62 protein-coding genes, 1 tRNA gene and 1 pseudogene (1 of these 64 cut by a window edge) are annotated in these 54094 nt (G+C 66.9%); 29 read left to right on the top strand and 35 right to left on the bottom strand.

All coding sequences use genetic code 11. The features are described from left to right. Window positions 1–226, top strand: the end of a protein-coding gene (locus ABZ004_RS28745) for an aminoglycoside phosphotransferase family protein (protein WP_355684194.1). 611 nt of this gene lie to the left of the window's left edge; 226 of the gene's 837 nt are visible here — the last part of the coding sequence; the start codon falls outside the window, past its left edge; the stop codon is at window positions 224–226. 243 nt (window positions 227–469) lie between these two features. On the opposite strand, the gene ABZ004_RS28740 is transcribed toward ABZ004_RS28745, so the two are convergent. The 4 genes from ABZ004_RS28740 to ABZ004_RS28725 form a co-directional block, all read right to left on the bottom strand. Continuing rightward, complete coding sequence (locus ABZ004_RS28740; protein WP_355684193.1) at window positions 470–1276, bottom strand: LLM class flavin-dependent oxidoreductase; 807 nt, start codon at window positions 1274–1276, stop codon at window positions 470–472. Then, window positions 1236–1673: a VanZ family protein gene (locus ABZ004_RS28735; protein ID WP_355684192.1), complete on the bottom strand. Its 438-nt coding sequence runs from the start codon at window positions 1671–1673 to the stop codon at window positions 1236–1238. The genes ABZ004_RS28740 and ABZ004_RS28735 overlap by 41 nt, the downstream gene beginning before the upstream one ends. 141 nt (window positions 1674–1814) lie before the next feature. Continuing rightward, the gene (locus tag ABZ004_RS28730) at window positions 1815–2507 is read right to left on the bottom strand and encodes a class I SAM-dependent methyltransferase (RefSeq protein ID WP_355684191.1); all 693 of its coding nucleotides are present in this window, start codon (window positions 2505–2507) and stop codon (window positions 1815–1817) included. Further along, the gene (locus ABZ004_RS28725; protein WP_355684190.1) at window positions 2507–3715 is read right to left on the bottom strand and encodes a riboflavin synthase; all 1209 of its coding nucleotides are present in this window, start codon (window positions 3713–3715) and stop codon (window positions 2507–2509) included. The genes ABZ004_RS28730 and ABZ004_RS28725 overlap by 1 nt, the downstream gene beginning before the upstream one ends. Window positions 3716–4040: 325 nt before the next feature. On the opposite strand from ABZ004_RS28725, the gene ABZ004_RS28720 reads away from it, so the two are divergent. Further along, entirely contained in the window at window positions 4041–5303 is a 1263-nt protein-coding gene (locus ABZ004_RS28720) for a glycosyltransferase (RefSeq protein WP_355684189.1), read from the top strand. Here ABZ004_RS28720 and ABZ004_RS28715 read toward each other — a convergent pair. From ABZ004_RS28715 to ABZ004_RS28705, 3 genes are read right to left on the bottom strand one after another with little or no spacing between them, the layout of a single operon-like run. Beyond that, on the bottom strand, window positions 5225–6634 hold the full coding sequence (locus ABZ004_RS28715; RefSeq protein ID WP_355684188.1) for an FAD-dependent monooxygenase: 1410 nt from the start codon (window positions 6632–6634) through the stop codon (window positions 5225–5227). The two genes, ABZ004_RS28720 and ABZ004_RS28715, sit on opposite strands and share 79 nt — an antisense overlap. Beyond that, window positions 6631–7305, bottom strand: coding sequence for a VC0807 family protein (locus ABZ004_RS28710; RefSeq protein ID WP_355684187.1), 675 nt, complete (start codon window positions 7303–7305; stop codon window positions 6631–6633). The genes ABZ004_RS28715 and ABZ004_RS28710 overlap by 4 nt, the downstream gene beginning before the upstream one ends. Further along, on the bottom strand, window positions 7302–7886 hold the full coding sequence (locus ABZ004_RS28705; protein ID WP_355684186.1) for a TetR/AcrR family transcriptional regulator: 585 nt from the start codon (window positions 7884–7886) through the stop codon (window positions 7302–7304). Before ABZ004_RS28705 ends, ABZ004_RS28710 begins: the two co-directional genes overlap by 4 nt. 176 nt (window positions 7887–8062) lie before the next feature. Here ABZ004_RS28705 and ABZ004_RS28700 point away from each other — a divergent pair, with 176 nt between their 5' ends. Beyond that, window positions 8063–9613, top strand: coding sequence for a DUF4185 domain-containing protein (locus ABZ004_RS28700; protein WP_355684185.1), 1551 nt, complete (start codon window positions 8063–8065; stop codon window positions 9611–9613). Between the two features lie 174 nt (window positions 9614–9787). Here the strand turns inward: ABZ004_RS28700 and ABZ004_RS28695 are convergent, their stop codons facing one another. Next, on the bottom strand, window positions 9788–10630 hold the full coding sequence (locus ABZ004_RS28695; protein WP_355684184.1) for an LLM class flavin-dependent oxidoreductase: 843 nt from the start codon (window positions 10628–10630) through the stop codon (window positions 9788–9790). 292 nt (window positions 10631–10922) lie between these two features. Further along, a complete protein-coding gene (locus ABZ004_RS28690; RefSeq protein ID WP_355684183.1) occupies window positions 10923–12269 on the bottom strand; it encodes a threonine/serine exporter family protein in 1347 nt (448 codons plus the stop codon). 623 nt (window positions 12270–12892) lie between these two features. On the opposite strand from ABZ004_RS28690, the gene ABZ004_RS28685 reads away from it, so the two are divergent. The 5 genes from ABZ004_RS28685 to ABZ004_RS28665 all read left to right on the top strand — a co-directional run bounded on the left by ABZ004_RS28685 (window position 12893) and on the right by ABZ004_RS28665 (window position 18409). Beyond that, on the top strand, window positions 12893–14065 hold the full coding sequence (locus tag ABZ004_RS28685) for a Gfo/Idh/MocA family oxidoreductase (RefSeq protein WP_355684182.1): 1173 nt from the start codon (window positions 12893–12895) through the stop codon (window positions 14063–14065). Then, window positions 14062–15216 carry a dihydrodipicolinate synthase family protein gene (locus ABZ004_RS28680; protein ID WP_355684181.1) on the top strand — a complete coding sequence of 385 codons (1155 nt, stop codon included), beginning with the start codon at window positions 14062–14064 and terminating at the stop codon, window positions 15214–15216. The genes ABZ004_RS28685 and ABZ004_RS28680 overlap by 4 nt, the downstream gene beginning before the upstream one ends. Next, window positions 15213–16028 carry a sugar phosphate isomerase/epimerase family protein gene (locus tag ABZ004_RS28675; protein ID WP_355684180.1) on the top strand — a complete coding sequence of 272 codons (816 nt, stop codon included), beginning with the start codon at window positions 15213–15215 and terminating at the stop codon, window positions 16026–16028. Before ABZ004_RS28680 ends, ABZ004_RS28675 begins: the two co-directional genes overlap by 4 nt. A 34-nt stretch (window positions 16029–16062) precedes the next feature. Beyond that, on the top strand, window positions 16063–16821 hold the full coding sequence (locus tag ABZ004_RS28670; protein WP_355684179.1) for a sugar phosphate isomerase/epimerase: 759 nt from the start codon (window positions 16063–16065) through the stop codon (window positions 16819–16821). A 139-nt stretch (window positions 16822–16960) separates the two neighbouring features. Further along, the gene (locus tag ABZ004_RS28665) at window positions 16961–18409 is read left to right on the top strand and encodes a diguanylate cyclase (protein WP_355684178.1); all 1449 of its coding nucleotides are present in this window, start codon (window positions 16961–16963) and stop codon (window positions 18407–18409) included. Here the strand turns inward: ABZ004_RS28665 and ABZ004_RS28660 are convergent. From ABZ004_RS28660 to ABZ004_RS28650, 3 genes and pseudogenes are all read right to left on the bottom strand, one after another. Continuing rightward, window positions 18391–18852 (bottom strand): hypothetical protein, encoded by a 462-nt coding sequence (locus tag ABZ004_RS28660; protein WP_355684177.1) that lies wholly within the window; start codon window positions 18850–18852, stop codon window positions 18391–18393. The two genes, ABZ004_RS28665 and ABZ004_RS28660, sit on opposite strands and share 19 nt — an antisense overlap. Window positions 18853–18889: 37 nt before the next feature. After that, window positions 18890–19302: pseudogene (locus ABZ004_RS28655) on the bottom strand (DUF6461 domain-containing protein). After that, window positions 19302–19784: a GNAT family N-acetyltransferase gene (locus tag ABZ004_RS28650; protein WP_355684176.1), complete on the bottom strand. Its 483-nt coding sequence runs from the start codon at window positions 19782–19784 to the stop codon at window positions 19302–19304. The pseudogene ABZ004_RS28655 and the gene ABZ004_RS28650 overlap by 1 nt, the downstream one beginning before the upstream one ends. A gap of 98 nt (window positions 19785–19882) precedes the next feature. Here ABZ004_RS28650 and ABZ004_RS28645 point away from each other — a divergent pair, with 98 nt between their 5' ends. Beyond that, window positions 19883–20266, top strand: a complete 384-nt coding sequence (locus ABZ004_RS28645) for a VOC family protein (protein WP_355684175.1) — start codon at window positions 19883–19885, stop codon at window positions 20264–20266. Here the strand turns inward: ABZ004_RS28645 and ABZ004_RS28640 are convergent. After that, the gene (locus ABZ004_RS28640; protein WP_355684174.1) at window positions 20241–20945 is read right to left on the bottom strand and encodes a YafY family protein; all 705 of its coding nucleotides are present in this window, start codon (window positions 20943–20945) and stop codon (window positions 20241–20243) included. The genes ABZ004_RS28645 and ABZ004_RS28640 overlap by 26 nt on opposite strands. 114 nt (window positions 20946–21059) lie before the next feature. Between ABZ004_RS28640 and ABZ004_RS28635 the strand changes: the two genes are divergently transcribed. The 5 genes from ABZ004_RS28635 (at window position 21060) to ABZ004_RS28615 (ending at window position 25354) form a co-directional block, all read left to right on the top strand. Further along, window positions 21060–21932 carry an aldo/keto reductase gene (locus ABZ004_RS28635; RefSeq protein WP_355684173.1) on the top strand — a complete coding sequence of 291 codons (873 nt, stop codon included), beginning with the start codon at window positions 21060–21062 and terminating at the stop codon, window positions 21930–21932. Between the two features lie 585 nt (window positions 21933–22517). Continuing rightward, the gene (locus ABZ004_RS28630; protein ID WP_355684172.1) at window positions 22518–23648 is read left to right on the top strand and encodes an LLM class flavin-dependent oxidoreductase; all 1131 of its coding nucleotides are present in this window, start codon (window positions 22518–22520) and stop codon (window positions 23646–23648) included. Then, window positions 23648–24247: an FMN reductase gene (locus tag ABZ004_RS28625; RefSeq protein WP_355684171.1), complete on the top strand. Its 600-nt coding sequence runs from the start codon at window positions 23648–23650 to the stop codon at window positions 24245–24247. The genes ABZ004_RS28630 and ABZ004_RS28625 overlap by 1 nt, the downstream gene beginning before the upstream one ends. Before the next feature lie 28 nt (window positions 24248–24275). Beyond that, entirely contained in the window at window positions 24276–24770 is a 495-nt protein-coding gene (locus ABZ004_RS28620) for a DinB family protein (RefSeq protein ID WP_355684170.1), read from the top strand. Window positions 24771–24883: 113 nt separating this feature from the next. After that, a complete protein-coding gene (locus ABZ004_RS28615; protein WP_355684169.1) occupies window positions 24884–25354 on the top strand; it encodes a hypothetical protein in 471 nt (156 codons plus the stop codon). Here ABZ004_RS28615 and ABZ004_RS28610 read toward each other — a convergent pair whose 3' ends face one another. After that, a complete protein-coding gene (locus tag ABZ004_RS28610) occupies window positions 25355–25633 on the bottom strand; it encodes a hypothetical protein (RefSeq protein WP_355684168.1) in 279 nt (92 codons plus the stop codon). Between the two features lie 219 nt (window positions 25634–25852). Between ABZ004_RS28610 and ABZ004_RS28605 the strand changes: the two genes are divergently transcribed. After that, window positions 25853–26296 (top strand): hypothetical protein, encoded by a 444-nt coding sequence (locus ABZ004_RS28605; protein ID WP_355684167.1) that lies wholly within the window; start codon window positions 25853–25855, stop codon window positions 26294–26296. 110 nt (window positions 26297–26406) lie between these two features. On the opposite strand, the gene ABZ004_RS28600 is transcribed toward ABZ004_RS28605, so the two are convergent. Next, window positions 26407–27171, bottom strand: coding sequence for a glucose 1-dehydrogenase (locus tag ABZ004_RS28600; RefSeq protein WP_355684166.1), 765 nt, complete (start codon window positions 27169–27171; stop codon window positions 26407–26409). Between the two features lie 433 nt (window positions 27172–27604). Between ABZ004_RS28600 and ABZ004_RS28595 the strand changes: the two genes are divergently transcribed. Next, entirely contained in the window at window positions 27605–28144 is a 540-nt protein-coding gene (locus tag ABZ004_RS28595) for a GNAT family N-acetyltransferase (RefSeq protein WP_355684165.1), read from the top strand. A gap of 254 nt (window positions 28145–28398) precedes the next feature. On the opposite strand, the gene ABZ004_RS28590 is transcribed toward ABZ004_RS28595, so the two are convergent. Both ABZ004_RS28590 and ABZ004_RS28585 read right to left on the bottom strand, forming a co-directional pair. Next, the gene (locus ABZ004_RS28590; RefSeq protein WP_355684164.1) at window positions 28399–28983 is read right to left on the bottom strand and encodes a GNAT family N-acetyltransferase; all 585 of its coding nucleotides are present in this window, start codon (window positions 28981–28983) and stop codon (window positions 28399–28401) included. A gap of 78 nt (window positions 28984–29061) precedes the next feature. Continuing rightward, window positions 29062–29616 carry a molybdenum cofactor biosysynthesis protein gene (locus ABZ004_RS28585; protein WP_355684163.1) on the bottom strand — a complete coding sequence of 185 codons (555 nt, stop codon included), beginning with the start codon at window positions 29614–29616 and terminating at the stop codon, window positions 29062–29064. A 79-nt stretch (window positions 29617–29695) separates the two neighbouring features. Here ABZ004_RS28585 and ABZ004_RS28580 point away from each other — a divergent pair, with 79 nt between their 5' ends. Beyond that, window positions 29696–30208 carry a methylated-DNA--[protein]-cysteine S-methyltransferase gene (locus tag ABZ004_RS28580; RefSeq protein WP_355684162.1) on the top strand — a complete coding sequence of 171 codons (513 nt, stop codon included), beginning with the start codon at window positions 29696–29698 and terminating at the stop codon, window positions 30206–30208. Window positions 30209–30214: 6 nt separating this feature from the next. Here ABZ004_RS28580 and ABZ004_RS28575 read toward each other — a convergent pair whose 3' ends face one another. Together ABZ004_RS28575 and fgd are read right to left on the bottom strand one after the other, a co-directional pair. Continuing rightward, a complete protein-coding gene (locus ABZ004_RS28575; RefSeq protein ID WP_355684161.1) occupies window positions 30215–30958 on the bottom strand; it encodes a GNAT family N-acetyltransferase in 744 nt (247 codons plus the stop codon). A gap of 48 nt (window positions 30959–31006) precedes the next feature. Then, window positions 31007–32011: a glucose-6-phosphate dehydrogenase (coenzyme-F420) gene (gene fgd / locus ABZ004_RS28570; protein ID WP_355684160.1), complete on the bottom strand. Its 1005-nt coding sequence runs from the start codon at window positions 32009–32011 to the stop codon at window positions 31007–31009. Window positions 32012–32118: 107 nt separating this feature from the next. On the opposite strand from fgd, the gene ABZ004_RS28565 reads away from it, so the two are divergent. After that, entirely contained in the window at window positions 32119–32790 is a 672-nt protein-coding gene (locus tag ABZ004_RS28565; protein WP_355684159.1) for a DUF1707 domain-containing protein, read from the top strand. Window positions 32791–32886: 96 nt separating this feature from the next. On the opposite strand, the gene ABZ004_RS28560 is transcribed toward ABZ004_RS28565, so the two are convergent. Next, window positions 32887–34026 (bottom strand): hypothetical protein, encoded by a 1140-nt coding sequence (locus ABZ004_RS28560; protein WP_355684158.1) that lies wholly within the window; start codon window positions 34024–34026, stop codon window positions 32887–32889. After that, window positions 34023–34607, bottom strand: a complete 585-nt coding sequence (locus tag ABZ004_RS28555; protein WP_355684157.1) for a hypothetical protein — start codon at window positions 34605–34607, stop codon at window positions 34023–34025. Before ABZ004_RS28555 ends, ABZ004_RS28560 begins: the two co-directional genes overlap by 4 nt. Window positions 34608–34704: 97 nt before the next feature. Here ABZ004_RS28555 and ABZ004_RS28550 point away from each other — a divergent pair, with 97 nt between their 5' ends. Continuing rightward, window positions 34705–35157, top strand: a complete 453-nt coding sequence (locus ABZ004_RS28550; protein WP_355684156.1) for a cupin domain-containing protein — start codon at window positions 34705–34707, stop codon at window positions 35155–35157. A gap of 726 nt (window positions 35158–35883) precedes the next feature. On the opposite strand, the gene ABZ004_RS28545 is transcribed toward ABZ004_RS28550, so the two are convergent. Beyond that, entirely contained in the window at window positions 35884–36438 is a 555-nt protein-coding gene (locus ABZ004_RS28545) for a hypothetical protein (protein WP_355684155.1), read from the bottom strand. 193 nt (window positions 36439–36631) lie between these two features. Between ABZ004_RS28545 and ABZ004_RS28540 the strand changes: the two genes are divergently transcribed. After that, window positions 36632–36704, top strand: a tRNA-Arg gene (locus ABZ004_RS28540). A gap of 216 nt (window positions 36705–36920) precedes the next feature. Then, window positions 36921–37754, top strand: coding sequence for a hypothetical protein (locus ABZ004_RS28535; protein ID WP_355684154.1), 834 nt, complete (start codon window positions 36921–36923; stop codon window positions 37752–37754). A 203-nt stretch (window positions 37755–37957) separates the two neighbouring features. On the opposite strand, the gene ABZ004_RS28530 is transcribed toward ABZ004_RS28535, so the two are convergent. The 5 genes from ABZ004_RS28530 to ABZ004_RS28510 all read right to left on the bottom strand — a co-directional run bounded on the left by ABZ004_RS28530 (window position 37958) and on the right by ABZ004_RS28510 (window position 42347). Then, window positions 37958–38521, bottom strand: a complete 564-nt coding sequence (locus ABZ004_RS28530) for a dihydrofolate reductase family protein (RefSeq protein ID WP_355684153.1) — start codon at window positions 38519–38521, stop codon at window positions 37958–37960. A 161-nt stretch (window positions 38522–38682) separates the two neighbouring features. Then, window positions 38683–39153: an NUDIX domain-containing protein gene (locus ABZ004_RS28525; protein ID WP_355684152.1), complete on the bottom strand. Its 471-nt coding sequence runs from the start codon at window positions 39151–39153 to the stop codon at window positions 38683–38685. A 100-nt stretch (window positions 39154–39253) separates the two neighbouring features. Beyond that, the gene (locus ABZ004_RS28520; RefSeq protein ID WP_355684151.1) at window positions 39254–39664 is read right to left on the bottom strand and encodes a VOC family protein; all 411 of its coding nucleotides are present in this window, start codon (window positions 39662–39664) and stop codon (window positions 39254–39256) included. A 32-nt stretch (window positions 39665–39696) separates the two neighbouring features. After that, a complete protein-coding gene (locus tag ABZ004_RS28515; RefSeq protein ID WP_355684150.1) occupies window positions 39697–40950 on the bottom strand; it encodes an MFS transporter in 1254 nt (417 codons plus the stop codon). Then, window positions 40950–42347, bottom strand: coding sequence for an FAD-dependent oxidoreductase (locus ABZ004_RS28510; protein WP_355684149.1), 1398 nt, complete (start codon window positions 42345–42347; stop codon window positions 40950–40952). The genes ABZ004_RS28515 and ABZ004_RS28510 overlap by 1 nt, the downstream gene beginning before the upstream one ends. An 85-nt stretch (window positions 42348–42432) precedes the next feature. Here ABZ004_RS28510 and ABZ004_RS28505 point away from each other — a divergent pair, with 85 nt between their 5' ends. Both ABZ004_RS28505 and ABZ004_RS28500 read left to right on the top strand, forming a co-directional pair. Continuing rightward, window positions 42433–42786 (top strand): metalloregulator ArsR/SmtB family transcription factor, encoded by a 354-nt coding sequence (locus tag ABZ004_RS28505; protein WP_355684148.1) that lies wholly within the window; start codon window positions 42433–42435, stop codon window positions 42784–42786. Window positions 42787–42831: 45 nt separating this feature from the next. Beyond that, window positions 42832–43269, top strand: a complete 438-nt coding sequence (locus ABZ004_RS28500) for an arsenate reductase ArsC (RefSeq protein WP_355684147.1) — start codon at window positions 42832–42834, stop codon at window positions 43267–43269. On the opposite strand, the gene ABZ004_RS28495 is transcribed toward ABZ004_RS28500, so the two are convergent. Next, window positions 43244–43753, bottom strand: a complete 510-nt coding sequence (locus ABZ004_RS28495; RefSeq protein WP_355684146.1) for a GNAT family N-acetyltransferase — start codon at window positions 43751–43753, stop codon at window positions 43244–43246. The genes ABZ004_RS28500 and ABZ004_RS28495 overlap by 26 nt on opposite strands. Before the next feature lie 76 nt (window positions 43754–43829). After that, window positions 43830–44666, bottom strand: coding sequence for a helix-turn-helix domain-containing protein (locus ABZ004_RS28490; protein WP_355684145.1), 837 nt, complete (start codon window positions 44664–44666; stop codon window positions 43830–43832). Between the two features lie 168 nt (window positions 44667–44834). Between ABZ004_RS28490 and ABZ004_RS28485 the strand changes: the two genes are divergently transcribed. Continuing rightward, the gene (locus ABZ004_RS28485) at window positions 44835–45770 is read left to right on the top strand and encodes an NADP-dependent oxidoreductase (protein ID WP_355684144.1); all 936 of its coding nucleotides are present in this window, start codon (window positions 44835–44837) and stop codon (window positions 45768–45770) included. A gap of 91 nt (window positions 45771–45861) precedes the next feature. On the opposite strand, the gene ABZ004_RS28480 is transcribed toward ABZ004_RS28485, so the two are convergent. The 4 genes from ABZ004_RS28480 to ABZ004_RS28465 are packed head-to-tail and all read right to left on the bottom strand — an operon-like array spanning window position 45862 to window position 48032. Next, window positions 45862–46194: a YnfA family protein gene (locus tag ABZ004_RS28480; protein WP_355684143.1), complete on the bottom strand. Its 333-nt coding sequence runs from the start codon at window positions 46192–46194 to the stop codon at window positions 45862–45864. A 41-nt stretch (window positions 46195–46235) separates the two neighbouring features. After that, window positions 46236–46808, bottom strand: coding sequence for a hypothetical protein (locus ABZ004_RS28475; RefSeq protein WP_355684142.1), 573 nt, complete (start codon window positions 46806–46808; stop codon window positions 46236–46238). A gap of 44 nt (window positions 46809–46852) precedes the next feature. Beyond that, the gene (locus tag ABZ004_RS28470) at window positions 46853–47260 is read right to left on the bottom strand and encodes a MerR family transcriptional regulator (protein WP_355684141.1); all 408 of its coding nucleotides are present in this window, start codon (window positions 47258–47260) and stop codon (window positions 46853–46855) included. 40 nt (window positions 47261–47300) lie between these two features. Then, window positions 47301–48032 (bottom strand): sulfite exporter TauE/SafE family protein, encoded by a 732-nt coding sequence (locus ABZ004_RS28465; protein WP_355684246.1) that lies wholly within the window; start codon window positions 48030–48032, stop codon window positions 47301–47303. Window positions 48033–48088: 56 nt separating this feature from the next. On the opposite strand from ABZ004_RS28465, the gene ABZ004_RS28460 reads away from it, so the two are divergent. After that, complete coding sequence (locus ABZ004_RS28460) at window positions 48089–48526, top strand: hypothetical protein (RefSeq protein ID WP_355684140.1); 438 nt, start codon at window positions 48089–48091, stop codon at window positions 48524–48526. Here ABZ004_RS28460 and ABZ004_RS28455 read toward each other — a convergent pair. Then, window positions 48514–49050, bottom strand: a complete 537-nt coding sequence (locus tag ABZ004_RS28455; protein WP_355684139.1) for an ATP-binding protein — start codon at window positions 49048–49050, stop codon at window positions 48514–48516. The genes ABZ004_RS28460 and ABZ004_RS28455 overlap by 13 nt on opposite strands. A 389-nt stretch (window positions 49051–49439) precedes the next feature. On the opposite strand from ABZ004_RS28455, the gene ABZ004_RS28450 reads away from it, so the two are divergent. The 3 genes from ABZ004_RS28450 (at window position 49440) to ABZ004_RS28440 (ending at window position 51353) form a co-directional block, all read left to right on the top strand. Continuing rightward, the gene (locus tag ABZ004_RS28450) at window positions 49440–50177 is read left to right on the top strand and encodes a DinB family protein (RefSeq protein ID WP_355684138.1); all 738 of its coding nucleotides are present in this window, start codon (window positions 49440–49442) and stop codon (window positions 50175–50177) included. Window positions 50178–50270: 93 nt separating this feature from the next. Further along, window positions 50271–50822 (top strand): kinase, encoded by a 552-nt coding sequence (locus ABZ004_RS28445; protein WP_355684137.1) that lies wholly within the window; start codon window positions 50271–50273, stop codon window positions 50820–50822. Between the two features lie 3 nt (window positions 50823–50825). Next, window positions 50826–51353, top strand: a complete 528-nt coding sequence (locus tag ABZ004_RS28440) for a YciI family protein (protein WP_355684136.1) — start codon at window positions 50826–50828, stop codon at window positions 51351–51353. A 9-nt stretch (window positions 51354–51362) separates the two neighbouring features. On the opposite strand, the gene ABZ004_RS28435 is transcribed toward ABZ004_RS28440, so the two are convergent. Beyond that, a complete protein-coding gene (locus ABZ004_RS28435; protein ID WP_355684135.1) occupies window positions 51363–51734 on the bottom strand; it encodes a hypothetical protein in 372 nt (123 codons plus the stop codon). Between the two features lie 340 nt (window positions 51735–52074). Here ABZ004_RS28435 and ABZ004_RS28430 point away from each other — a divergent pair, with 340 nt between their 5' ends. Beyond that, window positions 52075–53949 (top strand): phosphoenolpyruvate carboxykinase (GTP), encoded by a 1875-nt coding sequence (locus tag ABZ004_RS28430; protein WP_355684134.1) that lies wholly within the window; start codon window positions 52075–52077, stop codon window positions 53947–53949. Window positions 53950–54094: the final 145 nt, after the last annotated feature.

The raw sequence follows: 54094 nt of genomic DNA, 5'->3' as shown, positions 1-54094 counted from the left end.
GGATCCGCTGTTCGAACTCGGGCGCTTCTCGTGCGCAGGATCGGCACCGACCACCGCGCTCCTCGCCGGCTACGGCCTCGATCGCACCCCCGAGCTCGACCGCATCCTCACCTTCTACCGCATCACCTGGTCCCTCCTGGCGATGCAGTGGGAACTGGCCGCCAACGGCGACTGGTTCGCCGCCCACGCAGAAGCCATCCGCTCCGACCTCCCCTTGCTAGCGTGAAGAGTCGGCGCCAGGTTGAAGAGGTGGGGCTAGTTTGCCGGTGGGCCGTTTGCGGTCCTCGTGCGCTCGTCGAGGAGGCGGTGCTCGCTTGAAGTAGCCGCGTGAAGAAGCGCCAGCTTGAAGAGGCGGGGCTACTTTGCCGGTGGGCCGTTTGCGGGCCTCGTGCACTCGCTCAGAGAGGCGGCGCTCGCTCGATGTAGCCGGCGCTGGCGTGAGGAGCGGCGCCAGCCTGAAGAGGCGGGGCTAGTTTGTTGGTGGGCCGGCGGCGATTCGGGTGCGGACCTGTTGCATTCGTTCAGGCGAGTGGTGCGGCATCTCCCATCGGGTCTCTAGCCACCACGTAGCGCCCGCTTCGGCCCAGCCGGCAACCCGTACGACGTCCTCCTGGTTGCCCGGCCTCGTTTCGCCCTCCGCAATGACGTCGAAGCCCGGTGCCATGCCTTGCGAGGTCAGCCAAGTACGTAGTACGCGCATCTCCTCAGGGCCGCCCGACTCGAATTGCGGCAGCACCCCGTCGCAGCGCAAGACCCGCCGCATTGACTTCGGGCGCGGCCAGGCGCCCACCACCCAGATCGGGATCCGCTCCTGCACCGGCCGCCCGACCTTCGCCAGGTCGTCCCGCGCGCACTCGTAGTCGTACTGCACACCGTGGTACTGCGAACGCCCGGCCCACAACTCGCGGATCAGATCGATGCCCTCGTCGAGCATCGCCGCCCGGGTCCGCAGATCCAGCTCCTCCCCGGTCCGCGGCAGATCGGTCTCCGTCGCCCCGAGCCCGACCGCGAGAATCGCCCGCCCGCCGGAGATCTGGTCGAGCGTCGCCACCTGACTCGCGACCTTCCACGGCCGCCGCCACGGCAACGGCGTCAACATCGTCCCCAGCCGGACCCGCGACGTCCGGGCAGCGACCGCCGTCAGCAATCCCCACGGATCAACCCCGTAGGCCGCTTCCCACGCAAACACGCCGTCCCAGCCGGACTCCTCAGCCAGCACAGCCTGCTCCAGCTGCTCAACCGCCGACCCGCCCGGCAGAATCACTCCGAATTTCATACCTCTTTCTACCCACCACCTCCGACAATTTCCCAGCGACGACAGCAGCGAGCGCGCAACCCGTGGTGTTGAGAAGGATGTCGGTGAGGTCCCCTGCAGTGCCAAGCGGCGTGAAGGCCTGGGTGATCTCGATCAACGAGGACAGCAGAAACGCACCGCCGACAGACACGAGCACCAGCCGCCAGCCCCCAGCCGCCAGCCCCCAGCGACCAACACGCAGCAGGATCCAGGGCAACAGCAGCCCGGCCGGCGCAAAGAGGAGCAGGTTCAGGACGATCTCGGGCCTGCTGACTGCGCTCTGGGCGCCGAACGGAACCCAGTTGAAGAACACCAACCCGGAAGGGGCGCGAGGCCGTCCGCCAAGTGTCACCAGCAGCAGTCCGACCACCCACAGCACGCCTGCTCGCCAAGCCAGGAGGGCGGCCTGAGGACCCTCGCCGCGTCGGCTCGGCCAGATCAAGCGCACGACGACCCAGGCGAGGAACGCCAAAGCCAGAACGGCCGCAGGAACAACGAAACTGACCGGGATCACGGGCATTCAAGCGACGCGGGCGGCCGCGACCAGGAGGAGTGCCGGGCGGCGGCGGTGGATTGCCAGGTGGGGGTGGCTTTCGACCTGGGTCGCCGTCGGTTGAGGTTCATCGACGGCGAGCAAAGAGAAGCCGCGAGAGCACAACGTCATCAGCAACGACGACACAGTCCGGTGATACTTCTGTACGCCGTCAACGAACCAACTCCGTTGCCTAAGGCCCTCATCAAAATAGTCATCGATCACCAGGTCGGCCGCCTCCAAAGGCGCCGTGATCACCGGGTGCTCGATCGAGAACACGAACCGGCCACCGGCCGACAACCACCGTGCGATCCGCGCGACCAACCCATCGAAGTCCTCCACATAGTGCAAAGCCAGACTGCTGACGACGAGGTCGACACTCCCAGCCGGCAGATCAAAGTCAGCGATATCCGCCTGCACATAGCGCACCGACACATGCTCCCGAGCTCGCGAGAGCATAGACGCCGACAGGTCGACCCCAGTGACCGATGCGGCACCGGCCGCAGCAATCCGTACGGCGAGTTCGCCCTCCCCGCACCCGAGATCCACCACGCGCAACCCGCCAACCGGCGGAAGCATCGCAGTGAGCGCCGGAATCTCCAGCGCAGAGTTCAACCCCAGACCGTCCCGCCGCAAGCCCCGATACCCCGCCAGGAACACCGGGTCGTCATAGACGCTCATCACAACCACCGAGCCAGATCGTGAACGTCGATCATCGGCAACTCCCAGCGCAACGCGAACTCCTCCAGGTCCGCCGCATCCGCCATCACCCCGTCAGGCCGCATCACCTCGCAACAAACCCCAACCGGCGCAAGCCCAGCAGCAACACAAAGCGCAACAGTCGCCTCCGTATGCCCCCGCCGCTCACTCAACAACCCCGGCCGTGCCGCCAGCGGAAACACGTGCCCCGGCCGCAGAAAGTCCCCAGGCACCGACGACGGATCAGCCAACCGGCGAATCGTCGCCGCACGATCAGCAGCACTCACCCCAGTCCCAGGCAGCGACGCAAGATCCACCGGCACATGCATCAACGTCCCCTGCCGATCCCCCTCACCCGGCATCTTCGGAATCTCCAGCCGCTCCAGAACCCCAGCAGCACAAGGAATCGTCGTATGCCCACAAACCTGCGTCAGCAGAAACGTCATCGCCTCTGGCCGGAACCGCTCCCCCGCGAAGACGACATCCCCTTCGCCCTCCAAGGTCGGATCCCACACCACGACCCCACCACCAGCGGCCAACTGAGCAACGACTTTCTGTACGCCGACCGCCCCACTCAAATGCCCCGCCCACGGCAACCGACGCACCGCCCGAAGCAACGAGGGCCCATGCCCAGAACGCGCCATCCGCGCCAGCAGATCGCTCTCCAGATTGACCCGGTCCCCCGACTCCAACGCCCCCAGCCGCGTCAACTTCAAAGTGTTCGGCACCAGCACCACCGAGAACCGGTCCTTCAGTACTTCGGCCACCGTCAGGCTGACCCCGTTCACCGCGACCGACGACTTAGCCACCAGCCTGGCCAGCAGCCGCTCACCCGGCTTGATCCACACCCGTCGCCCGGCCGGTTCGTCATCGATCCGCAGCACCTTGCCGACCCCGTCGACATGGCCCTGCACCAGGTGACCGTCGATCCGGTCACCGGCAGCGACGGGCAGTTCGAAATGCACCGTCGTACCGGCCGTGATCCGGTCCAGCGTCGTTCTGCGCCGAGTCTCGTCGGTGACGCTGGCGACAAGCGAGCCGGGTCGCGCGGACTCCATCGTCAGCCGTACGCCGTCCAGGCAGACCGCGCCGCCCGGAACCAGCTCCACCAAAGGGTCCAGCGTGACCCGCAACGCTTCGTCAGTGACTTCGGCGACCGTGGCGGTCCGCTCGATTCTTCCTGTGAACACGCTTCATGCTCCTCTGCCGACACCACTCAGCCAGAGTGGAGGTAGGCCAGGGATCCGGTCGGATCCGAGCAGAAGCGGGGTATCACCGCGTGGCCCCGGTCAGCAGCCGGGTCACTCCGCCAGTCGCACGGAGCCGACGGGCCCGGGAGCTCTCCCTGCCGTCACACCTTGGAATCGCACCGCCAGCAGTTAACCACATCAAACGTTCCCTTGACCGGAGGCCGAGTTGCGGAACTAGCAGAGGCGCGCCGCTGACGCACCCAGTCGCGACCCACCCCGCCCTAGCATCAGAATTTCTGCGACGAATCCAACGCCGGGAGTAGTCATGCGGGTAGCGATGGTAGGGATGGGGACCCGGGGCGACGCGCAACCGATGGTCGTGCTGGCGGCCGAGCTCGCGCGCCGGGGGCATGACGTCGACCTCGCGTTGAACACGGATCTGCGCTGGCTCGGTCAACGACTCGGCGTACGGACGTCTGATCTGGAGCTGAACGCGCGCGAGTTCATGGAGTCCGAGCAGGGCCGCAAATGGCTCGCGTCCGGCGACATGGCGTCGTACGTGCGCTGGTTGCTCGACTACAAACGCCGGATTGCCGATCTCTTGCACGCAAAGCTGATCGAGCACACGGCAGACGCCGACGTGGTGATCTCCGGCTCCGTCACCGAACTCGAGGCGGCGGTCATCTCGGAGGCCGCCGGAGCGCAGTACGTCGCGGTGCATTACGCGCCGATGCGCAGCAACAGCGCCTATCCGCACATGGTCGTGTCGCGCGAGGTCTTCTCCCCCGAGCGCAACCTGCAGACGTACGAGCAAGTCGAGAAGGCCAACTGTCCGGTCTTCGCCCCGTTCGTCAACGAGCTGCGCGCCAAGGTAGGTCTGGAACCAGCGACCCTCGGCACAGCCGCGCGCCTGGAGCAGGCCGGCTCACTCGAGCTGCAGATCTACAGCCAGCACCTCGTCCCGGAGTTGACCGAGTGGGGCCCGCGCCGCCCGATCACCGGTTTCCCCTTTCCCTCGGACGAGCAACAGGCCGCGCTCAACGGCTCGGTGGATCCTGAGCTCGACCGCTGGCTCGACGCGGGCGACAAGCCGGTGTACTTCGGCTTCGGCAGCATGCCCATCCTCGATCCGCAGGCCGCGCTGGCCTTGATCGAGCAGGTCAGCGGCAAGCTCGGCGTCCGCGCCCTGGTTGGCGCCGGCTGGAACGACCTCGACCTCGGTACTGCCACCGGCGGGCGGATCCGCGTCGTCGGCGAGTTCGACCACGAGTCGGTGCTGCCGAGATGCCTCGCGGCCGTCCACCACGGCGGCGCCGGTACGACGGGCAGCTCGATCCGGGCCGGCCTGCCGACGGTGATCTGCGGCGTCTTCGCCGACCAGCCGTTCTGGGGTGCCCGGATCACCGCACTCGGCGTCGGCAACACTCTCGCCTTCTCAGACCTCTCCCCGGACACCTTGCTCGCGGCCCTCGAACCCTTGCTGGCCGGCAGATTCGCCGAACGCGCGCGTCAACTGGCCGCCAAGCTCCGCTCCGAAGACGGCGTCACCACGGCAGCCGAGGCCTTCGAACGCACCGTGAAAGCCTGATCCGGCCATTCCGCAGCCGGGTCGTCCGAGGCCCATGCCACGTACCCGTCTGGCCGTACGACGACGCGCGCCGCCTCCGCCCAGCCGGACAACTCCAGGAGCACGGGCCGACCGTCCCGGAGCAGCTCCGCGACGCACGTCGTACCGAGGTCGAGGTCTGGCATCCGCTGCCCGATCAGCCGATGATCACCGGGTGAGTACGCGACTCCAAGACCGGACACGAGTCCAGCCAGCCATTTGTTTGCCGATGGCAACCGCATCAACCCGACGAAGACCTCACGCAGACAGGCGACATCGTCGTCGGGCACCATCAGCACACCCTGCGCCCGGGTATTCGCCAGCACCGCAGCTCCGACCGGATGCCGCTCCTCGTGGTAGCTGTCCAGCAGATCGACGCCGTCCTTCACAAAGGCGGCCAGCTTCCACCCGAGATTGAACGCATCCTGCAGCCCGAGGTTCATCCCCTGCCCACCCGTTGGCGAGTGAATGTGCGCAGCATCGCCGGCGAGGAACACCCGCCCCTTCCGGTACTGCGAAGCCTGCCGCACCGCGTCGGTGAAGCGCGATCCCCACCGGAGCTCCCGCAGCACCACCCCCTCGCCGTACCAAGCGGTCAAAGCCCGGGACACCTCGTCGAACCCGACCGGCAAGTCCTTGTCCAGGCCCTGCTGCTCCGGTCCGGTGAAGAGCACCCGATGAACACCGTCCGCCAACGGAAGCATCGTCATCACCGCCCCGTCCCGCGGCACCAGCGACGGCAAAGCCCAACTTGTCGATTCGTTGCCCTCGACAACGACATCGGCGACCACTGCCGAGAACCGTCCATCCCTGCCGGGAAAGGCGATCTCACTCAGCTTGCGCACCGCACTCCGCCCACCGTCACACCCCACCACCCACTCGGCGCGGATCGTCGCTCCATCCTCGAACTCGGCACGGACCCCCTGGTCGTCCTGATCCAGTCCGATGAGCGTGCGGCCCTCGACCCGTACGCCGTGCAGCCGGAGATGATCCTCCAGCTGCGCCTCGATCCGAGCCTGCGGAATCCCCAGCTGGTAAGGAAACCGCGTCTCCCACGCCGAATATTCCAGCGGCACCGGCAGCCCGGCAAAGTGCCCGGCCGGCAACCGCTCGACCTTTTCCAACAGTGGATCCAACAACCCACGAGAGTGCAGGATCTCAGCCGATCGCGGCTGCAGAGTCAATGCCTTGGATTGGCCCGAACGCTCGATCGTCTTATCCACAAGGCGAATCGATACTCCGGCCAGTTGGAGCTCGGCAGCCAGCAAGAGACCGGTCGGACCGGCTCCGACGATCAGAACCTCAGTCTTCATGCGAGGAGATCATTCTTCCGCGAGTAGATCATCATGAAGCCGTAGAGCACGACGAAGAGCGCGATCCACTGCGCCGTCGTCACGCCTGGCACCGCATCGAGCGGAAGTGCGTACGCGATCACCACTCGCACCACGGCATCGAGCACCAGCCCGACACCCCAGACCGCGGTGATCAACCTGATCCCATGCCGGAAGCGGGGCTCGGAGTCCCAGCGACTCGCCCAGACCTGGCCGCCGCCCTTGCCTCGTTTGGCTTCGGCGATGCCGCGCCCGATCGACAACAGCAACGGCTTACCGGCGAACAAGGTCCCGAGCATCCAGAACCCACACAGCGCGGTGATCACGCCGTCCTTAGCCAGCAACATCCGTGGACTGTCCATCGCCAGCGAGGCGATCGTCCCGACGGCCAGCGCGCTGATCATGAAGATCGCCAGCCAGTCCACCCGAGCGCCCTTGATCAGGCTGTACGCCGTACGCGCGACCGGGATCACCGAGCCCGCCAGCGTCGCACCCACCACGCCGACGCCGGCCTGACGAAGTCCGTAGAAGATCAACAGCGGCACCACCAGATCGATCAGCACCGGAGCCAACACAGCACCCCACCGAGCCTTCGGTTTGTTCACGGTGCTCACGGCATCTCCGCTCAGGTCGTGCGGTCTCGTGGTGCTCACGGTGTCTCCGGTCGGGTGGCTCGGTTGAAGGTGTCGGTCAGTTCGTCGGCGCACAGCTGTGGATCCGATCCACCGACGAGGCGGCCGGCGACGGCGTCGATCGCGGCGCGCAGGGTCACCGCCATCAGCGTCGAATCGAACGGCCGGAAGTCGCCCGTCCGCTGTCCGCTGTCGAAGAGGCCGATCAACCGCGCGATCGCGCCGTCCGCCTCCTCGTCCGGGACCGGCACGTGGCTCGACACGATCTGCTGAACCGCCCGGACGTGATCCGGCTTGGCCGCGATGAACTCGACGTTGGACCGGATATAGGCCGCCAACTTCGCGGCCGGACTCTCCGCCGCCTCGATCGCCGGGCGCATGTACTCGCCGGCGTCCGTGGTGACGCGATGCAGCACCTCCGCGAGGAGCTCGTCCTTGGACGTGAAGTGGTAGGAGATCAGCCGCTTGCTACTCAGCCCCGCGACCGCACAGATCGCGTCGTACGACGTGGCGGCGTACCCACGCTCGGCCAGTACGCCGATGGTCGCGGCGACGATCTGATCCCGCCGAGCCGCCGTACTCCCCGCTTGAGTTATCCGCATGTGTAAAAGTTATCCGCTTGTGTAAATCCTGTCAACCAAGCTCGCCATCACCCCTCTCGGCGACCACCCGTCACCCCTCCCAGCGACCACCCGTTGACCCTCTCGACGACCGCCGATACCGTGGCGGGAAATCGATTTCTCAGCCCCAGATCTCTTCGCCCGCCCAGGAGTCCCAGATGCAGAAGCGACTAGCCCTGATCCTGCCGACGCTGGTCGGCGCCGCGCTCCTTCCACTGAGCGCCGGCTCGCCAACACATCCGGTCGCCGAGCACCCCGCAGTACAGGCCGCCGTTCCTTCGGCTGCTGAGCGGGTGGCGAAGCTGACTGGGCCGGGGGCGATCAACGACACCGAGGGGCGGTTTCAGCTGAAGGCGACGGATCTTGGAATTCTCTGGGACAACGGCGCTGGGGAGATCCTCTCGGCGTTCGGCGACAGCTACGGCAGCGGCTGGACCGGGCCGGGCGGCGGAGCAGGCGACCCTGCGACCCTCGACTGGCGTTGCAACCTGCTCCTCCGCAGCAAGGACCATGACCTGACCGACGGAATGACGCTCGACAGCGCCGCCGAGGACAGCCCTGGTCACGCCAAACAGTTTCTGGACTGCAAGAAGATCGACCGCGACGAGCACACGGTGATCCCGACCGCGGGGATCTCGGTCGGGAAACGGCAGTACGTGCAGTACATGTCGGTCAACTATTGGGGCCCGGCCGGCAGCTGGTTCACCAACCACTCCGGCTTCGCGTACTCCGACGACAACGGTGAGACCTGGACAAAGGACCCGAAGGCGATCTGGCCGAACACCAAGTCCTGGGACGACAACTTCCAGATGAACGCCCTGGTCCGCACCGACGGCTTCGTCTACATGATCGGTACGCCGAACGGCCGCTTCGGCAACGCCCACCTCGCCCGCGTACCCGAGCGCCAGGTGCTCCAGAAGAACGCGTGGCGCTACTGGGACGGACGCACCTGGTCGACCCGCGAGACTTCCGCAGCACCGATCGCCGTCGGCCCGATCAGCGAGGTGTCCGTTCAGTGGAACGCCTATCTCGGCAAGTGGCTGATGATGTACCTCGACGAACAACGAGCATCCGTCGTACTACGGTCTGCCGCGTCCCTCACCGGTCCGTGGAGCGGTGAACAGGTAGTTGCCCGAGGCACCGAATATCCCGGCCTCTACGGAACCTTCATGCACCCCTGGTCGTCCGGACCGGATCTCTACTTCACGATGTCGCAGTGGGATCCGTACAACGTCTTCCTCATGCACACCAAGCTCACCGACGACGACTCGGCAACCAACCTGGTCACGGATCCCGGCTTCGAAGCGCAGACCGGCGCCACTCCGACCGCACCGTGGCAGCTGAGCGGACGCGGTGGGATCGATCGGACGAATCTCGGCCACAGCGGTCAGAACAACGCCTACGTCCGGGATTCGATCGGTGCGCACCAACTCCAGCAGAACGTCGCCGTCCGCCCCCATCATCGCTATCGTCTCTCCGCCTGGCTCCGGACCGCCGACAACAACTCCGAGACGATGCTCGGCGTCCGCACCTTGCGCGGTCAGCAGATCGCCGAGCGTCGCACGGGCGCGCATTCGGCGTACACGAAGATCAGTCTCGACTTCGACAGCGGCCGGGAATCACTGATCCAGCTCTACACCGGCTTCTTCGGCCACGGCCAGGACGTCTGGCTCCAGGCCGACGACCTCACCCTCGAGGAGCTCCGCTGATCGCACGATCTACTGCGCAAGCGGCAGGTCTCCCGCGGTAGGCGCTGCTACTGCGCAAGCGGCAGGTCTCCCGCGGTAGGCGCTGCTACTGCGCAAGCGGCAGGTCTCCGGCGGTAGGCGCTGAATTGCCGGCAACCCTGTTTCGACCAGGATTCCGGTCTCGTCTTCTTCTCCCTAGTCGACGCGGGGCGGTCCTGCCTTGAGGCGCCGTTCGGCGGCCTGGCGGACGGCGGCCGGGTCCATCGAGGACCAGTCGGCATCGATCCACCACGTGGCGCCCGCGTCGGCCCAGGGACGGACTGTCTCCGCGGCGTTGGGATCATCTGCCTGGGTCACGCCTTCGGCAGCCACGTCGTACCCGTCCATCGTCAGGCCGTGTCTCTCGCGCTCCTGGCGGATCCACTCGACGCCTTGCGCGACAACCTCGGGCGTCACCTGGCCGTCGCCGACGTACGCCGGCAGCCATCCGTCCTGCAACGCCGCCCGGCGCATCGACTTCGGTCGCGGCCAGCCGCCGACGACCCAGGTCGGGACCCGCGGCTGCTGCACCGGTGGTGGCGGCGCCGGCTGGTTCAGCTCCGGGATCCTGCGCGCGGTGTAGTGCTTCCCGGAGTACTCGAACGGCTGGTCGCGCCAGAGGAACGGCAGCATCTCGAGCGACTCGTCCATCAGCTCCGCGCGCACCTTCCGCCCCGGATCCTCCTCGAACAGCCAGAACCGGTCCTCGCCCGTCACCCCCAGCCCGACGGACAGGATCACCCGCCCGTTGCTCAGGTTGTCGACGGTCGAGACCTGCCCCGCGACGTCCCACGGTTTCCGGCGCGGAAGCGGCGTGAGCATCGTCCCCAGCCGGATCCGCTCCGTCGTCATCGCGGCCGCCCCGAGCATCACCCAGGCGTCGATCCCCCAGATCGACTCCCAGACGAAGAACCCGTCCCAGCCGTGCTCCTCCGCGATCACAGCCAACTCCGCCGCATCGCGCGCATCGCCCAACGCCATCACGAACCCGTATTTCATACCTCCGAACGCTAACGACCCCCACCGACAAAATGCGGCCCGGCCCAGCGCAGCAGATGGGGAGGTGCCTCCGCCCGTGGCGGGATGCTCGGCCGGTGGAGGGATGCTCGCCCGCTAGAGGGTTTATAACGCGGCAGTGGGTGAAGATCGCGGCAGGCGGCTGCGGTGCTCCCACCCCGGGTGAGCGGCGTGGGTGGTGTGAGCGGCGTGGGGTGGTGTGAGCGGCGTGGGTGGTGTGAGCGGCGTGGGTGGTGTGAGCGGCGTGGGGTGGTGTGAGCGAGGTGGGGGTGAGTTAGCGGGAGGGGTGGCGGGTTCGGCGGGTTCGGTGGTGGGAGATCTGGCCGCGGCGGCGGATGGGGCGGCGGGGGCCTACCAGGCGGGGGCCGGCGAGGCGGTCTTCCAGGCGGCGGGCTTCGCGGCGGATGGGCTGGGCTACGTATTCGCCGAGGATGACGCCGGAGGCGAGGGCTACGCCGATCGCGACGGCGGTGGCGAGGCTGACGATGCCGGTCAGGTTGCCGTTGCTCATCACCTCGAACAAACCCTTGTAGATGGTCAGTCCCGGCAACAGCGGGACGGTTCCGGAGACGACGATGACGAGTGGCGGTACGCCGAAGCGCCGGCCGAGCGAGTATCCGCCGAGCCCCACCACGAACGCCGCGGCCGCGGTCGACCAAGCCGGTCCGAACTGCGCCCGCGCCATCATCGTGAACACCAGCGACCCGGCGGCGCCGACCGCCGCGACCGGGAGCAGCGAGCGCAACGGCGCGTACGACGCGAAGGCGAACGCGACCGCCATCAGCGCGCCGGAGCCGACCATGATCGGCAGGTTCGCGAGCTGGATGGTCTGCGCCTCGATGGCGACCGGCAGACCGAACCGGATTCCCAGCGCGAGCCCGAGGCTGACGCCGGCGATGATCCCACCGGTGAGCAGCATCGCTTCGAGACTGCGGGCCGCCGCGGTCACGTAGTACCCGGTGATCGCGTCCTGGACGGCACCGGTGAGGGCGATGCCGGCCAGCAGCATGATGATGCCTGCGGCAACTACCAACGAGGGCTTCACCGGTGCGTGCACGGCGTACAGGATCAACGCGACCGCGGTGGCGACGAAGGCGCCGGCCACCTGCTGGTAGAAGGCGGGCAGGCGCTGCCGGTTGAACCAGCGGTTGCTGAGTTCGATCAGGATCGCGGTGACGACGGCGACGAGGGTGATCAGCCAGCCACCGCCGAGCAGCAGGGTCGCGCCGCCCGCCATCACGCCCCATGCGAGCACCGAACTCCAGCGCGGGAACGGCGGGCCGGCGCTCACCATCCGCGCCAGCTCCCGGCTCGCGTCCTCGCGCGTCACCTCGCCACCCGCGAACCGTCGTACGAGCTGATCCACGTCGGTCAACCGGGAGAAGTCCTGCCCGCGATACCGGACCACCCGCATGTGCGTCTCGGGTGCAACATCGGGCGCCGCCTGGTACGAGATCGCGATCGAGGTGAAGGTGATATCCACCTCACACCCCCGCAACCCGCAAGCAGCAGTCACGGACAAGATCGTCGCCGTCGCATCCGCCGTCCCGGCCCCGCTCGACAACACCACCTCCCCGATCCGCAGCGCCAGATCCAGCCCCCGATACAACTCCCGCTGCACCCCCCGCTCCCGATCCTCCCGCCGCCGCCCCGCCCGCTCCTGCCGCCGCTCGTCAGACCCGTCACCCGAACCTGCCGCGGCCAGACGAGACGCCTGGCTACGGCCAGCCCCCTTCACACCATCCGCGCTCGGCGCGGCGCTTCTACCGTCCTTCGCAGCACCTTCCGAGCCCGGCCCGGCGTCAACGCCTTCCCCCGACGCATCGTCCGTCGACCCAGCGCGACCGCCTTTCCTCGCCGGACTCTCGTCGTCCGCGCGGAGGGCGGGCGTGCGGGAGGGCTGGGCGGGTGGGGAGGTCTCGTCCAGTTCGGGGGTGGGCTCGGGGGCCTCGGGCACCTGGGTCCTTTCGTGGGTGGGAGCTCGGCCGGCTCCCGTATCGGCTGATCGGGTGAATCGGGAGCGGTGGGAACGACGCTAACGCGCGCCGGTACGCCGTACCCAAACGGCGGTCGCGGATGCCACCGGTACGACTGGTCTGCAACCGCTTTCCAATTGCCTCCGGCGACAGGTTGACTCCCCGTGACGGCCCACCTAAGGTTGCCTCCACGAGCCTGGGAAAGCCCTTTCCAAGCGCTCACATCAGGCTGACCAGCGCAGATGAAGCGCCGAGGAGAGGTTGCACAGTGAACGATCGACACGTCGGCATCGTGATGAACGGCGTCACCGGCCGGATGGGCCTGCGCCAGCACCTGGAGCGCTCCATCGTGGCGATCCGCGAGCAGGGCGGCATCCCGGCCGCCGACGGAACGATGATCATCCCCGAGCCGATCCTGGTCGGCCGCAACGAGCTCAAGCTGAAGAACATCGCGGACACCTACGGGCTGACCCGCTGGACCACGGATCTGTCCGAGGCACTCGCCGAGCCCGACGTCGAGATCTACTTCGACTCCCAGCTGACCCAGCTCCGCGAGAAGGGCGTCCGCGCTGCCGTCGAGGCCGGCAAGGCGATCTACTGCGAGAAGCCGATCGCCGAAGGGCTGGACGCGGCGGTCGACCTGGCCCGGCTGGTCCGCGATTCAGGCCTCAAGAACGGCGTCGTCCAGGACAAGCTCTCGCTGCCCGGCCTGCGCAAGCTCAAGCGCCTCGTCGACGGCGGCTTCTTCGGGCAGATCCTGTCGGTGCGCGGCGAGTTCGGCTACTGGGTGTTCGAGGGCGACTGGCAGGAAGCGCAGCGCCCCGCCTGGAACTACAAGGCCGAAGAAGGCGGCGGCATCGTCGTCGACATGTTCTGCCACTGGCGGTACGTGCTCGACCAGATCTTCGCCCCGGTCAAGTCGGTCTACTGCCAGGGTGCGACGCACATCCCGACCCGGTACGACGAGCAGGGACAGCCTTATGCGGCGACGGCCGAGGACGCGGCGTACGGCGTGTTCGAGCTCGAAGGCGGCATCATCGCGCAGCTGAACTCTTCGTGGACGACCCGGGTGTTCCGCGACGAACTGGTCGAGTTCCAGGTCGACGGGACCGAGGGCAGCGCGGTCGCCGGGCTGCGCAACTGCCGCGCCCAGCACCGCTCCGCGACGCCGAAGCCGGTCTGGAACCCGGATCTCCCGGCGGCGTACTCGTTCCGCGACCAGTGGGCCGAGGTGCCGGACAACGAGGTGTTCGACAACGGGTTCAAGGTGCAGTGGGAGATGTTCCTGCGGCATGTCACAGATACAGCCGACGACTCAAAATTCACCTGGGACTTCGTCGAGGGCGCCAAGGGTGTGCAGCTGGCGGAGCTCGGGCTGCAGTCGTGGCGCGAAGGGCGCAAGCTGGAGGTTCCGGCACTCGACATCGAGGCTCGCGCATGAGCTTGTCACTACGGTTGCCGCGCGACGGCGGCTTGGAGACGTACACACTGACCGGTACGCCGGTTGCCCACGGCACCTATTCGCCGGCCCGCTCCCGACTCGCCTTCGCCGCCGCCCACGTCGTCGCCGATCCCCTCGGCGACAACTCACCGGGTGCCCCCGCGGTCATCGACTGGGAACACACCCTCGGCTTCCGCCACCACCTCTGGTCCCTCGGCTTGTCGGTAGCCGAAGCCATGGACACCGCCCAACGCGGCATGGGCCTGGATTGGCCAGCCACCCAACAACTAATCCGCCGCTCTGCTGCCGAAGCGCCCGACGGGCGGATCGCGGTGGGGGTGGGGACTGATCAGTTGGGTGCTGGGGTGCATCCGTTGGATGTGGTGGTTGGGGCTTATGAGGAGCAGCTCGCGTTGGCTGAGGAGGTGGCGGCTCAGCCGATCTTGATGGCGAGTCGCGCCCTGTGCGCAGCAGCCACCTCCCCGGACGATTACCGGAAGGTTTACGACCACCTGCTCGCGCAGTCGTCGCAGCCGGTGATTCTGCACTGGCTGGGGTCGATGTTCGATCCGGCGCTCGAAGGCTATTGGGGTAGTGGCGATCTGGATCGGGCTGCCGATGTAGTGGTTGAGCTGATCAACGAGAACCCCGGCAAGGTTGACGGCATCAAGATGTCGTTGCTGGATGCAAGCAAGGAAGTTGCTCTCCGCAAGCGCCTGCCCGAAGGAGTACGCCTCTACACGGGGGACGACTTCAACTATCCCGAGTTGATCCGGGGCGATAAGACGCACCACAGTGACGCGTTGCTCGGGATCTTCGCGGCGATCGCGCCCGCCGCCGCGGCAGCGTTGAAGGCGCTCGACGAGGGCGACCTCACGGCGTACGGGCAGATCTTCGCGCCGACCGTGCCGCTCGCCCGGCAGATCTTCTCGGCGCCGACGTACTACTACAAGACCGGAATCGCCTTCCTGGCTTGGCTGAACGGGCATCAGCCCGGCTTCGGCATGGTCGGTGGACTCCAGACCGGGCGGTCGCTCCCGCATCTCGCGGATACGTTCCGGCTGGCCGACGCCGCCGGCGTACTGACCGATCCGGACCTCGCCGTCACCCGCTTCCGGCAGCTGCTCAGCACCGGCGGGATCGACGCATGAACCGCTACAGCCTCAACCAGGCGACCACGAAGTACTGGTCGTTGGAAGACGTCGTCGCGGCCAGCGCGAAGGCCGAGCTCCAATGGATCGGCCTCTGGCGCGAACCCGTTCAGGAGTACGGCGTCGAGCGCTCGGCGAAGCTCGTCGCCGATGCCGGTCTGCGGGTTTCCTCCTTATGCAGAAGCGGTTTCTTCACCTCGACCGATGCCGTCGAACGCGCCAGGAAGATCGAGGACAACCGGCGCGCGATCGACGAGGCGGCGACGCTCGGCACCGACGTACTGGTCCTGGTCAGCGGTGGTCTGCCACCCGGATCGCGCGATCTCGACGGCGCCCGGACGATGGTCCGCGACGGGCTCGCCGAGCTGGCGCCGTACGCACAGGAACATGGCGTCCGGCTCGCCATCGAGCCTCTGCACCCGATCTTCTGCTCGGATCGCTGCGTGGTCTCGTCGCTCGGCGGCGCTCTCGACCTGGCCGAGCAGTTCCCGGTCGAACAGGTCGGTGTCGTCGTCGACGCCTACCACCTGTGGTGGGACGCCGACATCTACCGGCAGATCGAGCGGGCCGGCGCCCGGATCTGTTCGTACCAGGTGAGCGACTGGGTCGTCCCGCTGCCCGCCGACACGCTGCTCGGCCGCGGCATGATGGGCGACGGTTCGATCGAGCTGCGCCGGTTGCGCGAGGCCTGTGACGCGGCCGGGTACGACGGTCCGGTCGAGGTCGAGATCTTCAACCAGCAGCTGTGGGACGCGCCCGGCCAGGAGGTTTTCGACCTGGCCCTGGCACGCTATCTGGAGCACGTCGCCTGATTCAGGATCCAGCACTCGAAGGAGATTCCTCCCCATGAGCGACCGGAACATTCCCGCCGACGGGATCGGCATGCACCTCTACACGATGCGCGAGGCGCTCGCCGAGGACTACCCCGGCACCCTGCAGCGACTGGCGGAGATCGGCTACCGGACGATCGGCGTGAGCGGCCGGTTCGGTCACTCGGCCGAAGAGATCCGCTCGTACGCCGACGCGGCCGGCCTGAAGATCGTCCTCGAACACGTCGGCTATCCGCGGCTGACCGACGACTGGGCCGGCGCGCTCGCGGACGTGAAAATGCTCGGCGGCGAGTGGATCGTCGTACCGTCACTGCCGGAGGAGCTAAGGAATCCGGACGGTTTCCGCGAGGCGGCGCGGGCGTTCACCGCGGCCGGTCAGGTGGCGGCGAAGGAGGGGCTCAAACTGCTCTTCCACAACCACGGGCACGACTTCGAGGAAGTCGACGGCCAAGTGCTGTTCGACATCCTGCTGAACGAGGTCGATCCCGACCTGCTCGGGTTCGAGCTCGACCTGTACTGGGTGGTGAACGGCGGGAAGGACCCGATCGAGTACTTCGAGGCGCACCCGGGCCGCTTCCCAGCGCTGCACGTGAAGGACATGGCCGAGGACGGAACCTTTGCCGACGTCGGCACCGGCACCCTCGATTTCGCGGCGATCTTCGCGCATGCCGAGGCGGGTGGAGTGCGGCAGTGGCTGGTGGAGCATGACGCTCCCACTGACGCATGGGAGTCCGCGCGTACGTCGTACCGGTCTCTCAATGAACTCAGGTACTGACGCTCGGTGACCGTGACGCTGCGTCGCGGAGGGTGCCTCGGCGTGTCGAGACTGGCGGGATCTGTCACTCTGTAAGGGGCTCTCTCCACGGCGGGAGCCCACTTCAGGCCCCCTGATGCCGTGACAGCGGAGATCGCGCGTGCAGAACGAGCCCACCGTACGGATGACGGCAGTCCGCCGTCTCTACGAGGTGAGCGCCCGGATGGGTGCCGGGCGCAGCCTGGCGGAGACTCTGCAGGCCGTGGTCGACGGGGTCGTGGACGGGCTCGGCTTCGGGATCGCGGTGCTGAACCTGCGGCTACCGGACGGCAAGTTCGAGGTGATCTCGGTGGCCGGCTCGCACGAGGCCAAGGAGGCGCTACTCGGCACCGTCAGCGCGGCGGACATCTTCGACGCCGAGTTCGACATCGCGGACAAGTGGGGTGCGCTGCGGTTCGTGCCGCACGAGCGGCTGCCCGAGGGCGACGTGGTCGGCTGGGTGCCGGAGATCCCGGTGCCGACCGAGCCCGATGCGTGGCACCCGCTCGATGCGTTGTTCGCGCCGCTGCAATCGTCCGACGGCGAGCTGGTCGGGATGTTGTCGGTGGATCTGCCCGAGGACCAGCGCCGGCCCGGGCCGATCCATCGCGAGCTGCTGGAGATCTTCGCCACCCAGGCCGGGCTGGCGATCGACAAGGCCCGGCTGACCGATCAGCTGCTGGCCGAGAAGGCGCGGCTCGAGGCGAGTGAGACGACGTTCCGGCTGGTGTTCGAGGGCGCCGGGAACGGGATGGCGACGATCGCGTTCGACGGTCCGGAGGCGGGTCGCATCCTGCGGGTCAACGACGCGTTCTGCCACATCACCGGGTACACGCCGCAGCAGTTGATCGGGACGATCCTGGTCGACTACCTGCGCGAAGGGGACCTGGGTCAGACACAGCGGGAGATCGAGCTGCTCACCGCCGGACATGGGCCGTATCGATTCGAGCGGGTCTTCCGGCGGACCGACGGGAACGACATCTGGCTCGGCGGGACCGCCGCGATCGTTGACCAAGGCAAGGATCAGCGGCGGATCGTGCTGATCCAGATCGACGATGTGACGGCGCGCAAGGATGCCGAGCGCGAGTTGCAGCATCATGCGGCCCACGATCCTTTGACGGGGCTGCCGAATCGGCGGCTTCTGCAGCACCGGTTCAACGCGGCGTTACAGAGGGCTCGGCAGACCGGGCGGCGTGGAGTGCTGTTGTTCTGCGACTTGAACCACTTCAAGCAGGTCAACGACAAGTACGGTCACGAGGCCGGCGACCGGGCGCTGCGGGAGATCGCGGATCGCCTACTGACCGAAGTACGGCACGGTGACACGGTGGCTCGGCTCGGCGGCGACGAGTTCGCGATCCTGGCCGAAGACATCGACGGCGACGCCCTCGACATGCTGATGCACCGCATCGACGAGTCCATCAGCAAACCCCTCGACGGCATCGACGTCCCGGTCACCGCCAGCATCGGCACCGCCATCGTCAGCCCGTACGCCGCCGACCTCGAGGAACTCCTCCGCACCGCCGACAACGCCATGTACGAAGCCAAGAGGACCTACCGAGCCGGTCTCTGACGCCGCTTATTCTTGGGCCGCTCACGCCTTGCGTCCGTCTGCCAGTCCTGCATGATCGCAACAGCCGCTTCGTTGTGCCGTTCGACAAAAGGCACCACCCTGCCCGGGTTGGCAAACGCAAAGATCGGACTCCACCGCACCCGTCCACCCGGCGCCTTCCACCGAACGGCCGGGAAGTCAGTGATCGCGATGATCTCCTCGCGCGGAATCCGCCGCCGACGAAACAGCCCATGGACCTCAAGAGCCGCTTCCTCGCAAACCACCCCCAACCGCCACCCCAGCAACCCCAAGTAGGCCGCCCCCGCAAGACAAACCCCTGCGCCCACCACCACGACCGCCACCCGCGCGCCATTGCTGATCAACTCGACCACCACGACAACGCCCAACACCGGCCAAACCAGAGCGTTAGCAATCCGAGTCACCAACAGCGGTTTCAGTTCCACCCACTCATCCTCTCAGTCGGCCCGAAACCCCAGTCCGTCAACGCTTCATCTCAGCCAACCCACAGAGATATTCCGCGGAATCCAGCAACTCAGCCGTCAGCCGTACGCCGGTCAGGTGCTCGGTCAACGCGAGTGTCGCCTCGGTGTGTAGTGCGTAGTCACGATCCTCGCCGTCGCTCAGGTCGAACCCGACCTGCTGCATGACGTCGATCAGCCCATCGGGGTCACTCCCCGACCGACGGAAGGCGAACAGGGCTCGAAGTCCAACCGGACCTCGCCGTCGACCAGCCAGAGAAACCGATCCTCGCCGTCGACTCCGCCCCAATGCGAGATCACATCGGTGCCGACCGCCAGCGCTTCGGCTCGACGCAGGCCGCGAACCATCGTGAAGCAGTAGCTCTCGGTCAGTCCGGTGTGCTTGAACCAGGTGTAGTCCGCGGCGGTCGGCATCATGAGCCGAGTTTGGTGAGGGGGTCGTCGGTCAGGCGGTAGGTGGTCCATTCGGTTTGGGGACGGGCGCCTAGGGACTCGTAGAAGGTGATGGCGGGGGTGTTCCAGTTGAGGACTGACCATTCGAGGCGTTCGTAGTTGTTGCGGACGCATTCCTGGGCGAGGGCGGTGAGGAGGGCTTTGCCCAGGCCGGAGCCTCGGTGTTCCGGGGAGACGTAGAGGTCTTCCAGGTAGATGCCGTGGACGCCTCGCCAGGTGGAGAAGTTGAGGAACCAGAGGGCGCAGCCGACCACCTCACCCTCAATCAGCCCGACGTGACAGGAGACGGCGGGGGTGGGTCCGAAGAGGGCTGTCGTCAACTGGTCGGCGGTGAGGTGGCACTCATCGGGGGCTCGTTCGTAGGACGCCAGGCCGTACACGAGGTCGACGATCGCCGGTACGTCGGCCGGCTGGGCGCGGCGGATTCGGTCGTCTGTCTGCATGCGCACATCCTGCCTGTAAACACCGACAGGGGGTTGTCGCGGGCGGGCGCGAGGGTGGAGGAAGTCGGGACGGGCCCGGCGCGGAACGGAGGATCGAAATGCCAGTAATGAACAGCATCGCGTGGTTCGAGGTCGGGACCGATGACCCGGCGGCGGCCGAGCAGTTCTACGGCGACTTGTTCGGCTGGAAGGTCGCGCACGACGACGCGGTGAGCACCGACCCGGCGTACCAGTTCTTCACCACCGGTGACGGGGAAGGCCTGCGCGGCGGGCTCTTCGCGACCAAGGGCTCAGTGCCCAACTACGCCATCTTCACCGTGCTGGTCGAGGACGTCGACGCGGCCTGCAGCAAGGCCGTCGCCGCCGGCGGTCAGATCCTGCGCGGGCCGGAGGTCAATCCGTCCGGGGTGAAGTTCGCGCACCTGCTCGATCCGGCCGGCAGCCAGTTCTCGGTCTTCACCCCACCAACACGAGCTGTCTGATCTTTCCCGCCGGGATGTCGAGATCCTCCTGCCGCAGCTCGCGGTGCGGAGGAGTCTCGGCAGTGACGGTGACCGACGTGATGCGGTCGGTCCGGAAGACCCGTACGGCGTCGCGTCGCCGGCACCAGGCGATCAGGTACCACTGGGCCGCCTTGCCGACGTAGCCGAGCGGCTCGATCTCGCGGGTCGTAAGAGCGCCCTCGCGATCGGCGTACGCGATCCGCAGGACGCGACGGGTGGAGAGCGCATCGGCCACCGGCCGCGGTACTGCGGTCGTCGGCTCGTCCTCATCGGTGAAGAGATGAACTCGTGCGGCCAGCTCCTCCGCCGCGGCGGCATCGTCGGTCTGCATTGCGGCGACGAGCTTGCGCAACGCGGATCCCGCGACCGAGCGGAACGGCGTACCGTCCAATCGACGCAAGGCGAGTGCCATCGCGACCGCTTCACCAGGAGTCAGGTTGACCGGCGGCAGCGTGCGCGCCTTGTCCAGGCAGTAACCGCCGGTGCGCCCGGTCTCGGCATAGATCGGCACGCCGGACTGCTGCAGCGCGCTGATGTCTCGCTCGATTGTCCGCACGCTGACCTCGAAATGCTCAGCGAGCCGCTGCGCGCTCCGCGGCCTGGGCGCGACGGCACGCAACTCCTCGACGAGGGCATACAGCCGATCGGTCCGGTTCACGGAATTCAAGTTAGCCAGCGGGTCCGACAGTCTCCGGCATTCAGTGGCCGCAGTACTGGCTCTCAGTGGTTTTTACTGTTGGAAAGCTGAGTCGGCGTGCGGGAGGTTGGTTGTATGGCTACCAACACCACCCGCAGGATCGGCGAAGTTCAGGTCAGCGCGATCGGGCTCGGCGGCATGCCGATGTCGATCGAGGGACGGCCGGACGACGAGAACCGGTCGATCGCGACGATCCACGCCGCGCTCGACGCCGGGATCACGCTGATCGACACCGCCGACGCGTACCACCTGGACTCCTCCGACATCGGTCACAACGAGACGCTGATCGCGAAGGCGCTCAGCTCGTACGGCGGTGACACGTCCGGCGTACTGGTCGCGACCAAGGGCGGCCACCTGCGTCCCGGCGGCGGCGCCTGGACGCTCGACGGTTCGCCGGAGCATCTGAAGCAGGCGGCCGAGGACTCGCTGAAGCGGCTCGGGGTCGAGGCGATCGGGTTGTACCAGTTCCACCGGCCGGATCCGAAGACGCCGTACGAGGACTCCGTCGGCGCGATCCGCGACCTGCTCGACGCGGGGAAGATCCAGATGGCGGGTATCTCCAACGCGAACCCGGAGCAGATCCGGCAGGCGAACGAGATCCTCGGCGGCCGGCTCGTCTCCGTGCAGAACCAGTTCTCTCCAGCCTTCCGGTCGAGCGAGCCGGAGCTGGAGTTGTGCGACGAGCTCGGCATCGCGTTCCTGCCCTGGTCGCCGCTCGGCGGCATCTCGAACGCGGGTGAGCTGGGCAGCAAGCACCCGACGTTCCACTCGCTCGCTGCCGAACTGGGTGTCAGCCCGCAGAAGCTCACCCTCGCCTGGATGCTCGCCAAGTCCCCGGTCGTCATCCCGATCCCCGGCTCCAGCCGCCCAGAAACCATCCGCGACTCCTACTCCGCCGTCGACCTCACCCTCACCCCCGACCAGGTCGCCACCCTCAACGCCTCCTGACCCACCCCACCGCACCCGACGCGCCGCCCCGCCCTGCGAGGTGACGCTCCGCGCCGCGAAGAGGCGGCCCACCCTCCTCTTCGCGGGCTTCGCCCCCTCCTATAGCAGGGGGCGAACCCGCCAAGGTGGAGTGAACCCCGCGACGCGGTACGCCGGGCGCTCAGCTCAGCACCCGGAGTGGCCGCCGGATTCGCCGCCTCAGCTTCCGCGCGGCACCCACCGTGCGACGAAACGCTGCGTCGCCGACACCGCGCCGAGAAGAGGCGGCCCACCTCCTCCTCTCGGGGTTCGCCCCCTCCCATAGCAGGGGGCGAACCCCTCAGCGCGGAGCGAACCCCGCGAGGCGGTGCAGCGGGGTGAAGCCGTGAGGCAGTGCAGTGGGGTGGTGCTGTGGGTGACCCGTGGGGCGGTGCTGTGGGGTGCCGCGAGTTTGCTGGTGGCGGCACTAGCCTGGCGAGGGTTGCCGGGCGGCTTTCGTGTGCGGGGAGACTGGCGGGGTGTGGCGGGTGGAATGACTCGCCGGGGATTGGCGTTGGGAGGAACGAGGTAGTTTAATCGTGAATTACCAGCGATCGAGGAGTGCAGATGCAGTTCGGTGTGTTCACCGTCGGGGACGTGACCACGGACCCGGTGAGCGGTAAGACCCTGACCGAGGGCCAGCGGATCCAGCAGATGGTGACGGTCGCACTGAAGGCCGAGGAGATCGGCCTGGACGTGTTCGCGACCGGCGAGCACCACAACCCCCCGTTCGTGCCGTCATCCCCCACGACCCTGCTCGGCTTCATCGCCGCCAAGACCTCGAAGATCCTGCTCTCCACCTCGACCACGCTGATCACCACCAACGACCCGGTGAAGATCGCCGAGGACTACGCGATGCTGCAGCACCTGGCCGACGGCCGGGTCGACCTGATGATGGGCCGCGGCAACACCGGCCCGGTCTACCCGTGGTTCGGGCAGGACATCCGCGACGGCATCGCGCTCGCCGTCGAGAACTACGCGTTGCTGCGCCGGTTGTGGCGCGAGGACGTCGTCAGCTGGGAAGGCAAGTTCCGTACGCCGCTCGAAGGGTTCACCTCGACGCCGCGGCCGCTGGACGGGGTACCCCCGTTCGTCTGGCACGGTTCGATCCGCAGCCCGGAGATCGCCGAGCAGGCCGCGTACTACGGTGACGGGTTCTTCCACAACAACATCTTCTGGCCGGCCGATCACACGGCCCGGCTGGTGAACTACTACCGCCAGCGCTTCGAGCACTACGGGCACGGCGCGGCGGACCAGGCGATCGTCGGGCTCGGCGGCCAGGTGTTCATGCGGAAGAACTCGCAGGACGCGCGCACGGAGTACCGGCCGTACTTCGACCACTCGCCGATCTACGGCGGCGGTCCGTCGATGGAAGACACGATGGAGCAGACGCCGCTGGCGGTCGGTTCGCCGCAGGAGATCATCGAGCGCACGTTGACCTTCCGGGAGAAGTTCGGCGACTACCAGCGCCAGCTGTTCATCGCGGACCACGCCGGTCTGCCGCTGAAGACGGTGCTGGAGCAGATGGACATCCTCGGCGAGGAGGTCATTCCGGTACTGCGTAAGGAGTTCGACGCGATGCGGCCGGCTCACGTCCCGGAGGCGCCGACCCATGCTTCACTGAAGGCTGCTGCTGAGCGCGCCGAGGCACTCGAGACTGTCAGCCCTTCGGTCGTCGGTGTTGAGGAGACGAACTGATGAAGCGCACCGTTGCCGTGGTGAGCGCAGGGCTGACGACTCCCTCGTCGACGCGCTTGCTGGCGGATCAGCTCACGGCGGCTGTCCGGGACAACCTGGACGGCCGAGGAACGCAGTACGAGGTCAAGGTTTTCGAACTACGCGAACTGGCTCAGGACATCACCAACAATTTGCTGACCGGGTTCCCTTCGAAGGAGCTCGGTGAGGTGCTGGAGTACGTCGTACGGGCTGATGCGTTGATCGCGGTGACACCGACATTCAGCGCGTCGTACAACGGGCTGTTCAAGATGTTCTTCGACGTGATCGACGACAAGGCGCTGGTCGGCAAGCCGGTACTGATCGGCGCGACGGGCGGGACCGAGCGGCATTCGCTCGTCCTGGACTACGCCCTGCGGCCGCTTTTCGCTTATTTACAAGCGATTGTGGTTCCGACTGGAGTGTATGCGGCGTCATCGGACTGGGGACCGCATGCAGTTGCGCTGCGCGCCCGGGTCGAGCGTGCCGCTTTGGAACTGGTCGATGCCATGAGCAACTATCGGCCCACTCAGGTGGATCCTTACGCCAACCCGGTGTCCTTCGAGGACTTGCTGAACGGCTGAGACCCTCGAGTGTTGGATGATCGCTGTCGTGAGCTCACGACAGCGACCACCTGCCGACGCCGACGAACGGACCATGCTGTGCGGCTGGCTCGACTGGCAGCGGGCGACCGTCCGACTCAAATGCACCGGTGTCTCGGATGAGGACGCGCACCGGGTTCTGCTGCCGACGTCACCGACGATGACGATCGCAGGCCTGGTTTCGCACCTGCGCTGGGTCGAACACGGCTGGTTCGAAGCCGGTTTCCTGGGACTGCCCAACCAATCACCCACCGGTCCCGACGCCGAATTCCGCGTCCCCGGCGTACCGCTGGCTCAACTTCTGGACGAGTACGACGCCCAGTGCGCCCGCTCGCGGGAAATCACCGCCGCTCACCCCCTGGACCAGCTGGAAGCCTCGGCCCCACCCGGCCTCGAACTGGTGTCCCTCCGCTGGATCGTCTCCCACCTGCTGGAAGAGACGGCCCGCCACCTGGGCCACCTGGACCTCCTCCGAGAACAAATCGACGGCACCACCGGCTCCTGATGATCAACTTTCTGGGCGGATACGTCCTCTGTACTCCGACCGCTCGTGAGCGTCGGCAGAGCCGCTCGCTCCCAGACCCCTATCTGACCATCAGCAGCTGCCTGCAGGATCACGTGCCGGAGCCGGAGTTCATCGACTGGTACACCGACAGGCAGGAAGCCGCGGCCGTCCGTGCCGGGTGGCGCGATCCGCTGGACCTGATCGCGGTCGGTCTGACCGAGGAGGAGGCGGTTGAGCTCAGGTCGGGCGCGGAGAGCAGCGCGGGGACGGAAAGCAGCGCGGGGGCGGAAAGCAGCGCGGCCTTCGTCTACTCGCTCCTCGACCAGCGGCTGCCCGTGCCCTCCTCGACGCTGCTTGGCTTCGAGATCGTCGGAGCCGAGGCGACCTTGCAGTTTCACTCCTGGCACTGCCACGACTATCTGCACGAAGCCGAGCGCGAACTCGGTGTCAGGGTCAACCGGCTCGGTCTTTTCGACGACCACCGCGACGCTGAACGGGTGCGCGATTGGATGCTCTCGCAACCTGCCACGACGGCCCCCAAACCAGTCCCTTGGGTCGTCGTTTCACTCAATCTTTGTGCGTGATCACCAAGGTCGGCGGAGCGTGCCGCCTCGGGTGGGGAGACAGGCCGGCGCCTCGGGAGGCGGGAACTTCGGGGCGAGGGCGCGCTGGCGGTCGAGGGCGGCGAGGGCGGCAGGCTTGGAGGGGTAGCGGGTCTTGCTCACCGCGCGCCATTTGTCGGGGGCGTAGACCTTGATGACCCAGCCGCCGCGCCAGATGGTCCAGTGGACGACCAGGTTCACGAGATAACCGACCGCCAGCAGCGGCCACAGGATCGGCTCGTCGGCCAACGTCGAGTCCACCCACTCGACCCACCCGGACCGCCTGAGCCTGACATCCACCTCCGCCGCCACTCCATCCTCATCCACCCCGCTACGACGCCCCCGGGCCGCCATGCCGTTCCGTCAGCCTCGGCCGTCTTTGTGCATGAGTTGAGTACCGGCTCGCCGTCGGAGCACTCAGCTCATGCACAAAGACGCTCTTGGGGTACGGCGTCGGGCGCGCACACTAGGAGGGTGAGAGTGAGCGCTTGGGTGGGGTGGGTGTTCGATCGGCGGTGGGCTTTCGGGTGCTTCGGCTTCGCAGCAGCAGCTCTGCTCGGTGCCTATCTCGGCTACGACATCGACCGGGATTTGGAGGGGGCTCCGACTGCCCCGGCGACGATCGTCGATGTCACGAGGTTCGCCAAAGGTGGACCGTATCTCGAGGTGGACGTCTCGCTTCCCGACGGACGAACGGTACGAACGAGTATCTCCGAGTTCTACGACCTCCCGAAGCCGAAGAAGGGCGGGCGGATCGAGGTGCAGTACCGGCCTGACGGGGCTGGGCTGATTGCTCGCGAGAACGGGATCCGGCCGGATCGCACCGGGCAGATCGGCTGGTCGATTGCCGGCGGCGCTGTGCTGCTGGTCGGTGTCGGACTGCTGATGCGGCCGACACCGGTGGCGCGTCGCAGGCTTGGCTGACAAGGCGGCTGCTCGTACGGCGTACCGGGGGAAGCCTCGTACGGCGTACCAGGGCCAACTGGTCCGGCGTACGTGGGGTGGCCTGGTACGCCGTACGCGGGGTGGCCCGGTTACGGCATGAGTTGGCCGCCGTTGACTTCGATGATTTGGCCGGTGACGTAGCTGCTCATCCGGTCGGAGGCGAGGTAGAGGATGGTGCCCACGCATTCGTGCGGGGTGCCGGTGCGGCCCATCGGGATGGTGCTGCGCATGGCGGCCAGCTGATCCGCGCCGGTGTGGCGGTCGTGGAAGGGGGTGCTGATGACGCCGGGCGAGATCGCGTTGACGCGGATTCCTTCAGGGGCGAGTTCCTTGGCGAGCCCGCGGGTGAAGGTGCTGACGGCGCCCTTGCTGGTCGCGTACACGACCGAGCCGCCGCCTCCGCCGTGCCGGCCGGCGATCGAGGTGACGTTGACGATCACCCCGCCGCCCTGGGCGCGGAACACCGGCACGATCCGCCGGGACAGCGCGAACACCGAGGTCAGGTTCACATCCATGATCCGGTGGAACTCGTCATCCGGTACGTCGGTGACCGGCGATCGCTTGACCAGATCGCCGGCGTTGTTCACCAGTACGTCGATCCGCCCGTGCCGCGCCAGCACCTCGTCGATCAGCGCAGCCGATGATGGCGACGCGAGGTCGGCCTGGTGGACCGAGCCGCTGCCACCCGCAGTACTGACCGCGTTCAACGTGTGCTGAGCACCCTCTGCGTTCTGGTGATAATGCAGCGCAACCGTCGCCCCCGCCTCGGCAAACCCCACCGCAGCCGCAGCCCCGATCCCGCTACTCGCTCCGGTAACAAGAACAACCTGATCCGTGAAGTCGATAAAGCCCATGCCTCATCCTCCCCCACCCCAACACTCCTTTGCCGGCAACTCTGTCCCGACCGACAGGAGGTAGCCGAGGGCAACTAGTGCACCTGAGCGTGAGTCGGACGTTCGTGTACACCGTCTCAAGGTGCACTACCTGTCCATCGGCACATCTTGCCGGCGCGGCCGCCAGGTTGGACCGGGCCGGGCTGACCACATGGCCACCCGGTGAGCGGTGGCCGGAGGCGGCGCCCGTGGCGGGTTGTACTCCGACAGGCGCACACCGTGAGGACACGCCGACCACCGCCGGCCTGCCGGGCCTGATCCGGTGGGAGCGGTCGCGGAGGGATTGGTTTGGTTGGATGGTGGTTGGTTTGGAAGGCGGTATGGCGTACGCGGGGTTGGTGGAGCCGCGCCGAGGGAGGGTTTGCGGGTGGTGAAGCGGCGGTAGATTCGGTGGATGGGGTATGACGTGTCGACGCTGGAGTTGCGGCGGTGGCGGGTGGCTGATGCCTTGCGGTTGACGGCCGCGCATCAGGATCCGGAGATGGCGAACCAGGGCGGGATCCGGGACCGGGCGACCGCGGTGGACTGGATCGGGCGGGTCGCCGATCTGGACAACGGGCATGTGTACGCCGTTGCGGATGCCGACGATCACCCCGTCGGCTGCGTCGCAGTGACGAACATCGACCGGCACCAGGTCGGCTGGACCTGGTACTGGACGATCGCCGACGTCCGCAGCCAGGGTGTCGCCCGGGACGCGCTCCGAGCTCTCGTCGACTGGGCCCACCACGACGCCGGTCTCTACCGCCTCGAGCTAGGTCATCGCCTGAACAACCCTGCCTCGTGCGGCGTGGCAGCCAGCGCCGGTTTCCTCCGCGAAGGCGTCGAACGCGAACGCCTCACCTACGACGGCACCCGGTACGACGTGGAACGCCACGCCCGTCTCCTCACCGACCCACTAGCCAAACCTCAACGCCCGGTCACCATCGCTACCTGAACGGAAAGACGGGCGAAGGGAAAGCACGGCGTGAGGAAGAGAAATGCGCGCAGTGAAGGTGAGGGAAGCGCCGGGCGAAGGCGAGGAAAGGCGTGGGGTGAAGGTGAGGGAAGCGCCGGGCGAAGGCGAGGAAAGGCGCCGGGTGAATGGCGAGGAAAGGCGTGGGATGAGGGCGAGGAAAGGCGTCGGGTGAAGGCGAGGAAGACGCGGGGTGCCGGCCGCTGGGAACGCGAGGAGGAGGGGCGAGGTTCGTACTACGAGGTGGGGGGCGCGTAGCTTCGCCAGCGTTCTTCTAGGACGTAGCCGAGGGCTCGGTTGGCGCCGAGGCTGGCTTCGTTGACGCCGGCGCCGCCGGTTCCGAAGACCTCGAAACCGTCGGCCAGGAAGGCGAGGATCGAGGCAGCTTTGACTGCCTGACCAATTCCGCGGCCGCGGTAGTCACGCAGTACGGACGTGAACATCGTCTCGGCACGGTCCGGGTTGGCGATCATCACCGTCGCGGCGACCAGCGACGACCCGTCGAACGCACCGAAAATGCGCGCTCCGTCCGTCCACAGCGCCTCGATCCGGGCGAGGTCGCCGACCACGCGATGGCTCGCGGGCGTGTACGGATAGTCCTTCTCGTTCGCCGATTCGAGTTCGAACATCGCCCCGGCCTCCGACGGATCGAGCTCACGCACGACCAGGCCGGCAGCCGAAGCACGCAGTACGGCGGAAGCCAGCTGCTCGGGATCCGGGTTCCGTAGCCGGGCCGCCCAGGACTCGCCCACCAGCTGATACCCGGCCGCTTCCAGCGCAGCGATCCGCGGGTCGTCGTCGCGCACGATCTCGATGGTCATCCCTGCGATCCTCCCGCACCACGGCAAAACCGGAAAACGTTTTTCTGAGTTTCCGAACCCATCGCCCTAGGAGGGCAATTAGCGGCTGAGAACCTTGAGCACCGCCGGGCCGAGCCGGAGTTCCCCGTCGTCGAGGGGTTCGCAGCGCACACCGCCTCGCCCGCGGAGTCCCTTGAACGCCCCTGGTGCGACCGCGACATCCATCCAGGCGCAGGGATTCGCCGGCCGATGCGCCTGGAACCTGATCGCCCCGGAACCACTGTCCAGGCTGAAGATCGCACCCGCGCTCCTGCCTCCGTCCGGCCGGCGCCGTGAGGCCAGCTGATCGACCGGAAACCCTCGCAGCGCGATGTTGCGGCGCGTCAGGTGCGGATCAGGCACCTCCAGCAGCCCGGCCTCGGCGGCGAAGTCGTCCAGCGCGTCCGCGTCGAACACCGTGACCGCGGCGTGCCGGTGGATCGGCCGATTGAAGTATCGGTCGCCGACCAGTCCGAGACCCGCCCGTACCGTGACCAGCTCTCGAGCGGCCGGCTCCGGATCAGACTTCGGGCCGTCCTGCGGCCGCCCTTCATAGGCATGCACCGTGGAGACGACAAGCGCCACGATCTCGACCGGTACCGCCTCGATGCCCATCCTCCGAGCCTACTGAAGCACTCACACAAACGTTTTCCGTTGCGTTCTATCCGGGAGAGCACAGAACAGAGGAGTCGAGATGTACAACCGTCATGCGGTCGCGGCCACGCAGCTGGGTCAACTCACGTTGGTGGCGTCGGACGGCGCGTTGACCGGAATCTACTTTCCGCACCACTGGGTCAAGCCGGACCCGGCCGCGCTCGGCGACAAGGTCGAGTTGGCGGACGATCTGCTGCTCGCCGAGGTCGCACGGCAGTTGGCGGAGTATCTGGCGGGTGAGCGGATGGCGTTCGATCTGCCGGTCGCGGTTGGCGGGGACGAGTTCCAGCGGCGGGTCTGGGCGATGCTCGACGAGATCCCGTTCGGCGAGACCACGACGTACGGGGAACTCGCGGAGCGACTCGGCGACAAGGCGCTGGCGCAGCGGGTCGGGCAGGCGGTCGGGCACAACCCGCTGTCGATCGTCGTGCCGTGTCACCGGGTGGTGGGCAAGGACGGCAAGCTCACTGGGTACGCCGGTGGTCTCAAGCGCAAGCAGTTCCTGCTCGATCTGGAGGAGCCCGCCGCAGTCAAGGCCGAGCGGCTGTTCTGAGCTGGCTCAGGGGCGGATTCGGTAGTGGTACTGCGAGACGGTTTCGAACCCGAGCCGGGCGTACAGCGCCCGCGCGGGTTCGTTGCCGGCGACGACCTGGAGCCAGGCCCGGTCGATGCCAACGATGGTTGCCTCTAGCAACAGTGCGCGCATCAGCGCGAGTGCCCGGCCCTGCCGGCGATAGGCGGGATCCACCACCACGCAGTACAGGCCGGCCCAGTCGTCGACGAGGGCGAGCCGCGCGACCGCGGTGATCGTGCCCTGCTCGTGGATCGAGGCGTACCGGGCGCGTCCGCCGGTGAGGATGCCGCGGGCGATTTCCTGCTCCTCGGCACCGCCGCGGCCGTCCTCGCGCCACCACAGATCCATCCAGGCATCGTCGGGCACCGAGGAAATATTCACTCGCCAGCCGTCATCGGGGATCAACTCCAGGACCTTCGCGATCTCCGCGGTCTGCACCAACGTCGGCGAACCGACCTCGTAACCACGGGCCGCCAGCAGCTCATCCAATCCTTCCGGACGGGACGCCGGACCGACCTGGAACCTGGGCGCGAGACCCTGGCTCAGGTAGTGGGTTTCCACCTTCTCCAAAGTGTTCTGCAGGTCGTCCGGCGCTCCGAAGGGGAGCACCGAGTTCGCTCGCTGGGTGACGCCGGCCGCTCGCCGAGCCACCCAGCCGTCGAAGTCCACCACATCCGCGACCGGCCAGGCGCGGTACATCAGCTCATCCATAAGGGCAGCAGTCGTCACTCCCCGATCTTAGGAACGCCGACTGCATTTTTGCAAGACCTTGATTAGTTATCCAAGCTTCCGGAGCAGCGGCACAACGTCGGAGGTGAACTGGGTGAGGAACCGCTCCTGGTCGTGGCCCGGGCCGTGGACGACGAGGTGGTTGAACCCTGCGTCGAGATACGGCTGGAGCTGGGCGATCACCTCGTCGGGGTTCGAAGCGACGATCCAGCGCTTGGCCACCTGCTCGATCGGGAGTTCGTCGGCGAGGCGCTCCATCTCGGTTGCGCTGTCCACGCTGTGCTTCTGCTCCGGCGTCAGCGACAGCGGCGCCCAGAACCGGGTGTTCTCCAGTGCGAGCGCGGGATCGCGGTCGTAGGAGAGCTTCACCTCGAGCATCCGGTCCACGTCCTCGAAGGACCGGCCCGCCTTCTCGGCACCTTCGCGCACGGCCGGCATCAGCTTCTCGGTATAGAGATCCATGCCCTTGCCCGACGTCGCGATGAAACCGTCGCCCACGCGTCCGGCGTACTTCGCGACGAGCGGCCCGCCGGCGGCGACGTACACCTCGACCGGGGTCTCCGGGCGGTCGTAGATCGAGGCATCGACCGTCTTGTAGTACGGCCCCTCGGAGCTCACGCCTTCCTTCGTCCACAGGTCGCGGATCAGGTCGACCGCCTCGCGCAGCCGGGCGAACCGCTCCTTGAACTCGGGCCACTCGCGGCCCGAAACGGCGATCTCGTTCAGCGCCTCACCACTGCCGACGCCGAGCATGATCCGGCCCGGGTAGAGCAGGCCCATCGTCGCGAACGCCTGCGCGATCACGGCGGGGTTGTAGCGGAAGGTGGGCGTCAGCACCGATGTACCGATCAGCACCCGCTCGGTCCGCTCGCCGACCGCCGCCATCCATGCCAAGGCGAACGGCGCATGGCCGCCTTCGTGCCGCCACGGCAGGAAGTGGTCTGACACCGTGACGCTGTCGAGCCCGAGCTCCTCGGCCCGGACCGCGTACTCGACGAGATCCCGCGGCCCGAACTGCTCCGCCGACGCCTTGTACCCGATGCGAATACTCACTTGTGCTCCCTCGTAGTCGCTGACTTCGCGTTCAACCCGGCCTGGCCTGCCGATGTTCCCTCTCCTTCGCACCTTATGGCGGACTTCGGAGCACCTAGGCTTGAGGCATGGTTTCGGACCCTGGAGTGCCCGCTGAGCAACCGCGACCTGAGCTCCGGGCGTCCGACGCGGATCGGGAGGCCGTGGCCGACGTACTGCGGGATGCACTCGTCGAAGGGCGGCTGCAGCTGACCGAGTTCGAGTCGCGAATGGACGAGACGCATGCCGCCCGGACGCACGGCGAGCTGGACCGGATCATCCACGACCTGCCGGTGCCGGGGGTGCCGAGCGCGGTGTTGCCGGCCCGGCCGCAGTCGGAGCTGATCGGCGGTACGCCGACGTCGCGGAACGGGATCGCGATCCTCGGCGCGTTCGACCGCAAGGGGGTCTGGACGATCGCGCGCGATTTCCTCACCGTCGCGATCATGGGTGGCGGCCGGATCGATCTTCGCGAGGCGCGGTTCGAGGCACCGGTGACGGTGATCCGGGCGTTCGCGGTGATGGGCGGGGTGACCGTCGTGGTGCCGCCGGACGTCGAGGTGGAGGTTCGGGGCGTCGGGATCATGGGTGGCTTCGACCACAGCAAGGCGGGCGTCGGGGCGCCGGGTGCGCCCCGGGTGGTCGTCACCGGGTTCGCCTTCTGGGGTGGGGTCAGCATCGAGCGCAAAGTGACGAAGGCCGAGCGCAAACGGCTCAAAGCTGAACGCAAGGAGCGCAAACGCCTGGAGGCTCCGGAGTAGGGAATCCGGGGGTCGGGGCGTGGGGTCGGCGGGCTCGAGCGCGCCGGGTCGGCGTACCGGCGTACGGGGTGGCGGGTCGGCGTACCGGCGTACGGGTCAGGTGGTCTGGTGCCAGATGTCGTTGAGGACCTGCTGGGCCGACGGGACCTCGTCCGGGGTCGACGTCACCGAGGCGCCGACCAGCCACCAGCGGCCGGCGTTGCTGTAGGTCGTAGTCATCGTGAGCGTGTACGGCGTGGTGTTGGATACCGTGAACCACGTGCGCGCGTCCTTGGCCGTGCGCGGCGTCTGAACTCTGAACACCTTCGTCCAGTCCTGGTCGAAGGCCGCACGTTTCGCCAGACAGTCGCCGAGGCTGCTGCACTGCCGGACCGCGATCCGCGCGATCAGATCCGAACCCGAGGACTGGTCGAGCGGCGGCTGGGTCTGGATCAGCCGGTACAGCGTCGTACTCGAGTTGCTGATCTTCCGCGTCTCCGGCGGCCGCGGCCAGCCGATCGAGAACGGCAGGTCGATACCGCTGACAATCTGGAGATCAACACCTGGCGAATACGTCTCACCCACCAAGCTCGGCCCTCCGTTGGACTCCCGGTGAGGAGCTGCACTGACCTTGGCGATCCCAGGCAGCAGCACCTGACTAGGAAGCGCGGCAGGCTTCACCGGTGCCGCTACCGGTTCGCTGGACGAGTCCTTCTTGACCGCACTGCCGACTGCGGCACCGATGGAGTAGGTCACGGTGAAGACGATCAGCACTACGAGCACGACGACCGCGTAGACCCAGGTGCCGAGCTTCTTGCTGTACTCACGAGCCAGCTCGACCTTTCCCGACACTGGTTGAGGGCTGTCGACAGGCAGCGGCACTGCGCCGTACTGCGTGAGTCGGCTGCGCACTGCGGCCAGGGACTCCTCATCGTTGCCCAGTAGGCCGTCCAGTGGGTCCAGGAGACGCTCTGCTCCGGACTGCCCTGGGATGAGCTGCGTGATCGCGTACGGACGATCACTGTTGAAGTTGGCGGCCCAGAGCGGAGTCTCCTGGTCTCCAGGTGTCAGTGCGGCGCCGCGGCTCGACTCCCCGAGCCGCTCACGCACCTGCGGGTCGGCGGCGCCCGTAGTACTGAGGAAGAGTCCGACGACCTCCATGCCGGTGAAGGAACGCCCGTGCCAGATCTCGGCGAGTGGATGCTCCAGCAACAGCTGGTCGAACTGGTACCCCTGGATCTGCGGCTGGTTGTTCACTGCGACTCCCAGATCGCCCGGTCCGCGATCACCAGGGCGGCGGCTTCGGCGGCGTGCTGTTCGATCGGCTGGGCGGTGTAGTCGACCTGCACGATCACGTCGGCGTGCAACTCGATCAGGCTCACGGTCCAGCTCTGCCCGCCAGCGGCAGCCCTGGTCTCCAGCTTCACCGTGGAGCGGTCTGGCGACGGCTTCATCGCGCGTCGCTCGAAGGCTTGCCGCGCGGTCTGGTCGGGCTTGAGCGGAGGATTCCCGGCGCCGCCGTCCTTGCCCGGGTACGGCGTGAAGGTGACCTCCAGCGACGCCGAGCTGTAGCTGGTCTGCGCCCCCTCGTCCGCCTTGACCGAGCAACGGATCGCCAGGCTTCCCGTCTTCACAACCTTCGGCGGCGCACCGTTGGATGCCTTTGGCAACAAGCTCGAGACGTCGCCGAGCCGGGTACACAGGTCGGCCGGGAGTTGGCGCGCGGGGAGGATGTCGTTGGGGGTGACCGGCTTTCCCGCCGCGAACCCGAGCCCGAGTCCCGCGACCACCGCGATCCCGGACGCGATCGCAGTACGCCGTACCAATCGACTCGCCATGCCCGAGACCCTAGCCACGAAGAGGTCCTCCCAGCGCGCTCGACATGGCGCGTTGGACGAGGATCCCGGTGATCTGGTTCCTGCTTATCCTGCGCGGGTGACCACCTTCCCCGAGATCGTCCTCGGCCCGACCGGCGAAGTACTGGATCTGCCGTTCGGCGTCTTCACCGTCCGCATCTCCGGCGAGCAGACGGCCGGCGCGCTCTCGGTCGTCGATTCGGTCCTCGCGCCCGGAGCCCTCGGCGCGGCGCCGCACATCCACCATGCGCACGAGGAGTACTTCCTGGTCACCACCGGCGAAGTCACCTTCGACACCGCCGACGGCGAACTGGCGATAGGCCCCGGCGGCTCGGTCTCGGTCCCCCGCGGCCGCCCGCACGGCTACCGCAACGCGACTACATCGCCGGCCACCCTCACCACCATCTTCACCCCCGCCGGCTACGAAACCTACTTCCGCGAAATCGCCGCCGAAGCCGCCGCCGGAACCCCGATCACGCCCGAACTTCTCAACGAACTCCGAGCCAAACAACACACAACCCCGTGGCCCTAACCCCGAAGCCGGTCAGTTGAGGCGAGCCGGTTGCTGTCAACCGTGGTGTCTCGGAGTTGGAATGCGCTGGTGGAGCCTTACCTACCCGGAACGGGCAGCAGGACTCCCCAGTCGCCCAGCACGCAGCCCAGTGCACGGCAATGTCTTGCGCCGAAGAGGCGGCTCACCTCCTCCAGTTGGGCTTAGCCCCCTGCTATAGCGGGGGGCTAAGCATCAGACGAGGGGCGCACCCCCAAACCCCAGGCCGAGGTATCTCTCGAATGCCGAAGGGCCGGCTGCCTCCCCGCCGGGGCCGGCGACGGATCGGCGTCCGCGTGACAGGTCCGCCTTAACTACCGGCCTTGGGTTGTCCTCTCAAACTGTGGGTTGCCTGCGTGCATACCAGGTGCCAACCCACATGTTGAGGGGACAACCCCTGAAACTGTGGTTGCCTCCCTGCTCCACGTTCCACACGCCCTTGACGCACCTGACCCGCCTTACTAACCGACATTGGCCTGGACCCCCGTACGCCAACCAGGTGTGGCTGAGCCCGGCGATTCGGATGACGGGTAGCCCATGCCCGTACGCCGACCTGCCGTGCCTGAGGCCGGCGCTTCGGATGCGGGGCCAGCCCATCCCCGTACGTCGACCTGCCGGCGCCGAGGCGGCGTACGGGTGCGGGGTGGTGTGGCTATCCCATGCCGGTCCGCCGACCTGCTGCAGCGGAGGCCGGCGTACGGGTGCGGGTCAGCCCATGAGGGTTTTGACTGAGCCGCCTGATTCGGTGAGTTTCGCTCCGAGTCCGGCGAGCGCTTCGCCGACATTGGCGAGGATCCCGGACAGATCGTTCAGATTGCCCGCCAGACTCTCGATCTCGGTCGCGACCCCACCGATCTGCCCGCTCCCGTCGTTCAACCGCTTCGCCGCCGCGTCACCGATACCGGGAATCTTGTCCAATTCCCCCGCTAGCCCCGCCAGCATCCCGGCGGCGTCCTTCAGCTTGTCCTTGGCCGAGTTCATCGTGTCGGCACTCCCGCTCAACGCCCGCCGCGCACCACCCTCGCCGTCGTCCCCGACGAGCGCATTGGCCGCCTTCGCCGCCTGCTCACCCGCCTCGGCCAGCCCGGACCCGATCGCCTTCAGCAGCTCCGGCAACTGCCCGATGAGCCCCAGCGCGTTGTCCGGCAACCCCCGAACCAGCTTGAGTACCTTCTCGAAGTCGTCCGAGTTCTCCATCACGAACCCGACCGCCTTCTTCACATCCCCCAGATCCCGCCCGCCCAGCAAATCCTCAATACCCATGCCCGGATGTTAGGGCCCAACCCCCGCCCCCACCCCCGACTCCCCCAAGACGCGCCGCCCAACCAGTCGCCCGCCCTCCCCGACACCCCCACCGAAAGCGAGGCCCCTCACCACAGCCTCCCTCCCGCCAGCGCCTCCCAGCCCCGATTACCACCAAATCCGTCCCACCATGTATCGTTTTCGACGTTGTCCGGCGCTCGTAGCTCAACGGATAGAGCATCTGACTACGGATCAGAAGGTTGGGGGTTCGAATCCCTCCGAGCGCGCGCATCAAAGCCCATGTCAATCAGGTGGTTGACCTGGGCTTTTGTGTTGCCCCGGCGCCGTTGAGTTGAGACTCAAGCTCGGTGCGGTGGCGCGGAACAACGTGAGCGCCACTGTGGCACAGGTCGACAGCAGAGTCCCCTGACCGCCAGATCGCAGTAGCCTCCGTTGACCGGCTGGAGGTGCTACGTTCCGGCTGAGAATGGGGAGGGACGTTCATGCGACGTACACGACTTGGGGCGTTGGTGGTGGCGGGCGTTGTCGCGCTGGCCGGCGGGGTTGTCCAATCCGCGCCCGCCTCGGCAGCGACCACGTCGGTGCTGGTGATGAGTGCCGGCCAGAAGCGGGGCGTGGATTCCTGGGTGCCGAACGGGGACTACTCGTTCGTGGTCGGGCCGGGCTCGTTCTCTGTGGACCAGCAGGGGACCTTGAACGGCCCACGCCAGGTCGTCACCAGCCGCTCCTGCTGGGAAGTGAACACTCCGCATCCGTCGACAAACTCGTCGTACGTGGGCTTGACCAACGCCGGAGACTTCCAGCTAGTCGTCCCCGGCGCCGGCGTGGTGTGGCACTCCAACACTGCCGGACGGGGCGGCAAATACCTCATGCTCACCCGCACCGGCGACCTCGTCCTGTACACAGCCAATTGGAAGATCCTCTGGCAGTCGGCCTCCGGACAGTGCTGGATGAGGTCCAACGCCGTGCTGGCCAGCAACCACAGTATTCGCGTGGGGTACACCTTTTCGGGCACACGTCCTTGGCGCGTGCTCGCGATGCAGACCAACGGCAATCTGGTACTGCGCCAAGGGTCGAAGGTTGTCTGGCAGACCCGGACGAGCGTGCCCGGCTCGCGTGCAGCAATCACCACGCTCGGCGAACTTCTCGTGCAGGCTCCGAACGGGAAGGTGCTCTGGCGCAGCAACCGACGCTCCAGCCCCAACTGCGCCTGCGCGCTGGATCTGGGCTACCCCGCGCTGCCTGAACTCGCCATCACCAACGTCAGCACGGGCCCCTCGATCACTGTCTGGCAGGTCCCCGTCCCACCTGCATGACCCTCCCCACCGGTCGCCGCAGGGTTACGGCTCCCGTTGGCAGGCCCCCTCCGAGCGCGGACAGCACACGCCCAGGTCATTCAGGTGGATGACCTGGGCTTCTGTGTTTCCCGGGAGTGATCAGGGAGAGCGGGTGGGGGGCTCTCAGCTGTCTCATGCAGAATCGCCGCACTGTGTCGGCGTCTTAGGCGTTAGTGAAGCGCTCAGCGCCTTGTCTCGTATCTGGTCAGGACCACGCCGCCGGGAAAGGTCCGTGTTTCCAGCAGGTTCAGGTTCACCCAGTTGTCGAGCGCGGTGAAGAATGGTGTGCCGCCGCCCACCAGCACCGGATGGGTGACGATGTCGTACTCGTCGATCAGCCCGGCCCGCATGGCTGCCCCGGCGAGCGTGGCGCCACCGATCCTCATCGGCTCGCCGTCGTCGGCCTTGAGTCGGGTGATCTCCGCTACAGCGTCGCCGGTCACCAGGCGGGTGTTCCAGTCGACCTTGTCGATCGTCGAGGAGAACAGCACCTTCGGCGTGTCCCGCCAGTTCCGCGCGAACTCGATCTGCGCCGGGGTCGCGTCGGGCTCCTGGTCGCCGGTCGGCCAATGGGAACTCATCCCCTCCCACAAATTGCGCCCGTACATCAACAGCCCGATCGCCAACTCCTGGTCGAGCCACCACTGAAACAGCTCGTCACTCGGCACGCCCCAGCCGATGTCGTCGCCGGGCGCGGCGATGTAGCCGTCCACGCTCAAGTTCATGCCGTAGATCAGTTTCCGCATGACCCCCTGCCTTCCTACCAGTCCACCGGCCCTTTCGCCGGCCGCCCGTCACCCCTACTACGAACGCCCCACTCCAGATCCGACAGGTCACCGGCAGAAATTCTCACGAGCTCCACTCCTACGGTCGAGAAGGTTGAGGGTTCGCATGAGCCACCAGCGGGCTACGACGTGCTGTTGGCCAGCAGTTCGGTCAGGGGTGATCTGATGTCGGCGGGGTAGAGGCCCAGCTCGTCGAACTCGTCAGGGCCGGCCCACATCAGTTCGGAGATGTTCTGCGGGGTTTGGGTGTCCGCTTCGTCGCCGGATAGGACTGGTGTGCCGATGACCTCGGTCACCAGGAAGTAGGACGCGGGCCTGCCGTTGTGCTTGCCGGTCCACAGCAGTCGGTCGATTCGGCCGATGAGTGTGGTCTCCTCGTTCAACTCCCGTAAGGCGGCGGTCTCGGCGGTCTCGCCTTCCTCGACGTGCCCGCCAGGCAGTACTGCGTAATGATGGCCAGGGCAGCCTGGACTGTCCCAGTTACGGGCCTCGCACATGACGCAGGCGCTGGCTGTTTCCTGTCGCAGGTAACGCTTGATCACGAGTGCACGCTGACCGTTTACAACTACAGCGGCTGCTCTTGGAATCGACATGCGGCCGAGAATGCCAGGCTGATCCGACAACGTCAGGTCCCTCTCGGTCTTGGGCGAGGGCTGTCCGGGCTGGACGGGTCTCGCTGTTGTCGGTCGTTGGTCATTGGCGCCAGGGCATGTGTTGAAGGGTCCAGGTGTTGCCGTCTGGGTCGGTGAACCAGGCGTAGAGGACGCCGCCTAAGTCTTCTACGGGTGCGACGTCGACGCCGCGGTCGATGAGTCTCGAGCGGGCGGCCTCGATGTCGGCGACGACGAGATGTAGTCCGCGCAGGGAGCCGGGCGGCATGTCGGCCTGCGGTAGACCTGCGCTGAGCGTGATCGAGCAGTAGGAGCCTGGTGGGGTGAGTTGTACGATCCGGACTCCCTCGCTCGGGCTGACGTCGACGTCGACGGTGAAGCCGACTTGGTCGGTATAGAAGGCTTTGGCGCGATCGATGTCGGTGACCGGCACGAGGATCAGTTCGAGCAGCAATGATCCTGGCTGGACTGCGGGCGTGGGGTTGTCACTCATGTCCGAAACTGTGCGGTTACACGTCGAGGCCGTCAAGCATCCGTACGCCGTTGCGAAATGTCACCCGTACGAGCTCGGGTTGTTTGCTGGGCGAGGTAGAGGAAGAGGGCTGCGGTGAGGCAGGTGGTGGCGGCGGTGAGAACTAGGGGCCGATAGCCGGTGGTGGAGGCCAGGGCGGCTGCGGCTAGTGGGGCTGTTGCGCGGGCGACGGTGGTGGGGGTGCTGAGGATGCCGGCGATGGTCGCGTAGTTCTGGTCGCCGTAGCGGTCCAGGAGGATGGCTGGGGTGGCGATCGAGGCGACGCCGAAGCCGAGGCCGAAGAGGGCCAGGCTGGTTGCCGCGCCGACGGTCGAGCTGCCGATGAAGGGGAGTAGGCCGATGGCCACGCCCTGCAGGGCAATGATGCCTGCGGCAACGAGAGTGATGGGGAGCCATCGCCTGGCTACGGTGGTGATCACGCGGCCGGTAACCGACAGAAGACCCAACAGACCGGTCAGGGTGGCTGCGGCGGTTGGCGAGTGACCTAGCAACGTCAGGTAGGTGACCAGGTGAACTGCCATGACGGCGAGGGCCGCGCTGTGCAGGATGAAGGCGCAGGCGATCAGCCAGAAACCAGCGTCGCGTAGTACGCGAGATCTTCGTGGGTGGTGGCTGGTCCTGGGGGCTTGTGGGCGAGTGCGGCGGAGGCAGATCGCGTGCAGGGGCACGGTGATCACGGCGACGACAGCCGCCAGGACAATCAGCGCTTTGCGCCAGGCGTAAGCGTTGATGAGCTGGCCGGTGAGTGGGATGAAGATGGAGCTGGCGAAGCCTGCCACGAGGGTGATGCCGAGCAGTGCGTTGGTGCGCTTCGCGGGTGCGGTGACGGCAACGATGATGGCGAAGGCCGGCTGGTAGAGCACCATCGCCGAGGAAACGCCGATCAGCGCGAATACGGCGTACAGGTGTGTTGCTGTCTGTATTTGCGACCAGGCGAGCACTGCGATCGCGGCGAGGACAGACCCGGTGGTCATGACGCCGTGGCCGCCGTGGGCGTCGAGCCAGCGGCCGACGGGGATTGCCGTGGCTGCGCTGACGAGTACTGCGATGGTGAGTGCGCCGGTTGTCGTGGTGGTGGAGATGTGCAGGTCTTGGCTCATCGGGGCGAGGAGAGCGCTGAACGCGTAGTACAGGACGCCGTAGCCGATGGTCGTCGTGATCGCGAGCGCGGCGACGACATCGCGGCGCTGAGGGCTGCGGCGATCACCGAGACCGGAGGTGGTGATCGCCGCAGCGGTGTGGTTCATCAGTTGCAGCAGCCTGATTGGGTTGCTGCGGGAGCGTCGTCAATGACGGTCAGCAGGTCGCCGCTGATCCCGGTGGCGAGGCCGTGCCCAACCGGGCCGGAGATCCCAACAGGTCCACAACAGCCGCCGGCCTCGTCGCCGCTGAGGTCGCCGTACGCGAGGTTCGAGGAGCAGACGCCGGTTTCGGGGAGGTTGAGTTGTACGTCGCGCGCGGCTTCCCAATCACCGGCGAGCGCGGCGACGACGGACCGGGCCTGCTCGTACCCGGTGGCGAGCAGGAAGGTGGGCGCTCGGCCGTACGACTTCGCGCCGATTGCGTAGTAGCCGGGCTCGGGGTGAGTCAGCTCGTCGACGCCGTGCGGTGGGACGGTGCCGCAGGAATGCTGGTTCGGGTCGATCAGCGGGGCGAGGGTCCGGGTGGATCCCAGGATCGGGTCCAGGTCGAGGCGGAGTTCGCCGACCATGTCGTGATCGGGGCGGAAGCCTGTGGAGTTGACCACCGTGTCGGCGACGACGCGCTGGTCTCCGGCGGCGAGCTCGACCCGGCCGTCCGCAGTACGGGAGGCGGCTTCGATCCGGAAGCTGCTCACGAGTTCGACGCGCCCGGACTGGACGAGCTTCTTCAGGCGGCTACCCAACGCGCCACGGGCGGGGAGTTCGTCGGCGTCGCCACCGCCGTACGTGCGGGCCTGGTCGGAGCCGCGGACCACCCAGACGATCTCGGTGCCGGGAACCTGTTCGGCCAGCTCACCGAGGTCGAGGAGTGTCGTCGAAGCGGAGTGGCCGGCGCCGACCACCGCAGTACGGCGTCCGGCGTACCGGTCACGATCACGTCCCAGTACGTCGGGCAGCGCGCGGGCGATTCCGTCGGCGATCTCGGCCTCACCGCGAGCCGGGATACCGGATCCGCCGAGAACGTTCGGGCGGCGCCAGGTTCCGGCGGCATCGACGACGGCTGAGGCGAGGATCTCGGTGCCGTCGGCCAGGCGGATCAGGAACGGGGCCAGCTCGCGGCCCGCAGTACGGACTCGATCGAAGCCGACTCGGGTCACCGCGACGACCGGCGCGTTGTAGCGGATGCGGTCGTTCAGCTCGGGAGTCTTCGTCAGCGGCTCGAGGTAGGAGTCGACCAGGTCGCCGCCGGTGGGCAGTTTGCCGAGATCTGGTTCGACCCAGCCGGCCTGTTCGAGCAGGCGACGAGCTGCGCTGTCGATGTCGTAGCGCCATGGACTGAACAGCTTCACGTGCCGCCATTCCTCGATCGCCGCCGCTACGCCGGGTCCCGATTCCAGGACCAGGAAGTCGGCGCCGCGCTCGGCGAGGTGGGCGGCGGCAGCCAGGCCGACCGGTCCCGCCCCGATGACCACAACCGGTCCCGCGATGTTCTGCTCACTCACGATTGATCCCCACTATCTCGACGTTCATCTAATCAGCGATGAGGCTCAGCTTGCCTTCTGTTTCGACAGACGTCAAGATAGACACATGTCGAAACAGAAGATCCAGGCCGTCGGGGGCTGCTGTACGCCGATCTCCGAAGCCGCCCTTGATCCCGCCGGAGCGGTGGAGGGCGCGGCGGTCTTCAAGGCACTGTCGGATCCGATCAGGCTCCGCTTGATGTCGATCATCGCGTCCGCCGAGGGCGAGACCTGCGTCTGCGACCTGACCGGGCAGTTCGACGTGAGCGGCCCGACGATCTCGCACCACTTGCGTGTACTCCGGGAAGCCGGGCTGGTGGACTGCGAGCGCCGCGGGACCTGGGTCTACTACTGGCCCGTGCGCGAGCGGTTGCAGTGGATCTCCGCCCTCCTGGCCGCGCCGACCTCAGCGCTCGCCTGACCGGGCGTCGCAGTTCAACCCGCCGACAAGCACTGGAGTAGCCAGGTGAGCAAGCCTGTTGTTTTGTTTGTTTGCGTGCATAACGCCGGCCGGTCACAGATGGCCGCTGGTTGGCTCCGTCAGCTGGCGGGAGGCAGCGTGGACGTGCGTTCGGCTGGATCCGAACCGCGCGACCAGATCAACCCGGTCGCCGTCGAGGTGATGCGCGAGGTCGGCATCGATATCACCGGCGCTGTGCCACAGCTACTGGAGACCGAGGCGGTTCGCGGAAGCGATGTCGTCATCACCATGGGGTGTGGCGATGCCTGCCCGTTCTTCCCCGGCAAGCGCTACGAGGACTGGGAACTCACCGACCCAGCAGGTCAGCCGATCGAGGTCGTCCGCCGGGTCCGCGACGACATCCGCGCCCGCGTGGAGAAGCTCGTCGGCGAACTCCAGACCACTACCTCCCGAATCTTCAAAGGTCCAGGAGGTAGAGGCTGAAGGTCAATGGTGTGCCGTCAGGGTGGGTGTCTCGGTTGGAGCGGAAGTCCCGGAGGTAGGTGAAGCCGGCCTTCTGTGCCACCCGGACCGACGCCGTGTTCTCCGGCTCTACCCGGATGGCGGCTCGCGTTCCGATCTTGTTGGTCCGGAGGACGTCGCAGAGCAGCCGGACGGCCTCGACGGCGACCCCTTGGCCGCGCGCCCACGGGTAGATCGCGTACGCCAGGGCTACATCGTCGGCGTCGATGCCGTCATCGATATCAAGGGTGTAGTCGATGTATCCGCAGAGTCGCCCTGACTTCCAGATCCCCAATCCGCGCTTGCCGATACCCGCTTCCGCATTTGCTGCGAGTCCCTCGAAGAACTCGATCGTCCCTTCCACATCTCCGTAGCCTCCGGTCAGCCAGCGAACGGTCAGTTCGTCTTCGCCTGCGCAGTGCGCTTCCGCGTCCGCCGCCGTCAGTGGCCTGAGCTCGATCGTCACGGGGCAGACCGTACGCCGAGCAGATCACCACGTCGATCGGATTTGCCCGCCGACGGGGGTGACGCACGTTTGTGGATCAAGGCGCGGGCCGGGCGTCCATGCTGTTCAGGAGTTGGAGCTTCTCGTGGCTCGGCGAGCCGGGTGTGGCCGTGAACACCAGTAGTTCTTGGGACTGCTCGGGGTCCAGCAGCGGTTGGCAATACAGCTCCAACTCGCCCAGTTCGGGATGTCGGTAGAGCTTGAGGTCGTGGTGATGACTGACGCCGACTTCATGCAACTCCCAGACCGCAGCGAACTCCGGGCTGACCTCTAGCAGCGCTGCGACGATCTCCCCTGCTCGTCCGCCGGGATCGGCGGTGTACGCCGCACGCAGGTCGACCGTGAAGACCCGGCCGCGCAACGAGTGATCCTGCGGCGCGTAGAGCTCGCGGGTCGCCGGGTCGGTGAACCAGCGGTACACCAGGTAGCGCGACAACCCATTGAACCGGGTGAAGTCGCCCAGCAGCGCAACCGCCGGACGAGTCTGCAGCAACGTCTCGCCGAACCGCGACATCACCAGCGCGGGGGTGTCTGAAAGACGGTCCATGATCCGCATCATGGTCGGGCTGATGTGATCGTCGCGGAGAATCCGCCGAGGCGCCGGGTGCCCGCCCAGGGCGAACAGGTGGTCGCGCTCACTCAGGTTGAGGTGCAGCGCTCGGGCCAGCGCAGCGAGCATCTGCTCGGACGGCATCGGGCCGCGCTGCTGCTCCATCCGGCTGTAGTAGTCGACCGACATGCCGGCCAGCGCCGCAACCTCCTCGCGCCGCAGACCACCGGTACGACGACGCGTACCCCGAGGGAGCCCGACGTCCTCCGGCTGCAGCGCCTTGCGGCGTGCCCGGAGAAAGTCCGCCAGCAATGCTCGATCCACTTCCGACCCTCTCTGTCCGTCTGGTCAAGCATGACGCACACCGGAGCGGCGGGATCGCTGTCCCCGGACAACTTGTCCGTGGATAAATGCGTCCTTCACCCCATTTCCGGCTCCGGTGATGCTTGACCGGCCGAAGTAAAACAAACTCAACGAAAGCCGGTGGTTCTGATGAAGGCAGTACGTTTTCACGAGTACGGCGACCCTGACGTCCTTCGCTTCGAGGATGTGGAACAGCCGGCCCCCGGTGCCGGGCAGGTGCGGATTCGCGTCGCCGCCACCTCGTTCAACGGTGTCGACGGCAACATCCGCGGGGGTGTCATGCAAGGTCCGATCCCGGTGAAGCTGCCACACACTCCGGGCATCGACGTGGCCGGCACGGTCGACGCGCTGGGTGAGGGCGTGGACGGTCCCGAGATCGGAGCCAAGGTCATCGGCTTCCTCCCGATGGCAGAGGCCGGCGCCGCAGCGGAGTACGTGCTGGGACCGGCGAACATCCTGGCGCCCGCGCCGGCAAGCATCCCGCTGCCCGATGCCGCCGCACTGCCGCTGGTGGGGCTCACCGCATGGCAGGCGCTTTTCGACCACGCCAAGCTGACCGCCGGGCAGCATGTGCTGATCAACGGGGCGGGTGGCGCAGTTGGCGGGTACGCCGTGCAGCTGGCCAAGAACGCCGGGGCCTCCGTGATCGCCGTCGCCGGTCCCCGTCACAGCGAGCAGGTCAAGACGGCGGCCGCCGATCAAATCATCGACCACACCACCACCGACGTGATCGCCGCGGTGACCGAGCCGGTCGATGTCGTGCTCAACCTCGCGCCGATCGACCCGGCGCAACTCGCTGCCCTGGTCACCGTCATCCGTCCAGGCGGGGTCTTGGTGAACACGACCGTCTGGATGCCCGCGCCATCGGACGAGCAACGCGACGTGTGCGGCATCGACCTGTTCGTCAGCAGCGACGCCGAGCAGCTGGCTCAGCTGGTCAGGCTGGTCGACTCCGGCGAGCTTCGTGTCGACGTCGCGGAGCGGGTTCCGCTGGCTGAGCTTCCGGCAGTCCATGCCCGAGCCGCTGCGGGCACGCTGTCCGGCAAGGTCGTCATCGTCATCTGAATCCCGGATCGGCCCGCGCCGCTGCGCTGGAGCTCGTCCCGGCCGGGACGGACAGCGTCGTGGCGAACGCGATCCGGCGTACGGCGGGTGGTCACCTCCTCGGCGCGTACATGATGACGGCGACGCCGGCCAGGCAGATCGAGGCGCCGAGGAGGTCCCAGCGGTCGGGGCGGAAGCCGTCGACGAGGACGCCCCACGCGAGAGAACCGGCGACGAAGATCCCGCCGTACGCCGCGAGGATCCGGCCGAAGTTCGGGTCGGGCTGGAAGGTGGCGACGAAGCCATAGGCGCCTAAGGCAACAATTCCGCCCGCGATCCAGAGGATGCCGCGATGTTCACGCCACCCCTGCCAGATCAGCCACGCGCCCCCGATCTCGGCGACAGCGGCCAGCACGAACAAGGCAATGGACCTAGCGAACGTCATGACTGCGAAGGTATTTCAGGGTGCGTAGCCAAAAGGCTCGGTCATTCCGACAGTCCTGCCGCTGTCGCAGCCCTCGCCGCCAGAGCATCCAGTACGTCGACCTGGACCGGGGGAACGGTCACCAGGAGTTGTAGTTGTCCGTCCTCGCTTGGCGAGCAGGTGAATCCGAAGAACGAGCAGCAGTTGGACTCCCGCGCGATCAGGGCACGGGCGGTCGCCTCGGTCGCGGCATCCAAGGTCAACCTCAGCTCCGTCGGTGTCCGCCGCTCCAACCCCCGTAGACCGCACGCGAACAGGTCATCGAACTCGGCGACGCGGAGCGGCTGCTCGGCCGTCGGTAGCGTGCAGGCATCCGGGGCCAACTCTGTGTCGACTGCTCGGAGGGCATCACGGAGTTGCTGGGTCGATGGTGCGGGCATGATCCGGCCTCCTTCGTCGCGGTACAGACGGCACGACACCGCGCATTCACAGGGTTTTCCGGTGCCGAACGGGTCGGACCCGTTGACCAGCAAGGTCGGCGAGCCGGCCATGCCGAAAACAGCCGCTGCCGCGTCGGACTCGATCACGCGCGTGGTCACCGGTACGTCGGTGATCTCGGCGAGCCGTTCCAGCATCGGAGGAAGATTCGGGCAGTCCGGGAGATGGAGGACCTCAAGTTTCATCGGGTCGCCTCCGGGCGGTGGTTGATCGCTTCCAGCAGCGCGCAACTGCGGTCGTCGCGAGGAAGGTCGCAAGTCGCGACCAGGTCGGTGAGCGAGTCGTGCATGCGTTGAAGGTCGCGGATCCGGTCCGCCAGATCGGTACGCCGATGTTCCGCTAGTGCCCGGGCTGCGTCGCAACCATCCGGGCCGCCCGCGTCCAGGTGCACCAGCTCTTCGATCTCGTCGAGGCTGAACCCGAGTTCCTGGGCCCGCTTGATGAACCGCAACAGATCAAGCGCGTCGCTCGGGTAATCCCGGTAGCCACCCGGCGTACGCGGCGGCTCGGTCAGCAGTCCGCGGCGCTCGTAGTACCGGAGAGTCTCCGTGTTCACCCCGGCCCGACCGGCCAGCTCGCTGGTTCGCATACCCCCATCGTCAACCCTGGACCCGACTACCAAGTCAAGCCTAGAAGCCGATGAGGAAGAGAGCGGCGGCTGCCAATAGGCCGAGTTCGACGAGTAGGACGAAGTGGTGGTCGCTGATGCGACCGACCAGGTGCTTGCCTAGCCAGGCGCCGAGCAGCGTTGCGGGAGTCAGGGCGATGCCGTAGAGGAGGACCTCGCGGGTGAGGAGGTCACCGGCTCCGTAGGTGGCGAGCTTGGTGATGTGCATGGTCAGGGCGCTGACGGCTTCGGTGCCGATGTACGCGGCTCGAGTGAGGCCGTAGGCGAGGAAGAACGGCGCCGTGAGTGGGCCGACGGAGCCGAGCAGCGCCGAGCCGAGCCCGGACGCCGCGCCTACTGCTGCAAAGGTCGGATCGGTGGGCTTGCGGGGATGCGGTTTGAGCCGTCGCCAGACGACGACCGCGATCAGGAAGACGCCGAGGAGGCGTTTCAGCGGAGCGAGTGGTGCGTGGGTGAGCAGGACACCGCCGGCGACAGCGCAAGGCACAGCGCCCAGGGCGAACCAGGCGATCAGCGACCAGCGGAGTTCGCGCCGGTTCAGCCAGGCGCGGGAACCGTTGCTGGACAACTGCGTCAGCGTCAGCATCGGCACCGCCACTCGCAAACCGAACAAGGCTGTGAACACCGGCAGCAGCAGTACGCCGCCACCGAACCCGGCGACCGCAGACAACGCCGCCAGCCCGAACGCAGCCGCCGACGCAAGCAGCAGAGTAGGCAGAAATTCGAGGGCCATCGCAGTCACGCAGCTCTCCTTGAACACTTCGACTGGCCCCGCAGTAGGTTCTCGGTGTGAACCAAGCACCGAAGCGCATCGGGATTGTTCCTGACGACTATCACGTGCCATACGCCGGAACCGCCGAAGACGGGCGGAAGTTCTTTCTGAGTGATGAGTTGTTCGACCGGGAGTCGGCGTACGTCGGCCTGTTTCTCTGGAAAGCCGACGGGTCGTTCGACGAGGTGCGAGTCGACAATGTTCGGCGTACGGCGGGACTTCCACCAGGTCAGGCTGGTTCGGCAGGGGCCGACGAACTCGTTGCCTCTCGGTTGGTCGAGCTCGGCAGGTACGTCCTGGAGCCGATCGAGGTGGAGCCGTTCACCCAGGAGGTCGACGGGGTGATCTTCGGCTGGGTGGGCAGCGAATTCGAAGGCGTGTACTCCATCCACATCGAGCCGGGCGACTTCATCGCGTACTACGAACCGTGGGACGGGCTCGACTACGACACATAGGAAGGCCAGCGGGTGGAGGCCCAGGTCGACCAGGTCGGGTGGGTTGGAGGAACGGGTGGGATCGGGGCGTTGTGGAGTTCTTCGTTGTCCGGCGCCTCGAACTGGGTTCGCCATTCTTCGAGTTCGCCGTTGGTGATGGAGAAGGTTTGTTCGGGCGCGGTCGCGAAGCGGTTCGTGATGCGCCTGCGTTGTTCCTCCTCGTCGATCGGGAGGTAAACGACTTGGCTCCGTACGCCGATGGTCGTGGCGATCCAGCGGAGAGCCGACCGTTCGTCCTGACTCCAGAAGCCGAAGTCGAACACGACATTGGTACCGAGCTCCGCGGCCCGCATCCCGACCTCAATCAGCTTGCCTTCCACAAGATCCCGCTTCTCCGGCGGATTCTCCCCGTCGAACAAGGCGATCTGCCACTCATCCGGCGTGAACCGCAGAGCCGACTCGCTGATCTCCAGTTCCTTAGCCCGCGTCGTCTTCCCAGCACCAGGAAGCCCAACGATCAGATAAACGATTGTGTGTGCCGACATATGACTGCTCCTGAGTAATCGCAGGGGCCAGGCAACACGAATCGGCCGCCCGGCAGAAAGCCGGCGACGCGGAACCGACCTACCCCCGTCCCAGCGCCGTCAGCAGCCGAAACGAGTCACAGAAGCACAAGCACACATACCAACAACCCTACCGACGAAAGCACCAGGTCGCCCGCCAATTAGCCGCGCTCCCAGCGGCCTGACGCGACAAGCATCATCAGTCAGACTGCCGTCGTGAAGGGAGCGGGCGGGACGGGCTGGGATGGCCATCTAAGAGGGCGATCCTCGAACGCTGCGCTGAGGATTGCTGGTCTTCGGGGAGGGCGATCGGGGGACGATTCTGCTCTGTGGGAGCGGTAGGTTTCGGGGACGGATGAGGAGGAGGAGCCGTGGGTGGTTTTGGGCGGTCTGATGATCTCCAAGGGGCGGGGTTTGCGGGGACGAATCTGCGGGGTGCGCGGTTCGTGGGGGCTGATCTGTCCGGCGTGGTGATGCGTGGCGTGCAGGTGGAGGGGCTGGAGATCGACGCGCCGTGGCTGTTCGAAGGCGACGGCGGTCTGCACGTGAACGGGGTCGACGTGCGGCCGTTTGTCGAGGCTGAACTCAATCGGCGGTTCCCTGGTCGGTCGGAGCAGCGCGCGAAGGATCCGGAAGGGTTGCGGGCCGCCTGGGAGGTGCTCCAGGAGACCTGGGCGGCGACGATCGAGCGCGTCGCGGGGATGCCGGAGGGAACAGTCGACGTACAGGTTGCCGGTGAGTGGTCGTTCGCGGAGACGCTGCGGCATCTGGTGCTCGCCACGGATGCCTGGCTCGGCCGGTCGGTCCTCGAGCTCGAGCAGCCGTTCCACCCGCTCGGCCTGGGTAGCGGCGACGAGGACGACCTCGACCCGTCGATCTTCGCGACGACCAAACCGTCGTACGCCGAAGTGCTGGAAGCCCGCGCGAGTCGCGTCGCCCTGGTCCGCGACTTCCTCGCAACGGTGACGCCCGAGGAACTCGCCGAACCGCGCAAGAACCCTTGGGCCCCTCAATACCCGGAGTCCACGCTGCAGTGCATCCACGTGATCCTCGAGGAGGAGTGGGAGCACCACCGTTACGCAGTACGGGACCTAGACGCCCTCGCCTAGCAGTACGGAGTTCGGCGTATGGCGCACCCGACAGGTCCCGCCGGGTCGGCAATTCGTTCGGCTCCGATGCGGTGCCGGCGTTAGGGTCGCGGGATGCCGAACGTTGGGGACAGCAGTACGAAGCTCGCCGTACTGCGAGGGAACTCCGGTTCGGGCAAGTCGACCACGGCGCAGGAGATCCGGAACCGCGTCGGGCGTGGCGTCGCGTGGATCGAGCAGGACTATCTGCGCCGGATCCTGCTCCGGGAACACGATCGCCCCGAAGCTCCCAACATCGGCCTGATCGACCAGACGGCACGGTATGCGCTCGACCACGGCTACCACGTCATCCTGGAAGGAATCTTCTACACCAAGCACTACGGCGAAATGCTCCGTGAACTAATCGCGGATCACCTCGGGCCGACTCAGGTGTATTACTTCCAGCTCCCTTTCGACGAAACGATCCGGCGGCACTCCACCCGCCCGCTGGCGAAAGTCGTCGACGCCGAGACAATGCGCGGCTGGTATCAGCCCGGCGACCTCCTCGGCGTACCGGACGAACAGATCATCAAGGAATCCAGCTCCCTCGACGAAACCGTCGATCGCGTCATCACCGACCTCGCCTGGACCACCGGCGGCAAAACCCTCCACCCGATCGAGGACTGACTTATGGAGTACTTCGTTTATGGACGGGATCGAGTTGGCGCCGACGGGCTCAAGGAGAGTCTGGGAGAAGAGCATTGGGCGTTCATGGATCGGTACGACGATCGCCTGATCGCACGCGGGCCGACGCTGACCGGCCAGGACGACGACGCCCGATCGACGGGGAGTCTGCACATCGTCGAACTCCCTGACGTCGAGGCGGTTCAGGAGTTCGCCTACGAAGAGCCGTACTACCGCGCCGGCGTCTTCGAGACCGTCGACATCTACGCCTTCGTCAACACCTCCGCCCGCACGATGTGGCAGTTCACCGACGCGATCGCCACCTACGACCGCTACCTCCTCCTCGCCCTGGGCGACATCCCGACACCACCCAAGTCGACGCACCTGATCGTGTACGGCGAACTGCTGTCCCTGGATGGCCAGACCCCACTCGGCCAGGCAGCCCTGGTCGAAGCCCCCGACCCGCAATCAGCCGCCACCCTCCTCCCAGGAACCACAGAAACCCACCCCTGGACCTTCGGCGGCAGACGGTAGTACCGCGTACTAGGTGGGGATGCTCTTCGGCCACCAGGGTGGGACGTTGCCGGGGCAGAGGGAGGACGGGGTGAAGTTGGGGGTGCCGGCCCAGGAGTAGAGGGCCAGGTCGGCGATGGCGATCGCGATCATGGCGGCCAGCAGAGCCGTGAAGAAGCCCTGGCCTTTGCGGGAGAACCGGTAGACGAAGTTGAACAGCACCAGGTTCACCACGAAGGCGACCGGGATGCCGACGAAGAACAGCGTGGGTCCGTTGCCGACCCCGTTGAGGTGTACGCCGCACGCCTTCCACGACCTCGAGGTCAGCACGATGAGCCCGAAGCCGGCGCTGCCGCCGACGACCAGGGTCAGGAACGAGTCGACCTTGCTGCCTTTCGCCATGTCGTCACGGTAGGCGACGCGGCGGCCAAGACCAGCGAAACGCCCGGGCAACCCGGCCGATCACAGCGCGTACCGGCGATTTTGGTGTGGAAAGCGATTGTCGGCGGAAATCTGTGACGGGCCTCACGCAACAGCGGTTCTCAACACGCCTCCGAGTCGCGTACGGTTAGTACCACTTGCACACTGGTATATGCCCACCGGGCACACTGGTCTGCGAGGGACACACACCGCCAGCCACCTGAATCGAACCGCCGGAGACCCCGGCGGCCGACGTCGTACCCCCTCAACGGCGAGGGGGACCAGCGCCGCCGGGACGATCGCGAGAGGGAATGAGCCGCCGATGACGACAACCGCCAGCCCTGCCCATACCGAGACTGCCCTCAGTGTCGAGAGCACGGTCAAGACTCCGACATCCGACCTGAGCAACGCCCCGACTGAGCACCAGGGCCTGCTGGCCTGGGTTGCCGAGGTTGCCGAACTCACCCAGCCCGACGCGATCCACTGGGTCGACGGCTCCGAGACCGAGTACGCCAAGCTGACCGACGAGCTGATCTCGGCCGGCACCATCGTCCGGCTCAACGACAAGCTGAAGCCGAACTCGTTCTGGGCCCGCACCGACCCGTCCGACGTGGCTCGGGTCGAGCAGCGCACCTTCATCTGTTCGGTCGACGAGGCCGACGCCGGCCCGACCAACAACTGGATGGCGCCGGCCGAGATGAAGGCGCTGATGACGGAGCTCTACCGCGGCAGCATGCGCGGCCGGACCCTGTACGTCGTGCCGTTCTGCATGGGCCCGCTGACCGCCGAGAAGCCGATGTTCGGCGTCGAGATCACCGATTCGGCGTACGTCGTCGCCTCGATGCGGATCATGGCGCGCACCGGCTCCGACGTACTGGCCAAGATGGGCACCGACGCGAAGTTCGTGCCGTGTCTGCACTCGGTCGGCGCTCCGCTGGCCCCGGGTCAGAAGGACGTGCCGTGGCCGTGCAACGACGAGAAGTACATCGTCCAGTTCCCGGAGGAGCGGATGATCTGGTCGTACGGCTCCGGCTACGGCGGCAACTCGCTGCTCGGCAAGAAGTGCTACTCGCTGCGGATCGCCTCGGCGATGGCCCGCGACGAGGGCTGGCTGGCCGAGCACATGCTGATCCTCAAGCTGATCTCGCCGGAGAAGAAGGTCCACTACATCGCGGCCGCGTTCCCGAGCGCCTGCGGCAAGACCAACCTGGCGATGCTCGACCCGACGCTGGAGGGCTGGGAGGTCGAGACGCTGGGCGACGACATCGCCTGGATGCGCTTCGGCGAGGACGGCCGGCTTTATGCTCAGAACCCGGAGTACGGGCTGTTCGGCGTGGCACCGGGGACCGGCTGGAAGACCAACCCGAACGCGATGCGCACGATCGAGAAGGGCAACTCGCTCTTCACCAACGTGGCGCTGACCGACGACGGTGACGTCTGGTGGGAGGGCTACTCGCAGACCCCGCCGAACCACCTCACCGACTGGAAGGGCCAGGAGTGGACGCCGGAGTCCGGCGAACTCTCCTCGCACCCGAACAGCCGGTTCTGTACTCCGATCAAGCAGTGCCCGATCATCGCCGACGAGTACGAGGACCCCAACGGCGTACCGATCTCCGCGATCCTCTTCGGCGGTCGCCGGGCCACCACGGTCCCGCTCGTCACCGAGGCGCGCGACTGGAACCACGGCGTCTTCATGGGTGCGACGCTGTCGTCGGAGACCACCGCCGCGGCGGTCGGCCAGGTTGGCGTCGTACGGCGTGACCCGATGGCGATGCTGCCGTTCATCGGCTACAACGCCGGTGACTACCTGAACCACTGGATCACCGTCGGCAAGGACAACGACGCGTCCAAGCTGCCGAAGATCTTCTACGTCAACTGGTTCCGCAAGGACGAGGCCGGCAAGTTCGTCTGGCCGGGCTTCTCCGAGAACGGCCGGGTCCTCAAGTGGGTCATCGACCGCCTCGAAGGCGAGGCGGCCGCCGTGGAGACCCCGATCGGCCGCGTCCCGACCGTCGACTCGCTCGACGTCACCGGGCTGGACCTCAGCGTCGAGGCGCTCCAGACGGCACTGAACGTCGACGCCGAGGAGTGGAAGGCGGAGATCCCGCTGATCGAGGAGTGGTTCGCCAAACTCGGCGACAAGGTCCCCGCAACCCTCAAGCTCGAACTGGACAACCTCAAGTCCCGCCTCGGCTAACTTTTCCAGCCTGTACGACGTACTCCTCGCGCGCCCCGGTCTCCCCAGACCGGGGGGCCCGCCGGTTGTGAGGGAGGCGCGCGGGTGCGTTTGTCTGGGGGGCGCGCTGGGGCCGGCGCAGGTGAGGTGGCGGTGGGGGAGTGTG

The organism is Kribbella sp. NPDC006257 (genome assembly GCF_040613535.1).
GTDB lineage: Bacteria > Actinomycetota > Actinomycetes > Propionibacteriales > Kribbellaceae > Kribbella.
This window is presented reverse-complemented; position numbering and strand designations above follow the sequence as displayed.

What these genes read in the sequence shown, in the direction of transcription:
- ABZ004_RS28535 (WP_355684154.1), top strand. Translation starts at nt 36,921, where the DNA reads ATGCGACGTACACGACTTGGGGCGTTGGTGGTGGCGGGCGTTGTCGCG.
- ABZ004_RS28700 (WP_355684185.1), top strand. Translation starts at nt 8,063, where the DNA reads ATGCAGAAGCGACTAGCCCTGATCCTGCCGACGCTGGTCGGCGCCGCG.
- ABZ004_RS28530 (WP_355684153.1), bottom strand. Translation starts at nt 38,521, where the DNA reads ATGCGGAAACTGATCTACGGCATGAACTTGAGCGTGGACGGCTACATC.
- ABZ004_RS28565 (WP_355684159.1), top strand. Translation starts at nt 32,119, where the DNA reads ATGGTTTCGGACCCTGGAGTGCCCGCTGAGCAACCGCGACCTGAGCTC.
- ABZ004_RS28445 (WP_355684137.1), top strand. Translation starts at nt 50,271, where the DNA reads ATGCCGAACGTTGGGGACAGCAGTACGAAGCTCGCCGTACTGCGAGGG.
- ABZ004_RS28475 (WP_355684142.1), bottom strand. Translation starts at nt 46,808, where the DNA reads ATGCTGGAACGGCTCGCCGAGATCACCGACGTACCGGTGACCACGCGC.
- ABZ004_RS28695 (WP_355684184.1), bottom strand. Translation starts at nt 10,630, where the DNA reads ATGAAATACGGGTTCGTGATGGCGTTGGGCGATGCGCGCGATGCGGCG.
- ABZ004_RS28480 (WP_355684143.1), bottom strand. Translation starts at nt 46,194, where the DNA reads ATGACGTTCGCTAGGTCCATTGCCTTGTTCGTGCTGGCCGCTGTCGCC.
- ABZ004_RS28680 (WP_355684181.1), top strand. Translation starts at nt 14,062, where the DNA reads ATGAGCTTGTCACTACGGTTGCCGCGCGACGGCGGCTTGGAGACGTAC.
- ABZ004_RS28430 (WP_355684134.1), top strand. Translation starts at nt 52,075, where the DNA reads ATGACGACAACCGCCAGCCCTGCCCATACCGAGACTGCCCTCAGTGTC.
- ABZ004_RS28740 (WP_355684193.1), bottom strand. Translation starts at nt 1,276, where the DNA reads ATGAAATTCGGAGTGATTCTGCCGGGCGGGTCGGCGGTTGAGCAGCTG.
- ABZ004_RS28670 (WP_355684179.1), top strand. Translation starts at nt 16,063, where the DNA reads ATGAGCGACCGGAACATTCCCGCCGACGGGATCGGCATGCACCTCTAC.
- ABZ004_RS28470 (WP_355684141.1), bottom strand. Translation starts at nt 47,260, where the DNA reads ATGCGAACCAGCGAGCTGGCCGGTCGGGCCGGGGTGAACACGGAGACT.
- ABZ004_RS28595 (WP_355684165.1), top strand. Translation starts at nt 27,605, where the DNA reads ATGGGGTATGACGTGTCGACGCTGGAGTTGCGGCGGTGGCGGGTGGCT.
- ABZ004_RS28675 (WP_355684180.1), top strand. Translation starts at nt 15,213, where the DNA reads ATGAACCGCTACAGCCTCAACCAGGCGACCACGAAGTACTGGTCGTTG.
- ABZ004_RS28590 (WP_355684164.1), bottom strand. Translation starts at nt 28,983, where the DNA reads ATGACCATCGAGATCGTGCGCGACGACGACCCGCGGATCGCTGCGCTG.
- ABZ004_RS28630 (WP_355684172.1), top strand. Translation starts at nt 22,518, where the DNA reads ATGCAGTTCGGTGTGTTCACCGTCGGGGACGTGACCACGGACCCGGTG.
- ABZ004_RS28545 (WP_355684155.1), bottom strand. Translation starts at nt 36,438, where the DNA reads ATGGGTATTGAGGATTTGCTGGGCGGGCGGGATCTGGGGGATGTGAAG.
- ABZ004_RS28705 (WP_355684186.1), bottom strand. Translation starts at nt 7,886, where the DNA reads ATGCGGATAACTCAAGCGGGGAGTACGGCGGCTCGGCGGGATCAGATC.
- ABZ004_RS28525 (WP_355684152.1), bottom strand. Translation starts at nt 39,153, where the DNA reads ATGTCGATTCCAAGAGCAGCCGCTGTAGTTGTAAACGGTCAGCGTGCA.
- ABZ004_RS28465 (WP_355684246.1), bottom strand. Translation starts at nt 48,032, where the DNA reads ATGGCCCTCGAATTTCTGCCTACTCTGCTGCTTGCGTCGGCGGCTGCG.
- ABZ004_RS28585 (WP_355684163.1), bottom strand. Translation starts at nt 29,616, where the DNA reads ATGGGCATCGAGGCGGTACCGGTCGAGATCGTGGCGCTTGTCGTCTCC.
- ABZ004_RS28600 (WP_355684166.1), bottom strand. Translation starts at nt 27,171, where the DNA reads ATGGGCTTTATCGACTTCACGGATCAGGTTGTTCTTGTTACCGGAGCG.
- ABZ004_RS28485 (WP_355684144.1), top strand. Translation starts at nt 44,835, where the DNA reads ATGAAGGCAGTACGTTTTCACGAGTACGGCGACCCTGACGTCCTTCGC.
- ABZ004_RS28520 (WP_355684151.1), bottom strand. Translation starts at nt 39,664, where the DNA reads ATGAGTGACAACCCCACGCCCGCAGTCCAGCCAGGATCATTGCTGCTC.
- ABZ004_RS28515 (WP_355684150.1), bottom strand. Translation starts at nt 40,950, where the DNA reads ATGAACCACACCGCTGCGGCGATCACCACCTCCGGTCTCGGTGATCGC.
- ABZ004_RS28440 (WP_355684136.1), top strand. Translation starts at nt 50,826, where the DNA reads ATGGAGTACTTCGTTTATGGACGGGATCGAGTTGGCGCCGACGGGCTC.
- ABZ004_RS28625 (WP_355684171.1), top strand. Translation starts at nt 23,648, where the DNA reads ATGAAGCGCACCGTTGCCGTGGTGAGCGCAGGGCTGACGACTCCCTCG.
- ABZ004_RS28635 (WP_355684173.1), top strand. Translation starts at nt 21,060, where the DNA reads ATGGCTACCAACACCACCCGCAGGATCGGCGAAGTTCAGGTCAGCGCG.
- ABZ004_RS28645 (WP_355684175.1), top strand. Translation starts at nt 19,883, where the DNA reads ATGCCAGTAATGAACAGCATCGCGTGGTTCGAGGTCGGGACCGATGAC.
- ABZ004_RS28455 (WP_355684139.1), bottom strand. Translation starts at nt 49,050, where the DNA reads ATGTCGGCACACACAATCGTTTATCTGATCGTTGGGCTTCCTGGTGCT.
- ABZ004_RS28505 (WP_355684148.1), top strand. Translation starts at nt 42,433, where the DNA reads ATGTCGAAACAGAAGATCCAGGCCGTCGGGGGCTGCTGTACGCCGATC.
- ABZ004_RS28720 (WP_355684189.1), top strand. Translation starts at nt 4,041, where the DNA reads ATGCGGGTAGCGATGGTAGGGATGGGGACCCGGGGCGACGCGCAACCG.
- ABZ004_RS28730 (WP_355684191.1), bottom strand. Translation starts at nt 2,507, where the DNA reads ATGAGCGTCTATGACGACCCGGTGTTCCTGGCGGGGTATCGGGGCTTG.
- ABZ004_RS28650 (WP_355684176.1), bottom strand. Translation starts at nt 19,784, where the DNA reads ATGCAGACAGACGACCGAATCCGCCGCGCCCAGCCGGCCGACGTACCG.
- ABZ004_RS28555 (WP_355684157.1), bottom strand. Translation starts at nt 34,607, where the DNA reads ATGGCGAGTCGATTGGTACGGCGTACTGCGATCGCGTCCGGGATCGCG.
- ABZ004_RS28715 (WP_355684188.1), bottom strand. Translation starts at nt 6,634, where the DNA reads ATGAAGACTGAGGTTCTGATCGTCGGAGCCGGTCCGACCGGTCTCTTG.
- ABZ004_RS28435 (WP_355684135.1), bottom strand. Translation starts at nt 51,734, where the DNA reads ATGGCGAAAGGCAGCAAGGTCGACTCGTTCCTGACCCTGGTCGTCGGC.
- ABZ004_RS28580 (WP_355684162.1), top strand. Translation starts at nt 29,696, where the DNA reads ATGTACAACCGTCATGCGGTCGCGGCCACGCAGCTGGGTCAACTCACG.